The organism is Thermostichus sp. OS-CIW-31 (assembly GCF_054060305.1).
The window spans coordinates 170,083-226,102 of sequence record NZ_JBSSDA010000001.1; the positions used below are offsets into that span (position 1 = coordinate 170,083).

Consider the following 56,020-nt stretch of genomic DNA (forward strand, 5'->3'; position numbering starts at 1 on the left):
AGAGGCCACCACTCCCACCCAGCGGCATTGTTCGATGGCCAGTTGCAGCTCCAGCTTGCGGTTATCCCCCGGCTGCAGCATCCAGCGGTCAAACCAGACTTTGAAACCCTCGCGATCCAGCCGCTCCGCCAGTTGACGCGCCCACCGGGCTTGCTCTCGGTGGTAGCGCAAGAAAAGGTCGAACTTGTAATGCTCTGAAGACATGAACGCCCGCTCGCTGCTCTTCTCCAGCTTATCTTTGCGTTATCGCTGCGCGATGCTTTCACAAACGCAAACGCATTTGCTCCCCATCGGGTCTGGGGCAAGGAGCAAACCTGATGCTAGGCAACGCTTCCGCTCGATTGGTTCTGAATGGCGATGATGACCGGACAGCGATAGGCGATAGTTGGTGCAGGGCTTGAAAGGAGGGAGCACGTGCTGGGTGGAGTTTTGGCGATTGCGGCCGCGATTGGCTTGGTGGTCTTGCTGTTGGAAGCGATTCGATATCGCCGCTGGGGATCCGTTCGCCGCTGGCAACCGGCAGTGGGGCTGGGCTTGGTGGCCTTGGCGGCGCTGGGGTGCTGGCTGGGTCAGTTGCCGGATCTGATCCCCCTGGCTTTGTTGTTGGGGGGCCTGGTGGGGGTGGGTTTACTGGGGTTGAGTGGCTGCGGTCGGGCCGGGCAAGGGCTGGTGGTGCTGTTGCTCAGTTTGGCGGCCTGGCAAAGTCTGGCTATCGGCTCCCCCAGTCGCATCGGCATTGCGGAGCAGCATGGAATGCTCTTTCTGTGGGGCTGCGGCCTGGGGATGGGCTTGGTGGGGATCCCTTTGCTGGGGGTCTTGGCCGAAACAGAAGCCCTGTCCTTGCTGATGGCGCTGGGCCAGGGGTGGAGCGGCATTGCCGCCTTAACCTGGGGATCCCGCCTGCTGGAGATGGGATCCCAGCCGGATCTCCCTTGGCAGGTGCTGTTGCCGGTGGGGCTGGCCGCCCTCAGCTTGGTGGCAGGCACTGTGCCCCTCTTGACCGCCGCAGAAGACTCCCCCGGGCTGCTGTCGGCAGTGGGGCATGGGGTGGGGTGGCTGGTGGCGTTGGCGCTGGCCTTGGCCTTGACCCGCAACGGCCTATACCAGGATCCCTTCTGGGCCTTGCTCTACGGGGCAGGGGTGCTGCTCTCGTGGGCCTTGCTTGCCTTGGAGAACCAGACGGGACGGGGGATCCCTGCGCCAGGGGAACCTGCTCATGTCAGCGGGCCGGAGGCTTTAGCCGGTCGCGTCAGCGTTGCCGAGCAACAAGGACGGCTGCTCTGGCGGGCCTGTGTGGGCCTAACGCTGGTGGGCGGAGGAGCGCTGCTGGCGTTGCGGCTGGGGGGATCCTACGGGGCGGCCCTCTTGGGGCTGGGGTGTCTGGCTTTTCCCAGCCGTTGGGGGGCCATGGCCGCTTTGTTTTTGTCGGCCCGCCCTCTGCTGCAAAACCTGTTGCACCAGTTCAACCTGCAGGTTGCCGGGATCGACCTCACCCAACCCTATGTGTCGGCGGCGCTGTACCTGGGAATGGCGGCCATGGCGCTGGCGGCGCTCCTGCACTGGCTGTATGGGCCAGACAAACCCCTGCAGACGGGGATCGCTCTGACGCTGGCCAGCCTGGCTCTGCCGGTGGGGGTGGGCTACTTCATTCACGCTCAGCCGCAAGCGGCCTTCCTGTTGGGAGCCTTGACCACCGCCTTGATCCTGGCGGCGCTGCAGCCCATCCTCCTGCAGCAGGAGGGAAGAGGGGCGGAATCTCTGGGGATCCGAGGTTTGGGCCTGGCTGTGCTTGCCATTCTGGGATCCAACCTCAGCCGCGATTGGACGGTAACCGGCTTCCATGCCACCCGCCTGGAACGGGCGCTGGTGCTGGCCGGGGTGGTCGGGATCCTGGCGTTGATTCTCCTGCTCTGGCAAGGCTGGAGCCTATGGCACTCTGGGAGAATGCGCGCCCCCGCCCGCTGATGAAACCTGTTCCCCTGGGCACCCTCGGCACCTGGCAAGGGATCCTCGGCCCAGAACAAACCGCTGAGGCTCTGGGCAACCCCGGTGTGAAGGTGATCGGATCCCCGGCTTTGTTGACGTTGATCGAGCGGTGCGGCCACAACACCTTGCAGCCCTTCTACGAGCCGGAGGAAGCGGCGGTCGGGATCCGCTTTGCCTTGGAACATCGGTCGGCAGCGGTGGCGGGGGATCCCTTGCAGGTTCGGGCCGAAGTCGTGGCCGTGGAGGGGAGACGCATTCAGTTTCAGGTGGAGATCACCCAGCAGGAGCGGCTGGTGATGCAGGGATCCTACACCTGCCTGGTGGTCGATTTGCCCCGTTTTCTGGCCCGCTATGGATTGACCGCGGAGGATCCCAGTCGGTGCTCAAGCTGTTCGCGTTAGCGGGACGGAGTCCTTTGGGATTGCTGCTGGCCGTCTTTGTGGGAACTCTCTTGTTCTGGCCTCAACAGCTCATTCTGCGCTACCGCAAACCCTGGCAGGGCCCCCTTGCCTGGATCTGGAAATGGCACGGCTGGGGAGGCTGGGCCGTGCGGGGCAGCCGCCGTGGTTGGGAATGGCGTTGGGGATCCCTGCGCCTTCGCGGGCGTTGGCCGGTACAGCGGGGAGAACCTCGCTCCCTCGGAGATTGGCCGCGTTATTGGCCCTACCTGTGGAAGCTGGGCAAGCAACTTCGCATTCAATCCTGGCAAGGCGGCGTAGAAATTGGCTTTGCCGATCCAGCTTTGACGGGGCAATGCTTGGGACTAATCGCCGCTCTACCCCCTCAGTTGGCCCAACACCTGCGCTTGACCTTCGCTCGCATCGGTTGGCACGGATGGGGATCCCTGGTGATCCGGTTGCGCGGCTGGCAGGTGCTGGGGCTGGCCTTGAAACTGGGGTGGCTCGCCCTATCGCGCCATCGGAAGGGATCCCCAGCAAAAATAGCCCATGGGACAGCTGGCGTCAGGAGCAAAGCGCTGGGGGGGGAACTGCAGCGCTGACGCGGTCAGGCCGGCTGCAGCGCCGGGCAGCAATTCAACAGAGGCATGACCTACCCGCCTCCCCCTTCGCCCTGGCCGTTGGTAGGGGTGGGGGCAGGTGCTGCAGGGATAATCGGCGGCACAATGTACTGGCGCAGGCAGCGTCGCTGCAGACAACTGCAAAACCAGATCCAAGCTTTGCAAGCTCCTGTTGTGGCGGCTCCTCGCGCTCTTCTGGCTCTTTCGGCTCCTCCTCCCGCCCTTCATCGGGGGGCAGCTCTTCTCGCCACTCTTCGGGCGGCTCCTCCCGTCGTTGCTAGACGAACTCAGAGGACAATCCCTTTCACGACAACAGAAGAGATCCCGGAGCTGTTCTGCTTAAGACCTAGGGAGTCGGTGTGGCAGAGGGGATGCGCAGCTCCACAGCCGTATCCAGGCGAGAGCGTGGGGGTGGGGCTTCTCCCTGAGCCAGTTCTAGGTACTGGGCCAGCGGGTGATGCTCCTTCCAGCGGGATCCCACCTCAGCAGCCATCTGGGTGACTTGGATTTGATAAAGCTGGGCCAGCTCGGCAGCATTGAGGTTGCTCCGCTCCACCTGATCGCGACTGGCCTCGGCCAGGATATCTACCACAAGGTTGCCTTGCTCATCAAACCGCCACAGTTCCAGGCGGCTGCGGGAACGCAGGCTCAGCTCCGTTGGCGAAGCTGGTCGAGTGAGGACATCGACGCGGGCGATGACGATGGCTTCCAGGCCCAGGTAATCGAAAAATTGGCCCACCGCCTCCGGCTTGCGGCGATCCCACTCAAACAGCTCGTAGATGGGCCAGCCCACCTTCTGCAAAATGGGCTGAATGCGACGGTTGTCCAGGGGCACCACCTTCTCGCCGTTGGGGATCAAGCCCAGACGCACCGCCTCTATGGCCAGGCGCTGGCCCAACAGTTGGGTATGCTCCAACCCTCCCACCCCCAAAATGCCAAGGCGACGGCGGGGTTGAGGCCGAATGGGCACCTGCAAAACCACATCCACAGGGGTGGTCAGGCCCGCTTGCAGGAGGATCTCCTGCTCTGCCTTTTCATAGTCGGGGTGCCACACCGTCAACATCCGGCGCCCGGCTGGGGCATGGTCTAGCTCAAAAGCGCCCCGCTCATCGGTTTGAATCGGCTGATTGGGGTTCTCCATGCCCTCCAACTGCACCTGTGCCCCCGCCACAGGTTGCCCCACGCTGTTGCTCACCTGCCCCACCAGCCGTGCTGTTCCCTGGGGCTGCCCTCTGTTTTGGGAGGGAAACAACGGCGTCAACCGCGGAATGGGGGTGGCCGGAGCCTGAGCCAGCGCTCCTGAAGCCAGTGCCAGCCAGCCGCAGAGGGCCAGACTGCCTGTTCGCGAGAGCGTTGCGTAGCGATAGCTAATCCTGTGCCGGAGAGGATGAAAGAAGAAAAAAGGCATGGCGAAGGTTGCATCCGGTAGTAGCAGTCGGTTCTATTCTGCTCCGCACCCCTGACGCGAACAGGGCAAGATCCTGCTGCAGGGATCCTCACCCAGAAAAGGGGTTGTTGGTTTGCCATTGTTGGACAAACACCGGCACCATGTTGCGCACCTGCAGCCGAAATAGGCCCGCTGCCGCATCTTCAAACATCGGATCCCCGCCCACATCATCCCGCCCATAGGCTTCGTAGTAGCGAGCCCGATCCCCAGGCCGATCCCTCTGCAAGTCCACCACCACCACCACCCCGCGGCTGCGCAACTGGTTGGGGGTAAAGTTGGGAATTTCCACCGGCACCGTCGGGGCCACAAAGCGCAAGGCCGTATTCAATAGAGAGTTGCCCTGGCGGTTGTATTCCCGCGAGATCTGCATCTGGGTCAAGAGGATGTAGCGCAATCCCAGGGCATCCCCGATCACCTTCAGCTTGGCCAGGTCGGGGGTGTAGCGCTCATCCCGATCCAACACAGTCAGGCCCTGGGTGAGGGGCAGCAGCGGCTCAAACCGGGGATCCGGCCCCAAAGGCCCCTTCAAGAGCAGTACCGGTCGCTGCGGCTGCAACTCCTTCAGAGCCATGCTGAGGTGGCGGGCCAGCTCATCCGAGTAAACGGGTTCATCCGGCAAAAGGCCAATGCCCTCCGGCCGGCGGGTCGGTTCCCCTGGCGGCAGGCGAATATCCTGAGTGGAGACAAAGCCAGCCCGGACTTCCACCTGGGTGCTGGTCAGGGGAAAACCTGGTACCTCCACATCCACCAAATACAGGCCAGCCGGCAGTTCCGGCAGCACATAAGTGCCGTCGGCAGCAATGCGGACGGTTTGCCTGGGTTGGGTTGGCGTGGCGGCCAAGTGCAAAACCCCGGTCTGAACGGGTTGGCCGGCAATATCCAGCACCCGCCCGGTCACCACACCGCGGTTGCCTGGAGAGGGGACTCCCCCGTTCAGGACCTCTGTCCCGCCGTCGCCAACTTGAGCCTGAATATCCTGCAAACGGCGCAAGGCCGGGATCCCTGCTGCCACCACCCACAGATCCCGCTCCCCCAGCATCACCAGACCCGTCGGCTGTCCCTGCAGCCGCAGCGAGGCCACCAATCGCCCCGTCTGTAAATCCACCAGCTGCAGGCGGTCGCTATCGCGGGAGGTCACGTAAGCCCAACGTCCATCAGGGGAAAGGGCCAGCCGCGTCGGTCGCCAATCCAGGCCAACCCGCTGCAGGGCCTCGCCGCTGCGGCTCAGATCCAGCACCGTCAGGTCTTGGCTGCCGGAGTTGAGCACCACCAAGCGTTGCCGTTCGGCATCCAGGGCCATGGCTTCCGGAGTATGACCGCCCCGCCAACGGGCCAACAACTCCCCATTATCTGGGTTGACCACCAGCAAACTGAGGGGATCCTCCCCGGCTAGACCCACAAACAGGGATCCCCGCTCCGCATCGTAGGCCAGCGCCAAAGGGGGGCCGGGCATCGGCAAATTGCGGGCTTGCGGCTGCTCTGAGGGGTCGCTTTGGCGTTTGTGCTCCGCACCGCTGCTGCGAAGGGGAGCAGCCATCACCGCCAAACTCTGGGCAGAGGGCAGGGAGGCAAAAACCCGCCCTGTGGCCGCATCCACGGCAATATCCAAAACTCCTGCCGGCAACCCATAAGCCTGAATCAGCTCCCCCGTCAGCAGATCGAGGGCCACCAGCCCAGGGGCATTGGGGCCAGAGGCGTAGACCACCTGCCGTGCCTCATCCACCCGCACCACACTGGGAGCAAACCCCACCGCCACCTGCCACAGGGGATCCCCGCTGGCCCCATCCAGCAGGGTCACGGCCTGCTCCTCCAACAGCCCAACCGCAACCCAGCCCCGATCCGGTACCCCATCGATGCGATCGGCAGAGCTGCGCAACGGCAAAAGCCAATCCCCCTCTGTCCTCAGGCCGTTCCCGTCCGTCGAAAAGTTCTCCACCGCAGAGGAGGAGCCTGCTGCCGGCAAAGGGATCCCTTGCCCCAACACAGGGGATCCCAGCCCCAGCACACCACTCAGCACAACCAGCCATTGCCACCGCATGGCCTTCTCCACCCCACAGTCGCGCCTGCTTTGACTCAGGAGATCCTTGCCCAACCAGCATAGCCAACCCGACTGTCCGCTCGCTGTCAGCAAACCCAAACACATTTTGACAGGTTGCCCAGACGAACATAGAATGGATATTCGCTGGTTTTGTCAGGATCAACCATGAAGGTACGGCCTTCCGTCCGTCGGATCTGCGAAAAATGCCGGGTCATCCGCCGCCACGGTCGGGTGATGGTCATTTGTTCTTCCAACCCCAAGCACAAGCAGCGGCAGGGCTAGAGGGTCGATGGTGGGTGGGTTCAGCCTGCAATGGGAGACAGAGGCAAAGGCTTCCGACACAACCGAGCAAAACGTTGGCTAGACCTCTCGGTGAGCATGGATCCCAAGACCGGCATCTCTACAGCAACATTTCTCTGAATGAGGATCCCATCTCAGGCAGGCAACTCAATCCTTACTGGGCAAGTGTGTTCGAGTTGGTTTGATTTGAAAGGTACCCCTGACTATGGCACGGATTGCGGGAGTTGACATCCCCCGAGAAAAGCGAGTGGAGATTGCCCTCACCTACATTTACGGCATTGGGCTAACCCGCTCCCGCCAAATTTTGGCGAAGACCGGCATTAATCCGGATACTCGTACCCGCGACCTCACCGACGCTGAGGTGGCCGCCCTGCGAACGGTGGTGGAGGGCGAATACCAGGTGGAAGGGGATCTGCGCCGCCAGGAGGCGATGAACATCAAGCGGCTGATCGACATCGGCACCTATCGAGGTCGTCGCCATCGCCTGGGTCTGCCCGTGCGTGGTCAGCGCACCCGCACCAACGCCCGCACCCGCAAGGGGGTCAGGAAGACGGTGGCCGGCAAGAAGAAAGCTCCTGCCAAGAAGTAGTCGCTCGGCTTTGCGCGGAAGGCAAAACTCTTCCACCATCCCGAATCCCAACCCCAAACAGTCGATTGCAAGGACACCTGGATCATGGCTCGGCAGCAACGGCGCGGACGTAAAGTCAAAAAGAACATCCCCAATGGGGTGGCCTACATTCAGTCCACCTTCAACAACACCATCGTCACCATCACGGATCCCAACGGCGATGTGGTGTCTTGGGCCTCGGCAGGTTCTACGGGCTTCAAAGGGGCCAAAAAGGGCACTCCCTTCGCCGCCCAAATGGCAGCAGAAAGTGCGGCGCGTCAAGCCATGGAGAACGGCATGCGCCAGATCGAAGTGATGGTCAGCGGGCCGGGAGCCGGTCGGGAAACTGCCATTCGCGCTCTACAGGCAACGGGCTTGGAAATTACCCTTATTCGAGATATTACCCCCATTCCCCACAACGGTTGCCGTCCCCCCAAGCGGCGGCGTGTCTAAAGGATCCCGCGTTGAGGGCCGGTCGAGCGTCTGTAGGAGTTTGCTCCAGAGCTACAGGTCTGCCCAAGCGTGAGATGACCTCGAAGTTTCATCAGTTCTCCAAACGGATGTCGAGCCAGACGGACGGGGCCACCATGACGATTCAAACCAGCCGAACCCTCTCCCACTCTCTGGGCAGCAGAGCGAGCGCAAGTGCTGTTGCCTATCAGACCGAGTGTGTCGAATCTCATCGGGATGATAACGGCGTTCACTACGGCAAATTTGCTCTGGGGCCACTGGAGCGCGGCCAAGGGATCACGGTGGGCAACGCTTTGCGGCGGGTGTTGCTCTCCAATCTGGAGGGGACGGCGGTGACTGCTGTACGCATTGCCGGGGTGACCCACGAGTTTTCCACGGTGCCGGGGGTGCGGGAAGACGTGATGGAGATCCTTCTAAACATGAAGGAGCTGGTGCTGCGCTCCAGTTCCCCCGAGACTCAGGTGGGCCGCTTGGTGGCTCAGGGGCCAGGGGAAGTTACTGCTGAGAAGCTGCAATTGCCCAGCGATGTGGAGGTGATCAACCCCCGTCACCACATTGCCACCCTGGCGGAAGGGGCGATTTTGGAAATGGAGTTCATGATTGGCCGGGGACATGGCTACCGCGCCGTCGATTACTCCGACAGCAAAGCGATGGCGATTGATTTTCTGCAGATCGACTCTGTCTTCATGCCGGTGCGCAAGGTGAACTACGCTGTGGAAGCAGCTCGGGTGGGCCAATTCCTGGAAAAAGATCGGCTAGTATTGGAAATCTGGACCAACGGCAGCCTCACCCCGCAAGAGGCCCTCAGCCAAGCGGCCCGCATTTTGGTGGGCTTGTTCGCACCGCTGCAGGAGGTCAGCTTCGATGCTCCTGTGCCGCCCAAGCCAGACGAGGACAACCAAAAAAACCAGATCCCCATCGAGGAGCTACAGCTCTCGGTACGGGCCTACAACTGTCTGAAGCGAGCTCAGATCAACACGGTGGCCGATCTGCTGCTCTATACCGAGGAAGATCTGCTGGAGATCAAAAACTTTGGCCAGAAGTCTGCCGAAGAGGTGGTGCAGGCTTTGAAAGCCCGCTTTGGTCTGACACTGCCCCGCACCCGCGAAAAAGGCAAGGCCTAGAGTTTAGGTTCCGTCTCAAGCATCTGCACCGCTAGCACAACCGCGTCAAAACGCAAGGATCCCCGAAGAGTGTAGGACACAAGACAGAGGTTACCATGCGCCACCGCCGTCGTACCCCCCACCTCAATAAGCCCGCCGACCAGCGCAAGGCCCTGATGCGGGCGCTGACCACGGCTCTGCTGCGGGAAGGGCGGATCACCACCACCAAAGCCCGCGCCAAAGCCATTCGGGCCACCACCGAGAAGATGATCACCCTGGCCAAAGAGGGATCCCTGGCGGCGCGGCGACAGGCGCTGGCCTACATCTACGACAAGGAGCTGGTGCGCTCCCTGTTTGAGCAGGCTCCTGAGCGCTACCGGGATCGGCCCGGTGGCTATACCCGCATCTTGCGCACCGTGCATCGGCGGGGGGATGGAGCAGAAATGGCGGTCATCGAGCTGGTGTAGCGGAAAGGGATCCATGCCGTACCGTCGCATTGCCCTGAGAATTCAGTACCTCGGCAGCAGGTTCTATGGCTGGCAGCGCCAGGCAGCCCGCCGTACCGTGCAAGGGGTGCTGGAGGAGGCGATTGCGTCGCGGGCGGGGCATCCGGTAACCCTCTATGGGGCCGGTCGCACCGATACGGGGGTTCATGCTGCAGGCCAGGTGGCCCACTTCGACACCACCTCCGGTATCCCTGCGGCGGAGTGGTCGAGGGTGCTGAACGACTGTCTGCCGGAAGATGTGGTAGTGCTGGCTTCTGCTCAAGTGCCTGACTCCTGGCACGCCCGCTTTTCGGCTCGCTGGCGCCGTTACCGCTACCTGATCCTGAACCGGGAGCGACCGGATGTGTTCTGGCGCCTCTTTAGCTGGCAAGTGCGTTGGCCTCTGCAGGTGGAGCCGATGGCGGAAGCCCTGAATTCCCTGCTGGGGGAGCACAGCTTGGAAGCCTTCCGGCGGCGGGGATCGGATCGGCCCCACTCGCGGGTACAGGTGCAGGAGGTGCTCTGCCAGCGGCTGGGGGACTTGATCAGCATCGAGGTGCAGGCCAGCGGCTTCCTCTACCGGATGATGCGGCTCTTGGTGGGATCCCTAGAGGTGGTGGGCCGGGGCCAGCTCAGCCCGGCACAGTTTGTCCACCTGTGGCAACACAACGACTGGAGCCAGATGCGCACCCGCTACAGCGCTCCTCCGCAAGGGCTGTGCCTGACGGATGTGGGCTATGCTGCGGATCCCTTCGGTCAACAGTTCGCCCACTCGCCGCCCTTTTGGGCCTTGCCCACAGAGCCTCCCTCCGCCCTCCGGTCGCCGGCTGCGTTGGCCCATTCCTGCGGTTGATCTGGGCGATCTCCAAGCTTGTCCTGATATGTTTCCTTGGCTGCCATGAACAAAACTCCCCTTCCCAACCCCGAGACTCTGGCGCCCCGCTGGTATCTGGTGGATGCTGCCAATCAGCGCCTGGGCCGCTTGGCCGCCGCTGTGGCCACCCTCTTGCGGGGTAAGCATAAACCGGACTTCACCCCTCACCTGGATACGGGGGACTATGTAATTGTGATCAACGCTGAGAAAGTGGTGGTCACTGGCAAAAAGCGCACCCAAAAGCTCTACCGCCGCCACTCTGGCCGTCCTGGCGGCATGAAAGTGGAAACCTTTGCCCAACTGCAGGCGCGCCTGCCGGAGCGGGTGGTGGAAAAAGCGGTCAAGGGAATGTTGCCCCACACCCGTTTGGGCCGGCGGCAATTCACCAAGCTGAAAGTTTATGTCGGGCCAAACCACCCTCATGAGGCCCAGCAGCCCCAAGTTTATCCCCTCAACACGATCCCAGGAGCCAAAGCATGACTCAAGCGAGCAGCCAACGAGCCGTTTATTGGGGAACGGGACGCCGCAAAACCGCCGTTGCCCGCGTGCGTTTGGTGCCCGGCACGGGCAAAATCATCATCAACGACAGGCCGGGAGACCAGTATCTGCAGTATCAAGAAGCCCTTCTGGCCAGTGTGAAGGGGCCGCTGGAGATCCTTGGTCTGGAAAACTCCTACGATATCCTAGTGCGAGCCCATGGCGGCGGCGTTCACGGCCAGGCGGATGCGATCAAGCTGGGGGTGGCGCGCGCCCTCTGCGAGGTGGATCCGGCCAATCGCGGCCCTTTGAAAGTCGAGGGTTATCTGAAACGGGATCCGCGCGCCGTGGAGCGGAAGAAATACGGCCTGCGCAAGGCCCGCAAGGCTCCCCAGTACTCGAAGCGCTAGGGATCCCTGCCGTTGTTTTTAGAGGAAGATGTTGATAGACAAGGGTATAGAAACAGGCCCAGAGGAGGAAAGGGTTATGCCCAAGAAAGGATTGCACCCGCAGTGGTATCCAGAAGCCAAAGTCATCTGCAACGGCGAAGTGGTGATGACGGTGGGATCCACCAAGCCGGAGCTCAAGGTGGATGTTTGGTCGGGCAACCATCCCTTTTTCACTGGCAGCCAGAAGATCATCGACAGCGAAGGCCGGGTGGAGAAGTTCATGCGCAAATACGGCATGAGCGGTGGCAAAAAGGCCAAGTAACCGAGTTTGCTGGATCTTCCCGGACTTGTAGACAAGCCTTCCCCCTCCAAAGCGATGGGCACTGTTTCGCTGTTGCTATGCAACGCTAATGTGAACGTGGCCTCAACCCCGCCAGAGGCGGGACAGGTGGTGCAGAGCGCTTTTCCCCACTACTACTGGATCCATGGCTTCTGCTCAACTGATCGATCAGCTTAAAAACGTCGAAGCCACCTTTCAGGAGCTGACGGTGCGTTTGGCAGATCCCGACGTGGCCACCGATCCGGCTGAGCTGCAGCGGATTGCCAAGGCCCGCTCCTCCTTGGAGGCGACTGTCCAAGCCTTTCACGACTGGCAAAAGCTGAATCGTGAGCTGAGGCAGACGGAAGAGCTCTTGCGGGAATCGGCCTCTGACCCAGAGCTGGAGGCGATGGCGAGAGCAGAACTGGAGCAACTGCGGGCCCGCCAGGAGCAATTGGAAGAGAAGCTTACCCTGCTGCTGCTGCCCCGGGATCCCAACGACGAGAAAAACATCATGTTGGAGATTCGCGCCGGCACGGGGGGAGAGGAGGCCGCTTTGTGGGCGGCAGATTTGGCCCGCATGTACACCCGCTACGCCGAAAAGCTGGGCTGGTCGGTGCGTCTGGCCAGCCTCTCGGAGGGGGATATGGGGGGCTACAAAGAAGCCATCCTGGAAATTCGCGGCGATCAGGTGTACAGCAAGCTCAAGTTTGAAGCCGGCGTGCATCGGGTGCAGCGGGTGCCTGTTACAGAAGCGCAGGGGCGTGTCCACACCTCGACGGCAACGGTGGCGGTGATGCCGGAAGTGGACGAGGTGGAGGTAGTGATCGACCCCAAAGACATCGAAATCAAAACGGCGCGCTCCGGGGGAGCAGGCGGCCAGAACGTCAACAAGGTGGAGACGGCGGTGGATCTCCTCCACAAGCCCACCGGGATCCGGGTGTTTTGTACCGAGGAGCGTTCCCAGCTGCAGAACCGCCAGCGGGCCATGCAGATTTTGCGGGCCAAACTCTACGAGATGAAGCTGCAGGAGCAACAGGCCTCCATTAGCTCTGCTCGGCGCATGCAGGTGGGAACGGGATCCCGCTCGGAAAAAATTCGCACCTACAACTACAAGGACAACCGCGTTACCGACCACCGCCTCAACCAGAATTTCCCTCTGCAGCCCATCTTGGATGGGGAGCTGGACGACTTGATCCAGGCTTGTATTGGCCTTTACCAAAAAGAGCTGTTGGCGGAGCTATCCTAGGCCAAGCTGAGTTACCGCCAGCGGATGGGATCCCTTCTCGAGGACCTTTCCTCTGCCGAGCTAGCGGTAGAATAAACACCCACGTCGAGTGCCTAAACCCCCATGCTGGCCGAATACCGCCAACACGCCGCTGCCCGCGAGGCCCAAGGGATCCCGCCGCTGCCCTTAAACGCTGCCCAGACCAGCCAGGTGTGCGAGCTCCTGAAGGCCCCGCCTGCTGGCGAAGAAGCCTTTTTGTTGCACCTCTTAACAGAGCGCGTCCCGCCGGGGGTCGATGAAGCCGCCTATGTGAAAGCGGGCTTTTTGGCCGCTGTGGCCAAGGAGGAGGTTGAATCCCCGTTGATCACTCCCCTGCGGGCGGTGGAGCTCTTGGGCACCATGCTGGGGGGCTACAACGTCCAGGTTTTGCTGGATCTGTTGCGGGATCCCCGGAGTGAGATTGCAGCGGCAGCAGCCCGCGCCCTCAGCCACACGCTGCTGATCTTCGATGCCTTTCACGATGTGCTGGAGCTGAGCCAATCCGGCAATGCCTATGCCCAGCAGGTGCTCCGGTCTTGGGCCAAGGGCGAATGGTTTACCGCCAAAGCTCCCCTGGCCGCAGCCATCACCGTGACGGTGTTCAAAGTTGCCGGCGAGATCAACACCGATGACCTTTCCCCCGCCGCCCACGCCACCACCCGCCCGGATATCCCCCTCCACGCCCAAGCCATGCTGGAGTCCCGCGCTCCGGGATCCCTGGCCGCCATTGCCGAGCTGAAGCGCCGTGGCCATCCGGTCGCCTTTGTGGGGGATGTGGTAGGCACGGGATCCTCCCGCAAATCCGCCCTCAACTCGCTGCTCTGGCACATCGGCCACGACATTCCCCATGTGCCCAACAAGCGGGCTGGGGGGGTGATCCTGGGGGGCACCATTGCGCCCATCTTCTTCAACACCGCCGAAGATGCCGGGGCCTTGCCCATCCAGTGCGATGTCTCCCGCCTGGAAACCGGCATGGTGGTTACCATTTGCCCCTACGAAGGCGTGATCCGCTCTGAGGCCGGCCAGGTTCTCTCCACCTTTTCCCTGCGGCCCGTGACCCTCCCCGACGAAGTGCGGGCGGGGGGACGTATTCCCCTGTTGATTGGCCGTGCCCTCACCGACAAAACCCGCCAAGCCTTGGGTTTGCCTCCCTCGACCTTGTTTATCCGCCCCACTCCACCGGCAGACACCGGCAAAGGCTATACCCTAGCGCAAAAAATCGTGGGCAAAGCCTGTGGGCTGCCAGGCGTGCGCCCGGGCACCAGTTGTGAGCCCCTCATTACCACGGTGGGATCCCAGGACACCACCGGCCCCATGACCCGCGATGAGCTGAAGGAGCTGGCCTGTCTGGGCTTCAACGCCGACCTAGTGCTGCAGAGCTTCTGCCACACCGCCGCCTATCCCAAGCCGGTGGACATCCAGATCCACAAAGAGCTGCCCGACTTTTTCGCTTCCCGCGGGGGCGTTGTCCTGCGTCCCGGCGATGGCATTATCCACTCCTGGCTGAATCGCATGTTGCTGCCCGACACCGTGGGCACAGGGGGCGACTCCCACACCCGCTTCCCCTTGGGGATCTCCTTCCCGGCAGGATCCGGTCTGGTGGCCTTTGCCGCCGCCATGGGGGTGATGCCCTTGGACATGCCGGAGTCGGTGCTGGTGCGCTTTACAGGTGAATTGCAGCCGGGGATCACCCTGCGGGACATTGTCCATGCCATCCCCTACGTGGCCATTCAGAGGGGCCTGTTGACCGTTGAGAAAAAAGGCAAGAAAAACGTCTTTGCCGGGCGCATCATGGAGATCGAGGGCCTGCCGGATCTGAAGGTGGAGCAAGCTTTTGAGTTTACCGATGCCTCGGCAGAGCGCAACTGTGCCGGCTGTACCATCAAGCTGAGCATCGAGACGGTCTCAGAATATCTGCGCTCCAACGTGGTGCTGCTGAAGAACATGATCGCCCGCGGCTATCAGGATGCGAGAACCTTGCTGCGGCGCATCGCCAAAATGGAAGCATGGCTGGCCAACCCCACCCTCCTGGAGGCGGATGCCGACGCCGAATACGCCGAAGTCATCGAAATTGACCTCAGCACCATCACCGAGCCAATTGTCTGTGCCCCCAACGATCCCGACAAGGTGATGACCCTGAGCGAAGTCCATGCCCAACACGCCGCCGGCAACCCCGATACGCCGATCAAGATTGACGAAGTTTTCATCGGCTCCTGCATGACCAACATCGGCCACTACCGCGCCGCCGCCAAAATCCTGGAAGGCCAAGGGCGGGCCAAGGTGCGCCAATTCTGGATCTGTCCGCCCACCCGCATGGATGAGGCACAACTGCGCTCGGAAGGCGTATACGGCATCTTTGCTGCCGCCGGGGCCAGAACAGAAATGCCGGGATGCAGCCTGTGTATGGGCAACCAAGCCCGCGTGGAAGACGGGGCCACCGTCATGTCCACCTCCACCCGCAACTTCAACAACCGCATGGGCAAAGACGCGCGGGTTTATCTGGGATCCGCCGAGCTGGCCGCCGCCTGCGCTCTCTTGGGCCGGATCCCGACCCCTGAGGAATATCGAGAGATCGTCTCCACCAAGATCCAGCCCTTTGCCGGCGAGCTGTACCGCTACCTCAACTTCCACGAGATCCCTGGCTTTGAGGACGAAGGACGGGTCATCCCGCGGCAGCACGTGGAGGAGCTGTCCAGGAGCCGTTCTTGAGCGAGAATAGGGGCTAGCTGCCCTGATAGCATGGCAGGGATCGCCCCATTGCCCTGGAGAAAGCTCAATGGCCCTGAATCCAAAGAGGATCCGCCGCATCCACCGCACCCTTGCCCCCATCCTGGCCTTGCCTTTGGTGGTAACGGTGCTAACGGGATCCCTGTATCAAATTGCCCGCCTTAACGAAAACTTCGACTACTACTGGCTGATCCAAATCCACAAAGGGCAGTGGGGCCCCCTCGATCTGCAAGCGGTTTACCCCTTCTTAAACGGACTGGGGCTGCTGGTGATGGTGGCCACCGGTCTCAGTATGTGGTTACCCACAAAACCCCATCGCCGCCCCAAACATACGGAGTCCTAGAGGGTTTTGGATAGATAAACCTGTAGGGTAAACACCTAAGAAACATTCCAGAAAACCCTACATTTCCCGGAACGGATTTGACTACACTAGAAGCATAGAGGTTTTGCTTGCACCTCTAAAGTTGAGCCCCAAAAGCTAAGCTCCAAACTCGAACTGGAAGTCAAAAAAGCAAAGTAATAGAGGAGGATGCTCTATGGCTCTTGTCCGCTGGGATCCATTTCGTGAAATTGACGAAATTCAACGGGAAATGAACCGGATGTTCGACCGGCTGATCCCTCGCACCACCGAGGCCGACGGCTTTGCCTTCATGCCGGCAGTGGAGATGCACGATGATCCCGAAACCATTACCCTGAAGCTGGAGCTGCCCGGCTTGAACCTCAACGACTTGGATATCCAAGCGACAGCCGAAGCGGTCTCCATTACCGGGGAACGGCGATTTGAGAAGCGCTCTGAAGACAAAGGGGTAACCCGGACTGAATTCCGTTATGGGCGCTTCCAACGGGTGATCCCACTGCCGAGCCGGATCAAACACGATCAGGTGAAAGCCGAATACAAAGATGGGATCCTCACCCTCACCTTGCCGAAGGCCGACTCTGAAAAAGCCCAAGTGGTTAAAGTGAGCGTTGTCTCCTGATGGGCGTAGCTGAAGCTGCTCTGAGGTTAGGCAATTTTCCATGAGGAAAAAAGATCCCATAGGGGTAGGCTCATCGCCTACCCTTTTTTAGTCCTTTTTTGCGTTTTGGTTTTTCAGCTTGCGCTCATTTCAAGCAGGAATAAATCGGGTTCGCTGCAGGGATCCCCAGCCTTCCCTAGCGAACTTAAACCGAACCCCATTTGACTTTTGCCCGCCGCTTTGGATAGGGTTTGAGTGCGCAACGGAGCCAAGGTTGAGAGCATGGCCAGCGTTACCTACGAACACGTTACCAAGCGCTACAGAGACACCACCGCCGTCCATGACCTGAACATCACCGTCGAAGACGGGGAATTTCTCGTCTTTGTCGGCCCCTCCGGCTGCGGCAAAACCACCTCCCTGCGCATGCTGGCCGGCTTGGAAGAAGTGAGCGCCGGCTCCATCTACATTGGCGATCGACGGGTGAACGATGTCCCCCCCAAGGATCGGGATATCGCCATGGTCTTCCAATCCTATGCCCTCTACCCCCACATGACCGTGGCCGAGAACATGGCCTTTGGCCTCAAGCTGCGCGGCCTGCCACGGGCGGAGATCGAAAGCCGGGTTAGGGGGGTGGCCAAGCGCCTTGGGATCGAACACCTGCTCAACCGCAAGCCCAAGGAACTTTCGGGTGGGCAACGGCAGCGGGTTGCCGTCGGGCGGGCCATCGTGCGCAATCCGGCGGTGTTTTTGATGGATGAGCCCCTCTCCAACTTGGATGCCAAGCTGCGGGTACAGGCGCGGGCCGAGATTAGCAAGTTGCACATGCAACTGGGCACCACCTTTATCTACGTTACCCACGACCAGGTGGAGGCCATGACCATGGGCAACCGCATCGCCGTCATGAAGGATGGCCGCCTGCAGCAGGTGGATACCCCCCACACCCTCTACACCCGCCCGGCCAACCTGTTTGTGGCCGGGTTCATCGGCAGCCCCGCCATGAATTTCTTCCAGGCCAAGCTGCGGGAGCAGGAGGGCACCCTCTGGATCGATACCGGCGCCTTCCGCGTGGCCATCCCGCCCCACCAGGCAGAGCCCTATTGGCAATACGTCGGCAAGTCGGTCATCTTCGGCATCCGCCCGGAAAACATCCACGATCCCCACTACCAACCCCCAGGGATCCAACCTGCCCCGGTGCGGGCTAAGGTCTCCGTCACCGAGCTGATCGGCCATGAAGTGATCCTCCATCTCAGCACCAGCGACCGAGAAGGGATCCTGGCCGAGCAGGAGTTTATGGCCCGCGTGGATCCCCGTACCCAGCTTCGGGTTAACCAGTGGGCAGAAGTGGTCTTCGACATGGATCGCTTCCACCTGTTCGATCCCGAAACCGAGCAGCGCCTAGGTTAAACCCTGGAATCGCTTTAGAATCCTAATCAGTCCTACAGAGGCAGGGATCCCTATGCCGGAGCAATCGACGTCCCGCTTGGTTCAGGCGCAGTTTGACGAATTTCCCTACCCGAATGTCCCGATTGAGCAGACGGTTACGGATAACTTCGCGCTTTTTGCCAACAGCCTCACCACCGCTTACTATCGCCGCAACCGCAAGGTGGTCAAACCCGAGGGCAAAGTGATGCTCAACGCCGGCTGTGGCTCCGGCTGGGAAACCCTTGTGCTGGCCACGGCCAATCCGGGTGCCACCTTCGTCGGGGTGGACATCTCGGCAGAATCCCTGAAAATGGCCCGGCAGCGCTTTGAGTTTCACCAGATTCCAGACGTGCGCTTCGAGGTGATGGACATCACCGACCTGCAAGCCTTGGGGGAGCAATTCGATTTCATCGCCTGCAACGACGTGCTCTACCTGCTGGACGATCCGGTGGCGGGGCTGAAAGGCATGCGCCAAGTCCTCAAACCGGACGGCATCATCCGCACCAATGTCCACAGCCTTTACCAGCGCCAGTTTATTTTCAACATGCAGGATGCCATGGAGCTGCTGGGGGTGATGGATGAGCCGGCTGCCAAAGCCGTTCCCATCCTCAGGGAGCTGATGGATGCCCTCCACGAGGGCAGCTTCGTCAAAAGCCACTGGCAGGGGGATGCCATCAAAACCACCAATGGGATCCTGGCCAACTTCCTGCTGCGCAGCGACAAAGGCTTTACCGTACCTCAGGTCTTTGAGATGCTCCGCCAGGCCGGGCTGGAGTTCATCAGTATGGTCAATTGGCAGCAGTGGAAGCTGGAGCGGGTCCTCACCAAGCCCGTTCCCTACGCCCTGCGGCAAATCAAAAAGCTCAGCCAGGAGGAGCTGCTGCACTTCATCGAGTTAATCTTTCCTAACCTGACCCGCCTGATCGACTTCTGGTGTGGCCACCCCACCGGGGCGACTTCTCCTCAACCCTTCAGCAGCGAGGAATGGAGAAATGGCTTGGTACAGGCGCATCCTCTGCTGCTGAGGCTCAACGCCAAGGCTGCCTTTGAGAATGCCATCCGCGACAATGGCCCGGTCAATATCAACGGCTGGCCCGGCTCCGAGGGCAACATCACCATCGATCCCTTCTCGGTGCGCTGGTTGATCGATGTTTTTGGAGAAGAGCCTGTTCCTGTACAGGCCCTGGCGGCCAAGGCGCTAGATCTCATGGATTGGACCCCCGAAGAGGCCTTTAACCAAGTGGTGGCCAATCTCAAGTTCCTGGAAGAGCGGCTGGTGGTGCTGTTGCACTCGCCCCTGCGTTAACAGGACTTGCTCCCTCAGGAGCTGTCCCACCTAAGGCTGGGATCCGGATCCCTCTGAGTCTGCTTTTGAGTCTGCTTTGAGTACCCTGATTTGCTCGGCCCGAATGGCTGCTGGGATCCCCCCTTCCGCATCGACGTTGACGGCGAACCGAACGGTGCCTTCCATTTCCACCACATCTCCCGGGAGCAGATCCAGCCAGCTGGCAGAGCGGCCAAGGCGGGTCACTTGAACATCCTCAGCAGGAACCACCGAGACCCACGTGCCCGCGTAGCGATCCAAGCTGGGGCTGACTTTTTCCAAGTTGACCCCAATCCAGCCCTCCTTGCGGTTGAGCAGCCGCACCGTCCCAGTTAGTTGGAAAGGCTGTGCTTCTTCCGCTAACTTGATTGGCTCGTAGAGAACCTCTGTATTTAAAGGCTGCAGCCGAGCCAACTCCACCCGCCACCCTTGAGCCTGGCGATAGAGGGTAACCTCCATAACTGCGCGCAGCCGACCCTCCGGCAAAGGCTCGTAGAAGCCCAACTGAGAGCGAAAAGGGCGAAACCGGGGATCCTCCCGATCCGGCTCTGTTAAAAATCGTTGCAGCTCCTCGGCAGTGAACTGGAAACGCAAAGTTGGCACCACCGCTTCTGGCTTCAGGATTGCCTCCACCCGGAAAATGGCCGTATTGCCCACCGCTTGAATGGGGGTGAGGGTAAACTCCTCCGCTGAGGGCCACGATTGATCCAAGGCCCCCGGAGGGATCCCTTTTAGCAGCCGCGGAGTGAGCAGGGCTTCTGCGGTGGCAAAATCGCGGGCATTGGCCGCCTGGACAAACTCCCGCAGCGTTTCTTCAGCCGTTTTGGCCTGCCAACAGCCCCCCAGAGGCAGCAAAGCCAGCACCAGGAAAAACCACGCTCTCACATCCACACCCTCCCCAATCTCCCTGCAGGTAACAGTCCTAGGGGTTCTCGGTTGGAGATGCAGAATTTTCACCGGGATCCGCTGCTTCTGTCTCTTCTGGGTTTTCCGACTGGGATCCCGAAGCAGCAGGTGGCTTATCCGGCTGCCACACTTCAATTCGCCAGCCGCGATCTTGCTGGTAGAGGGTGATCTTGACGCGGGAGGTTACCGTCTCTCCCTCCAGGCGCAGACCCACCAACTGAGGGGCCAACTGCTGATAGGTCGGATCCGCCAGATCCGGCTGGGTCAAATACTTGCGCAACGTCAAGGGATCCAGCCCCAGGCGCTGGGCCGCATCCTCCAGCGAGTCGGTGCCCTCCACCCAGACATAGGCCGTCTTCCCGGTCACCTCTTGGTTGCGCACCTGCACGTTCTCCCCCACCGTGCCCCAAATCGAAGGCAGGGATCCCGGCCGGAGGGCATTGCTGAAGCGCTCCGTCAGGTAGCTGTCTGCCGTGCCCCAGTCCCCCTTCTCGGTGGCTGCGATAAACGTTTTCACCACCTGGTCAGGAGCTTGCACAGGAGCTGCCTGTGTGCAGGCGATTACACTGCCCAAGGTAAAGATGAGAGCATAGGTACTGATGTATCGCGACATGAGTGTAACCTCGCAAAATGCACTGCCTCAGGGCAAGTTCGACAGATGTTAGCTGAGAAGGCAAAGGCGAATTATACAGCTTGAGCTCTGAGATGCGGCTGAAGAGATACCCAACCTGCCAAAACCTGGCCAGACAACTCCACAGACAACGGGCAGACAAGGGAGCCTCCAACTTTGCGCAGTGCTTCCTACACAATACTTAACCTAGACTTACCCAAGCTGACTCTCTAACGGGATCCTACAGGATGAAAACTATGATAGCATTTAGTGGTCCTCGGAAAGACTGTGGCTGCGGTTCCCTCATGTTGGTGAGAGTGGTGAGTTTATATGTTCAAAGATGATACTCATTCGGAATAGTTCCGGCACAGTTCTTATGTAATGAAGATTTCCCCAGACATAGGTTTTGGATCAAGAAAAATTTGAGCCTGCTCAGCAATGATTAAGGTGATTAGATGGCGAAGTCAAGAGCTCTTACCGGTACCTATTTTAGGTGGTCTAATCCTGTCCAGACTCTGAGTTAAATCTAGGTATAGAGAATGGTAGCTACATCTTTCGAAACAGGCTCAACCTGGAACACCCTTGGGATTAATCAAATTCGCATAGCGGCGACAGCTCCCACGTCCAAGGAAAGAAGAAATGCTTGGTCAGTAGCGCTTTACTACTGGAACCAAGGCGCTGACGTTGAACCAAATCATCTGCCTTGCTTATTAAATAGACTCCATTCGCTTTGGGTTCTAGGGGTCTCTTTCACTGTTATGGAAGAAGCAGTAAAGCTTCTGAACCAGCTAGAGCTAGACCCAGAGAAGTGGAGAGATATTCCCCCTCCCAACACAGAAGGTTACGAACTAGCATGGCGGATTGATTCTCCCTACTTTCAGCTAGAAGACGATTTTGGTCTGGCTCTTCCGTCTGTAGATCAGTACCTGTACTACCTAGCTCGTTGGATAGCTGAAAGGATAGCATTATGCTACCAACCTCAGGCGATGCCCTTCTGGCGCATTGCCGCAGCCATTTACCCAAAGGATTTACAAGCCCAAGCAGTCGTAGGTCTTGGATTATCCAGAGGTTTGCAGGTCGAAGGTATACATTACCTGAGGCAAAATCAAGCCCAAGCAACCACAAAAGCCATTAGAAAGTGGACTGAGGCTTGCTTTCAAGTATCTGTGAGTTTCTTTCGAGGAAAAACGGATAATCCAAAGCTATCAAGTCAAAAGAACTCAATAGAAGTTATTGATGTGCCATATGAAAACCACATCATGAGTCTGGAAGGCAGTCTGGATTCGGTCGTTACCCATTGTCATTTGGCCCAAGGAAGATGGTTTGAGGCGGAGATTGACTTTGTCAAGTCTTACCTAAAACCGGGAATGACATTTATAGATGTGGGGGCAAACGTAGGTTCATACACTCTTGTTGCGGCTCAGGCAGTAGGTTCTGAAGGAAAGGTAGTTGCATTTGAGCCGACTCAGGCTTGTGTGGAAATACTGAAACACAATGCAAACATGAATCAGCTACCACAAGTTACAGTAATCCCTTGTGCGCTGGATAGTGAGTCAGGAAAGGCATACTTCCTAGAAAGTGATAATAGCGCGTGTAATCGAGTAGTAAAAAGTCTAGTTGGAATAACTCATCCTGTAAAAACCGTTCAAAAAGTTACACTAGACGAATGGTGGCGCTCTCTGGAATGCCCCTCAGTTGATATGATCAAGGTGGATGTTTTTACCGACTCCTTTGACGTTATACGAGGTGGCCGAGAACTCATAAAGAGTTGTAGCCCCATCATTCAAGTAGAGGCAAAAGGTGATTTAGGATCTGCATCACGAGAAGTTTCTTCTTACTTATCAGAGCTAGGATATACTTTCTTTGCATATAACCCCGCTTTGAATGAGTTATCAATGGCTCGCAAACAAGCTCGCAACCTCTCGACTGTAAACTTAGTGGCGGTGCCGGAAGCTCGCTACGTGAACCTTAAGAGAGAGGGTATCTTAGAAGAAGGCTCATTCCCCTCCAAAGAGCTTGATCCAAGCCTGTCTTCTTTACTTTGATCCAAGCCTGTCTTCTTTACTTTGGGATCTGGTTGAGGAAAAGCAATGATCGTTGTTGATGGTGTTGCCCTACAGCCTAATTTAGAGACTCCACCCTCTATTACAAGTTTCTGGTGCAACGTCATAGGTGAGTGGGTAAGGCTTGGATATACTCGAGACTTTATAGTCTTAGTGAGAGAAAGCCAACGTATAGGTTTTCCAGGCGACACTGTTGTAGCCCTAATCCCTGATTACAGCTATGAGAATGCTGAGTCTGATCATATAGGTCTGCAAAGTGCCTGTGATCAAGTCAATGCATCCATTTTTATCTCAACTTTGTATACGTATCCCCTCAAAACCTCAAGCGTAGCTATGGTTTATAGTATGGACGAAGTTCAAGAGTTCTTACCAAGCTTAGCAGCACAGGAGAAACATAATACCATTTTGGCTGCATCGGCATTTATATGTCCTTCCAAGCGGGTGTCATCAGATTTAATGAGGAAATATCCAGGTATTTCTAGTGAAGATATTGAGGTTATCTACCCAGGTCTGCACAGTGACTTGATGCCATCGCCCCCTCTAAAGGTAAGAAAGTTTCGGGAAGAAAAAGACCTAACTCGTCCCTATATCATTTTTAGAGCGGGAACGGGGGAACGAAGAAAGATAGCTCTATTTGCTCTCTTGGATAGTGTAAGCGAATTAGTATCTGGACAAGTCCCTGAGCTTGTTTACCTATCAGTTGATGGAAGTAAAGTTGATGTGCCACTAGAATCTGTTATGGATTTATCCAAGCCAATTCGATCTCGAATCCATAACCTTAGGCTTTGTTCTGATGATTTACCACTGCTTTACACAGGAGCTGTTGGATTGTTTGAGATTGAACCTGAACTTGGAATGGGCAATTACGCTTTCGAGGCAATGAGATGCGGTTGCCCGGTCATTATCTTGAGAGAATCTGAAGATCATCAATTAAGGCAGCCTACAGAAACTGACCCTTGGATTGAGATATCCATGCAGCCGCATGTCATATCGCAGACTATTGATCAGCTAAGAGATACAAGGTATAGAAATACCATACTCTCACGAGGATTAGATTATACGAAAAGCATGACCTGGGAACAGGCCGCTAAGCGAATGTGGTCTTTCCTCAAATCAAAGGCAAGAAGTCTAAGATCCTAGAGCCTTGAAATGTAGATGTCGTAAAATGAAGTACCTTCTATCTCATCATGAGTTCTGAGAACGTGAGAGCATAAGTCATAAGAACGATAGACCTCATGGAGGATCGTGGCAAGCGCTAGCCGCTTTCTTGATGTCAGCTCTCCCAATCGCATAAAGTCTTTTGCATAAATAAAGTCTGTCCAAGATGCCTGAGTGCGCAAAGACGTAAGGCTCTTCGGAAATGACTTCATAAGTGGACAGGAAATCCCGGTTAAGCTATGAATTAGAAAGCCGCATTCTCTCAGAGCGATATCTATATCAGAGAACAACGGCTGGCCGATGTAGTGAGGGATAAATAGAACCTCAGTTTGAACTACTACAATGCTCTCCTCTAGGAGACGGCTAGCTCCGCGAATAATATTTAGCTCACTGCCTTGAGTATCCATAACAAGCCAGTCAGCGTCTGAGACTTCTTCCAAATCATCCAATCGAACAGTCTTTACTTTCTTCTCTGAGACAACTTGGTAAAGTTCAGCTAGATCGTGAAACTTTTCCAACAGATGATAATTGGGTCTAAACAGAGAGGATGTCATTCCGCTGTTGGTCAGGTAAAGGTTGGATTCAGAACCATCGCCAACCGTCATAGGAAGGTATAAGACGTTAGAACTGCCATCACCTTGTCGAATTCTCTCAATTAAGCGGTTGTAAGCCTCAGGATCAGGCTCGAATCCAATTAACTCTCCATAGTCCTTCCGAATGATTTCGGCATATATCTCAGGAGCTCCAAGATCAGATGCCCCTACGGCAATTACTTTAATCCGAGGCATTGAGGTTCCCAAAACAGAGGCTATGGACAGCTCAGACATGGTTCCCCTCACTCTTTGTGGGCAATTACATTTAGGCTGATAAGTTCGTTGCAGTAGACAATTGTGCTTGCATCTCTAAACATGCCAAATTGGTCTACTTGAATGATAAAGCCAAAACCAACGGTCTTAAGCAGGTGAGTCAGGTTTTCAATGGTATAGCCGTATTTATGGAAGTCATACTGGTCAATTTGACCGCCGTAAATCATGCTAATAACACGTATCAATTCGTCGTACAAGAGATCATCTCTTAGTATAAGCTTGGACAGCGTCTTTAGATTAGGTACAGAAACAAATAACTTTCCTCCTTTCTTGAGGACTCGATACCACTCTGTTAAGGCCACACCTGCTTCTTGACAACTAAGATGCTCAAGAACATGAGAGGCATATATTTGATCTACGCTCTCGTTCTCAAACATACTGAGATCTATTGCGTTTGCAACATAGTCAACCTCAGGAGAGGGCGAAATATTAAGTATTTTCCAGTCAGGATGTGGTTCTTTACCACCGATGTGTAGATTAAGCATTTTCGTCGTCTGCTCCTACTAGCTAACTTACTTTCTGAGTTGAGCTAAGTTTGGGTGCTTGCGAAACTTGAACGGCAAGTCTGTAAACCTAATTCTAGCTTTTCTATCTTGGCAATACTGTTCCCACATTAGGATGTAAGCCTTCTCTAAGAAAGCTGTAAAAGTTTTGCCGTTAAGAAGTGGTGATTGCGAGAGTCGCTCCCGCATGGTTCTCCTTATCCAGACCAAAAGATCTATGTCTTCAGACAGCCTTGAGGCAATGCGAATGTAGTCTTGCTCCGTCTGTGCGATTAATTCCGGCAAGTCCACTGTTCTCAAGATAGATACTCCAACTCTGGAAACATGTGCTAGACCTTCCAGAGTGATTACCGGAACTCCCATCCATAATGTTTCGCAGGTTGTCGTTGTTCCGTTGTAAGGGAAGGGATCCAGAGCAATATCCACTTCTCCATAGGCTGCGTAATGCTCGGCAAAGCCCTGTCTATCATATTCTAGCTTGACTCTCTCGTCTGGAATGCCGTGTCTTCCAATTCTTTCCAAAAAGAGTTTACGGGTGCTTTCATCTCTATATCGCTGATTTTTCAGGTGCAGAACTGAATGGGGCACTGCCTTCAATACATCTGCCCATAACTTAATGACTCTGGGAGTGATCTTGGAAGGGTTGTTGCAGCATCCAAACGTGATAAAGCCGTTTCTAACCACAGGAGGATCCACAATCTCCGGTGCCTCACGAGAGGGCTTGTAACAAAGAAAGCTATGAGGCATCCTTATCAATTTCTCTGTGTGCAGACTATCGGTTACATCATAAGGATCGGCAAAACTATCTGTTATCCTGTAGTCCACGACGGTCATACCTGTGGTGTCGGGGTAGCCAAGGTACGTAACTTGTACAGGGGCCGGACGCAAAGCCATTAAGTGTACTCTTGTGCCGCCGGTATGGCCACTTAGATCCACTAGAATATCAATCTGATCTTCTCTGATTAACTTTGCAGCTTTCTCGTCACTTAGCTTGTGAATATCTCGCCATCCCGTTGACCATTTGGAGAGCTGCTCAGTTACTGTGTCAGGTTGATCAACATTTGAGTAGCAGTAGATTTGGAATTTTTCCTGGTTGTGGCAATCGTAGATTGAGCTCATGAAAAAATGTACCGAGTGCAATCGAAAATCACCCGATAGATAGCCAATCTTGAGGGGACGCTGGGTAGTTCGCGAGTTTGCATAAGGTCTCCAGTGGCTTTGATACTGGCTTTGGTAGGAAATACCCCACTTTTGATGCTCTATAAATGTTTCCACAGGGTCAAACTTCTCAGAATAATGTGAAGCCATTAGGATATTCGACATTGCACCTGCGAAGCCAGGAGCAACTTCCAGGGCCTTCCTGTAGTTCTCTAGAGCTTCGTCCAGTCTGCATTGCTCTAGATAAGCACCACCCAAATTCTGATATGCAACAGCAAAGTTTGGCTTCCTCTCGATAGCTAGCAAATAACTATCTATCGCGTCTTGAGTCCGGGATTGCTTGCTAAGGGTTAAGCCCTTGTAAAAATAGGCATCGGCTAGCTCAGGCTTAAGTCTTATCGCTTCCTGGAAGTGCTCCAGAGCATCATCGTACTTTTTCTGCTCGAAGAGTCTGACTCCGATATTGCAATAGACTTCTGCAAAGTCCGGCGAAAGCTCTGCAGCTCTGTGAAAAGCGAACTCTGCTTCCTCTCTATTTTGCAGTAGTCGATGAGCAAGACCCAAGTTGTTATATGCTCGAGCAGATGTTGGATCTAAGCCGATCGCTCGCTCAAAACATCTAACTGCCTTGTCGGCTATGGCCAAGTCTAAGTAGCAGCATCCTAAGCTGTGCCAGTAATCTGATTCTTCTGGGTTGATCTCAATAGCAAGGCATATATGATATCTGGCTAGATCTAGCCGCTTTTCTGCCCTGTAGAGAATACCTAGGTTGTGATGAGCTTCAGCGTATTCCGAATCTAGAGAAATAGCAATCTGAAAGCAGTCTCTTGCAGCTTGAATAATTTGGCATTGACTTTCAAGATCTTTTTTACCTCCCAAGCTTAGTTCCTGTGCAGCTATCTCTGTTGCAGTTTGGTGTCGTATCTTTCGGCTTAGTGCCGCCCCCAAGTTATTGTAGGCTTTCGCATAGGTTGGATTGATTGCTATAGCTTTTTTGTAGTGCGCTATTTCCTTATCTTCTTGACCAATTTCGCCATAGATTTTCCCAAGATTTAGATGAATAACAGCAGAAGACTTGATCATCAAGGCTTTCTCTAGGGCAACAATCGCATCTTCATACTGCATCGACTCTGCCAGCAATAAACCTAGCTTAAGCTGTAAATCAGCACTAGCCGGAAATTGCGGTTCTGCTTGTCTCGCGTGTTGAATTGCCTCTTCTTTGTTTCCAGCTAAAGAGAGGGCATCAATCAACTGAAGATGAGCCTCAACGTAATCCGGCTTGTCCTTTACTGCTTTTTTTAGGATGCTGATGGCACTATTGACCTGACCTAACTTCAGCAAGACTTGCCCAAGAAAATAAGCTGCCTCATACTCTTGAGGGTTCAACTCTAAAACTTTTAGAAAGGCTTCCTGGGCTTCTTCCCACTGCTCGAGTTGAATTAGAGCCAGACCTAAGTTAAAGTTTGCGTTGAGACTTTCTGGATCTATTTGGGTAGCTTGTCGGTAGCATTCTAGGGCCTTTTCTAGCTGATCTAGCTTCTCGTAGACTGCACCTAAGTTGACATACAACGATGCCGACCTTTGACCAAGACCTATACACCGTTCTAAGTATTCTATAGATTTGACATACTGTTGTTGTTGGTAGGCCAGTATACCCAAATACTGAGTAGCATCAAGATGGTTGGGTTCTAGCTTTAAGATTTCTAGGTAGCATTCCTCGGCCTGATCCCACTCGCCCGACTGATGATGGCCAAATGCTTGCTTAAGGAGCTTTTGAATTTCGGTTCCCATATCCCTGAGTCTCAACTTAGACAATTCTATCAAACGAATAGTGCTTCACCTGCCTTTGGTAGGCTTAACAGCCTAGAAAAGTGGGTAGGCACTTAAGACCCACCCACCTTTTCCATCTGAACGTCTGCCGCCTAAAAGTCAACAGACCCAGCCCTAAAGCCAGATAGAGTGTATGGACTACCGCGGGATGGTGAAGGTGATGTCCAGCCGCGGCCCGCGAGCGGTGGTGATAGGGCCAGCACCCGTACCCGTGGCCGGCTCCCGGTCGAACTCGGCGCGGCAGGTGCCCGTAGCCCCCTGGCTCACTTCATAGCGGACAGAGCTGGCCACGTTGAACGAAACCGAAGCCGTCACCGAAGCACTTGCCCTTACAGAGGCCGTCGGCGCCACAAAGCCAGCTGGAGCGACCAGAGGACCGAAGGGAACGGTAAAGGTGGCACCTGTTGCCAAAGAACCGGTAGTAAGCTTGGGTACTGGAAACGTACCAGCGGCAATACCTGAGAGGAAACCGGCATTAAAGTTTTGAATTACTTGAGCGGACGGAAGCTGAGCGCTCTGGGTGAAGGAGCCAAAAGCAAGAGAAACACTTGCAGAAACAGTGCCCCCACCCGGCAGAGCGTTAGAAACGCTTACCGTTGCAGTAAATGGGCCAAACACAACTTGCGTGGTGGCTCCGGCAACGTCAAGCGTTGCAGTGGCCACGGCAGTAGCGGCAACTTGCGCAGTTACGTCAGTGGCAGCCGCAGTAGCATTAGCCGTGACTTGAAGCGTTCCTGTCAGAATGGCCGGCCCAAGAGTACCACTTTCCGAAGCGGTGGGAGCAGCCACACTGACGCTTGCGCTCGCCGTGGCCAGCACCGAAACAAAGGCCGGAGTAGCCTGGTTGTTCCACACCTCACGGGCACACTGCAGCCGCACCTGGTAGAAGCGCGGGCCTGGCGCCGACACCGCCCGCTGCACCCCAGGTCGCACATCCGCCGTACGCGGCCCCGCCGATACATCGTTGCCCAACACGTTGCCATTGATGCTCAGGGCAACAAAGGTGGGCGTGGAAGCCGGCGCAAAGAAGTCGCTGGACACCACGTTGTTGGGCGCACCCAAGGTCACTTCCTGGAACACCACATTGTTGGCCGGCAGGTTGTGGGGCGTCGGATCCAGGAAGAAGAAGCCCAGCCCCCGGTCGCCAAAACCAGGAATGGTGGCCGAGTTGAAGGAGGGCAACTGCACCAGCGTCAACTGCGCTGCCTGCACCACCGCATTGCCCGGAATGCTGGCCGGAATCGGGAAGGACAGCACCGCCCGATAGTCGTCGTAAACCCCCACCGGCAGGTTCTCAGCTGCTCCAGCGCGGCGGATGCCATAACCTACCGGAATAACAACTGGGCTGGAGAAAATCTGTCCACCTGGCGTGATGGCGGCCAGTTGAGTGGGCAGCAGGCTGATGGGACCCTCCGGAGCTGCCACAGCACCGGTGGTGAAGGTGGCCACAAAGTCTTCCGGCAGACTGCGCCCGGAAGCAAACAAGTCCGGCACTGCCCGCGAGATGACAACCCGGTACACGGCATCGTTGGTGAGCGGCGTGCGGAAGGTGATGGTGACCTGAGTGCGGTCGGCATTGAAGGCCAAGTCGCGAGCCGGCACAACTCCCGCTTGCGGCGCCACCGAGGTGATGCTCAAGGCCTGAGTGAAGGGAGCCTCGCGCACCGGCTCGCTGAAGCGAATAACAATGCTGGTGGTGATAGAAACGTTGGTGGTGCCATCCGCAGGGCTGATGCTGATGACGCGGCCTACGGGTGTGGGAGTGGGAGTCGGCGTGGGAGGTGGTGGCGGCGGAGCCGGGGGAGCCGGTGGGGGTGGTGGGGGCGGCGGCGGTACGGGTGTGACGGTGCCGGTGCTGCTTTCACCGCAGCCGGTGAGCAGCAGGGGCAGCAGCACCACTGTGGAAGCCAGAGACAGAGACCCGAGTGACTTCAGGAGCCACTTGTGCATTGTTCCGTTCATTGTTCTCCTCTTAACCAAAAAAGTGGGGTTCGGCTGAACACTTCCCTTAACTTACCCGATCAACTCGCCCAGGGCAAGCCAGGCCGTAGGAAAGAGCCAATCGAGGAAAGACGCACACGCGCTTGGATAAGCGGCTCGTCTGTTTACTCTGCTTATCATACAAGCCCATTAGCCCGCTTTGGCAAGTACTGCCGATTTTTTCTGGACAAGATCAAAGGTGACGTGGGTCACAGACACCGGGCAGGGTCCCGGGAAGGAGTCGGGTGGCGGCTTCTGGGAGCAAAGCAGGTGGAGCCACCGGAAGAGCAGTCAGAATCCTTGCCCGGCATGGCTTTTGCGGATCCACCTGGAAAAAACCGGAAGATTTGCCTATTTCCTCACAAAAGGATGCTTGATCCGGGGCAGAAGGGTGGCAGGATGAGGAGTGGATGTTTTTTCTGGAGACCCAACCAGGATGGCTACCTACAAGGTCACTCTGATCAACGAGGAGCAAGGCTTAAACGTCACCATCGATGTGCCGGATGACGAATACATTTTGGACGTGGCAGAAGAGCAAGGGATCGAGCTGCCCTATTCCTGCCGCGCCGGTGCCTGTTCGACCTGTGCCGGCAAGCTGGTGAGCGGCACGGTGGATCAAAGCGATCAGTCCTTCCTGGATGATGATCAGATCGAGCAGGGCTATGTGCTGACCTGTGTGGCTTACCCTACTTCCGACTGCACCATCATCACCCACCAAGAAGAAGCCCTTTACTGATCGAGCTTGAATTTCCGTCCTCAACCCCAGCCCCTCTTCCAAAGAGAGAGGGGTTTTTGTTTTGGGTGGCCCAAGGGGGTTTTCGAGCGCTCCGCGCTGCTGAGGCCCTCACCCAGAGGGAGAGGAGAATTGGCAGTGGTAGGATTTCCTTATTCTGTAGTGCTTCAGCAACCATGACCCCTGAGCAAGAGCAGTGGCTGATTCAAGCCATCCAGGAGCTACAAGCCTCCCAGAGAGAATTGCAAGCCTCCCAAAGAGAATTGCAGGCCGCTCAGCAGGAGCTGCGCCTTGTCCAACAAAACCAGCAGGTTTTGATTCAAGAGCTGCGGGAAGGACAGGCGATGCTGGCCCAGTTTTTTCGCGAGTCAATGGATCGGTTTGATGAGCGCACCCGGGCTATTGAACGGCGCACGGAAGCTGTGGAACGGCGCACAGAAGCACTGGAACGGCGCACCGACCAGATGGCGGAAGAGATGAGGGAGATCCGGCAAGAGATTCGGGATCTGCGCCGCGATTTTCTGGAACGGCGTTAGCTTCCATCCAACCCTGGCCCAAGCGCTCACAGCCCTGCTCCCAGAGGAAGAGAGGGGTTGTGCGAGATGACAAGGCTAGTATGGCAGCAAAGAGACTTTTGGCCGAGACGGTTTATGGCTTTGGCAATGGGATCCGTTTCTGCACCATCAAGAGCTCGCCTGAGTTTGGCGGAATACCTTGCTTATTCGGATGGCAGTGATACCCGCTATGAGCTGGTGGCAGGGGAGTTGGTGCCCATGGCTCTTCCAACCGGACGGCATGTGCAGATTCAAAACTTTCTCAGCCGAGTTTTCGAGGCAGAGATTGCGCGGCAGAAGTTGCCCTGGACAGCGATACAGGGGAGCCCAGGGATCCAGTCGCCGCGGGGCAGCCACCGGTGGGATACGGTGCGGATCCCGGATGTGGTGGTGCTGCCTTTGGAGCAATGGCAGGAGATGGGATCCAGAGAGGCGTTGATTCGCCTGGAGGAGCCGCCGCTGCTGCTGGTGGTGGAGGTGGTGAGTGAGTCGAGCCGGGCAGCAGACTACCGGGCCAAGCAAGCAGAGTATTGCGTTTTGGGGATCGGCGAGTATTGGGTTGTGGATCCCTTGGAGGAGAAGGTGAGCCTGCTGCTGCTTCATGAAGGCTGGTACGATGTGCTGGAGCTGAAGGGATCCGATCCGGTATCCTCAAAGGTCTTTCCCAAGCTGGAGTTGCAGGCGGGGGAGATCTTGGCTGCGGATTCGGGTTATTCTGGTAAAGCTACGGGGAGTTAGCTCAGTTGGTAGAGCGCTGCGATCGCACCGCAGAGGTCAGGGATTCGAGTTCCCTACTCTCCATTGAGGTTTTGGATTTGGATCCCTTGCCCCCGATCCCTCTCCCAGGAGGAGAGAAGAGTTAGTGGTGGTAGGATTTCCTTATTCTGTAGTGTTTCAGTAACCATGACGCCCGAGCAAGAACAGTGGCTGATTCAAGCCATCCAAGAGTTGCAAGCCTCCCAAAAAGAATTGCAAGCTGCCCAGCAGGAGCTGCGTCTTGTCCAGCAAAACCAGCAGGTTTTGATTCAAGAGCTGCGGGAGGGACAGGCGATGCTGGCGCAGTTCTTTCGCGAGTCAATGGATCGGTTTGACGAGCGTACTCGGGCCATCGAACGCCGCACAGAAGCACTGGAACGGCGCACCGACCAGATGGCGGAGGAGATGAGAGAGATCCGGCAAGAGATTCGGGATCTGCGCCGCGATTTTTTGGAACGGCGGTAGCTTGGGCTCAAGCGCTCTGCGTTGCTAGTGTAACCATCCCCGGATCCTTCTCCCAGGAGGAGATTTAGGGTGGTAGGATTTCCTTGTTCTGTAGCGCCTTGGTAACCATGACACCTGAGCAAGAGCAGTGGCTGATTCGGGCCGTCCAGGAGTTGCAAGCTGCCCAGCAAAACCAGCAGGTTTTGATCCAAGAGCTGCGGGAAGGGCAGGCGATGCTGGCGCAGTTTTTCCGGGAGGCGCTGGATCGCTTTGACGAGCGCACCCGAGCCATTGAACGGCGCACGGAAGCTGTGGAGCGCCGCACCGAAGCTTTGGAACGGCGCACTGACGAGATGGCCCAAGAGATGCGGGAGATGCGGCAGGAGATTCGGGATCTGCGCCGCGACTTTTTGGAACGGCGTTGACTGCCAACAGCCCAGGCGCTCGGCGCTGCTGATGTGATCATCCCTAGATCCTCTCCTAGCAAGAGAGGGGGATCCACGAGATCTTTAGGGAGTTAGGGTTGGGAAGGGATCCCATCTGGATTAGTCTAGAGGGAACTTGGTCTGGCCTCATCGGCGTTTGCCATTCCCTGCGAGTTTGCCTATGTCTGTGATTCGCGCCCTACACAGCCAGTTGGTAACCAAAGAGCGCTCTGCCGAAGAGATCGCCCGCGAGTACCTGGAGCGCCTGGCCCAACTGGAGCCGCAGCTCAAGAGCTTTATTACTGTGACCGAGGAACTGGCTCTGCAACAGGCCAGGGCGGTGGACGCCCGCATTCGGGCCGGGGAAGAGATTGGCCCTTTGGCCGGGATCCCGCTTGCCGTGAAAGACAACCTCTGCACCCAAGGGATCCGCACCACCTGCGCTTCCCGGATGCTGGAGGGGTTCATTCCCCCCTACGAGTCAACAGTGACGGCGCGGCTGGCGGCTGCGGGCATGGTGACGGTGGGCAAGACCAACCTAGACGAGTTTGCCATGGGCAGCTCCACGGAAAACTCCGCCTTTCAGCGCACCGCCAATCCCTGGGATCTGACGCGGGTGCCAGGGGGATCCTCTGGGGGATCGGCGGCGGCGGTGGCTGCCGACCAAGCGGTGGTGGCTCTGGGCTCGGATACGGGGGGATCCATCCGCCAACCGGCAGCTTTTTGTGGGGTGGTGGGCCTCAAGCCCACCTACGGGCTGGTGTCTCGCTACGGGCTGGTGGCCTTTGCTTCGTCTTTGGATCAGGTGGGGCCGTTTGGGCGCACGGTGGAGGATGTGGCCTTGCTGCTGCAGGGGATCGCCGGCCATGACCCGATGGACTCCACCAGCCTGAAGGTGGATATCCCGGACTATAGCCAGGCTCTGATCCCGGACATCAAGGGGTTCAAAATCGGGGTAATCCGCGACTTGCTGGGGGAAGGATGCGGCGAGGAGACCCGCGCTGCCGTGCAAGCGGCCATTCAACATCTGCAGGAGCTGGGGGCCGAGATCCTGGAGATCGACTGCCCCAGTTTTCGCTATGGCCTGGCCACCTACTACATCATCGCCCCTTCGGAAGCCTCTGCCAATTTGGCCCGCTACGACGGGGTGAAATACGGCCTGCGGGAACCTGCCGACTCGCTGCTGGCCATGTATGGCAAGACCCGCGCCCACGGCTTTGGGCCAGAAGTCAAGCGGCGCATCATGATCGGCACCTATGCCCTCTCCTCGGGGTACTACGACGCCTACTACCTCAAGGCTCAGAAGGTGCGCACCCTCATCAAGCAGGACTTCCTCAAGGCTTTCGAGAAGGTGGATGTGCTGGTCAGCCCCACCACCCCCACCCCAGCCTTCAAGCTCGGCGAGCGGGAGGATCCCCTCAGCATGTACCTGTGCGACCTGATGACGATCCCGGTGAACCTGGCGGGATTGCCGGGATTGAGCCTGCCCTGCGGGTTTGCCGATGGCCTGCCCATTGGCCTGCAAATTGTGGGCAACGCCCTACAGGAGAGCAAGGTGCTCCGCGTGGCCTATGCCTACGAGCAAAGCACCGACTGGCACAAGCGACGGCCCCCGCTAGGGCAGCCCTCAGTTGAAGAGGGCCAGGGATCCGATCCCGGCCAACCTCAAGCCAAGCGCAGATCCGGCAAAAGGAGCAAAAAATCCAAAAGCTGAGGCGGGAAAGGCGTCAACTAGGCCATGCCCATCTGGTTGGCCGCCGAAAAGCGCTCCATAAAGCGCAGGAAGCGATCCCACTCTGCCTCGGTTTCCATGTCGTAGGTCACTTCCAGGGCTTTGAATTCCCCGTTCAGGAACTTGGCCCTGATGTTGCGGGTGGTCAGCTCCCCTTCCTCATCGATCATCCGCATGCCGAGGATGTTTTGCGTATCGGATTTTAGATCCTCGAAGCGGAAAATCGCGGATCCCCGGTTGCCGGTCTTGGATTTCAGCACTCGCACCTGGGTGGGCACCTCTTGGATGCCGGGGGAGAACTCGATACTGGCCATGATGTCCTACGAAACACGATGATTTAAGCCATTATAACCGGCCAATCCCCGCATCCTGCTCCAGAAAATCTCTCAGCTCCTGGGCCGTCATCTGCTCCAGGTGATGGCCGGCCTGCCGTTGGGCTTCTGCCACATCGGGGATCCGGTCGCACAGGGCGCCAACCCGAAGGGGAAGAGGCTGGGCTGCCAACCCAGCGCGCGCTGCCGGAGTCACCTGGCCACAGAGGATGAGCAGGGGTTTTTGGGCTTGGATAGCCTGCTCCAGCACGGCCCCCACCACCTTTCCCATCGTGCTTTGTTCGTCGAGGCAGCCCTCTCCGGTGACGACCAGATGGCAGCGGCGGATGCGCTCCGGCAGGGCCAATTGCCGCGCCAAGAGCTGGATCCCGGACTCCAGAGTGGCCTCCAAAAAAGCCACCAGACCTGCTCCTAAGCCGCCTGCGGCTCCGGCCCCCGGGATCCCGGCCACGGCCTGGCCCAAATCTCGCTCCACCACTTGAGCCCACTGCTGCAGCGCCTGCTCCAACTGCTGCACCTGGGAAGGGGTGGCGCCCTTCTGGGGGGCAAAGACGGCGGCGGCTCCCAACGGGCCAGTGAGGGGGTTTTGCACATCGCAGAGGCCGCGGACCCGTTTCCCCTGCCAAACAGGCTGTTCGGGGGGCTCGATGCGCGCCAGCCGGGCCAGCTCCGCCCCACCCCAGCCGATGGGATCTCCAGCTCCATCCAACAGGCGATAGCCTAAGGCCTGCGCCATGCCCGCCCCTCCATCCACGGTGGCGGATCCCCCCAGTCCTATCCAGATCTCAGCGATGGGATCGCGGCAAACAGCCCGCAGCAGCTCCCCCAGGCCGTAGGTGGTGGTGCGGGTGGGATCCCGCCGCTCCGGTGGCACCAAGGTCAGGCCGGCCACCTGGGCCAGCTCCAACAGGGCCAGCTCTCCCGCCACCCCATATTCCGCCCACACGGGATCCCCCAGGGGGCCGGTGACCCACAGACCCTTTTTCTCTCCCCCCAGCGTCGGCAGCAATACCTCTAGGGTGCCCTCTCCCCCATCGGCCAAGGGGAGCCGCTCCACCTCGGCCTCCGGCAGCACCTGTTGGATCCCGCGGGCCATGCTCTCTGCCGCCGCCGTGGCTGTTAGGGATCCCTTAAAACTATCCGGGCAAACCAAAATCCGCCGCGGTGGGCTGCTGAACTGGGATCCCTTTGCCTGGAAACCCCCATCCAGCATGGAACCTCCTCGGCGGCGCTAAAAGGTGGATTGCAAGCCTAGCCCTCCTCCTCTGCTGGCGAAGGCTGATCCGCGCTGGCAGGCTGGGAGGCACTGCCCAAAGATTGCTCCAGGGCTAGGCGCTGCTCCATGACCCGCAGGAAATAGCCGCCCATCATCGCGCCGGAGAGCATTTTGGCCAAGCTCTCGCGGTTGGTGATGATCTGAACCCCGAATTGATCGGAGGGCAAGCTCCCCACCAAGCTGCGGATGTTGTGGCCCAAGATCTCCAGCACTTCTGGGGAAGAATTGCGGGCAATATCCTGAAAGACGCTGGGATCCTGAGATTGCAGGTATTGCCAGAGCCGGTTGTCGGGGCTCGGAGTTTGCACTGCCTCAAAACCAGGGATGAAGTTCAACGGGCTCGCCATGGAGTAACCCAGCTCCACAAACATAGCAGATGCCATCCCAACCGGGCCGCTCGGCCTGATCCCACAGGCCTTTGCCGTTCCCGGAATTTGGGCTATCCCAAAGGTAACACCCCATCCTCACCCTCTCCGGTACGGGATCCCACCCTTCTGCGGCGGCAAATGCCGTACCTAAGTAACGGCCGGGGATCAAGCGCTGGCTTCTGAGGTCTCCTCCTCGGCAACCAAGGCAGCGGGTACCACTGTAACTCCCACAATGCTGTCTTCCGGATCCAGGCGCTGCACCAGCACCCCGGTCGCCTCGCGGGACTGGGTGGGAATGGCCTTGGCCAACTGGCGCATGACAATGCCCCTGGCGGTTACCAACAGGATCTCGTCTTCGGCATTGACGATGCGCAGGGCCGCCAGCTCGTCCGACGCCTGGCGGAACTTGGTGGCGATCACCCCCTTGCCGCCGCGGTTTTGCTGGCGGAAATTGTCGATGGCCGAGCGCTTGCCCCGCCCTTCTTTGGTGATCACCAGCACCCAAGGGTTAGCCAGCTTCTCCCCCTCTCGCTCGGCAGCCATCACCGATTCGGCAGAGATAATATCCATGCTGACGATGTCATCGCCGGCGTTGAGGGTAATGGCCCGCACGCCCCGGGTGGCCCGTCCCAGAGGGCGCAGTTGCTCGTCATCCGCCCGGAAGCGAATGGACATGCCTTGGCGGGTTGCCATCACCACATCGTCGCTGGAGCGGGCGCGGCGTACCCAGCGCAGTTCGTCGTTTTCTTCCAGAGAGATGGCGATCAGGCCGTTGGAGCGCACATTGGCAAAGGCGCTGAGGGCCGTTTTTTTGATGTAGCCGCCGCGGGTGAGCATCACCAGATATTCGTCCTCGCTGAACTTGCTTACGGGCACCATGGACGTAACCCGCTCTTCCCGAGTGATCGGCAGCAACTGAACGATGGCACTGCCACGGGCGGTACGGCTCCCCTGGGGGATCTGGTGGGCGGGCAGGGTGTAGACTACGCCTCGATTGGTGAAAAAGAGGACGGTGTCGTGGCTGCGACAGGCAAAAAACTGTTCGATGGCATCGTCTTCTTTGATGCGGGCGCCGGCTTTGCCGCGGGTGGCTCGCCCCTGCACCTGGAACTCCTCAAGGCCCATGCGCTTGATATAGCCCTGCTCGGTTAGAAAGATAACCGTCTCCCGATTTTCGATCAGATCATCCGTTCCCAGCTCCCCATCCTCCAAACAGAGGCGGGAACGGCGCGGGCTGGCAAAGCGGGCTTTGAGCTGCTGCAGCTCTTCGCTGATGATCTGCATCACCCGTTCTCGGCGGGCCAGAATATCCCGCAGGTCGGCAATTTGCCTCACCAAGTCTTCGTGCTCGGCCTGGATTTTTTCTGCTTCCAGGGCGGTGAGGCGGCGCAGCTGCATCTGCAGGATCCCGTCGGCTTGGGCTTCACTCAGGCCCAACACCGCCTGCAATTCCTCTCGGGCTGTGGCGGTATCGGCGGCTCCCCGAATGAGGGCAATCACCCGATCCAACTGCCCCAAAGCCAAGAGATAGCCCTGCAGCAGGTGATCCCGCTCTTCGGCTTTTTGCAGCTCGTAGCGGGTGCGCCGCTCGATCACCTCTTCCCGAAAATCCAGAAAAGCCTGCAGCGCGTCCCGCAGGGTCAGGGTGCGCGGCTCGCCGTTGAGGATGGCCAGCATGTTGACCCCGAAGTTGGCCTGCAGGGGGGTTTGCTTGTAGAGGTTGTTGAGCACCACCTGGGCTTGGGCATCCCGCTTCAGCTCGATCACCACCCGCATGCCGCTGCGGTCGCTCTCGTCGCGGATGTCGGCAATGCCTTCCAGTTTTTTCTCGTTGACCAGCTCGGCGATCTTCTCAATCATGGCTGCCTTGTTGGTCTGGTAGGGCAGTTCGGTGATAATGATGGCGTCCCGAACCGGTCGGCCCCGCTGCTCGATCGTCTCCACCCTGGCCACTCCGCGCAGGGTGATGGAGCCGCGCCCGGTGGTGTAGGCTTCGCGGATACCCTCTTGGCCTATGATCAGCGCCCCGGTGGGGAAGTCAGGGGCGGGGATCCACTGCATCAACTCCAGGCTGGTCAGGTTGGGGTTGTGGATGAGGGCAATCAGGCCGTCCACCAATTCGCTCAAGTTGTGAGGCGGGATGTTGGTGGCCATGCCCACGGCAATGCCGGAAGAGCCGTTTAAGAGCAGTTGCGGGATCCGCGCCGGCAGCACCAGCGGCTCTTGCTGGGATCCGTCGTAGTTGCCGACAAAATCGACAGTGTTGGCGTCAATATCTTGGAGCAGGGCTTCTTGGGCAAAGGCAGTCAGCCGACACTCGGTATAGCGCATGGCTGCCGGCGGATCGTTGTCCACAGAGCCGAAGTTGCCGTGCCCATCCACCAGCCGCTCCCGCATGGAGAAATCTTGAGCCATGCGCACCAGCGCATCATAGACGGCCTGATCCCCATGGGGATGGTATTTCCCGATCACATCCCCCACCACGCGGGCACACTTGCGGAAGGGGCGATCCGCCGTCAGGCCCAACTCGTGCATAGCGTAGAGAATGCGGCGGTGCACCGGCTTCAGGCCATCCCGCGCATCTGGCAAAGCCCTCCCGACGATCACGCTCATGGCGTATTCCAGGTAGGACTGCGACATCTCCCGCTGCAGGTCGGTGGAGATGATGCGCGCCGTCGATTCGTTGTCGCTCATGGGGTTGGGTTATCGTTGAGGGATCCCAGTCGGCCTTGGCGCAGTGGGTTCATGGAAGTTTATCGAGAAGCCAACCTTGGCCGTGGCAGAGTAAACTACCTGACCCTGACTGCTTCGCAGTACGGGGCGGGCTTTCGGTAGCCCTGCAGTTAGTAAACTAACCACGAGCCTCTGGGCTGGTTTACGGGCAGCCCCAATCGACCGTTACCAGTGCCCTAAACAGCCGTTTCTGGTGTCCGCAGAATTATTGTAGCATTCCTCCCGACACTGACCCTACGGGTACAGTGCGGGGCTCCTGCGCTAGTAAGCTGAAGGTGATTGAATTGAGCAGAAAGCTTTTGTATTCCCAGTCTACCATTCGCCCTTTGTGAAGGCCGGCTGACTTCCAGTAGGAGAGGCTCGGTGGTTCATCGGCGGCCCTCCCTACAGCCTCATGGATCGAGATTTACAGGTGGGCCAAGCGGAGCTGATCATTACCCTGACCGGCATCGACGACACCTTTTCCCAAACCATCCATGCTCGCCACTCCTACTTGGCCGATGAGATTCTCTGGAACCACCGATTTGCCGATATTCTCCACCTGGACAGCAATGGGCATCGCTATGTGGACTACTCTCACTTTCACACCACTCTGCCAGCTTGAGCCCCATGCCTCACTCTGAGTGGGATCCAGATAGGGATCCCTGAGGAAAATCATAGAAGAAAACCTATCATCTAGCGTGATCCCTATAGTAACGTTCAATGATAGGCTGCCCATAGCGTGGAGGGCTTTGGGGCATGCTGAGCCAAGCGAAAGAACAACAGTCCGGCGGCAAGAGATTTCTGGATTGGCACCGACGTCTGAGCCTAGACAACTGGCGCGGGGATCTCTTCGGCGGGCTGACGACAGCGATTGTTTCCTTGCCGATGGCCTTGGCCTTTGGGGTGGCTTCGGGGGCAGGGCCGGTGGCGGGCTTGTACGGAGCAGTGTGTGTGGGCTTTTTTGCGGCTCTGTTTGGGGGTACGCCCACGCTCATCTCCGAACCCACCGGGCCGATGACTGTGATGATGACGGCGGTGGTTGCTAATGTTACAGCTCGTTACCCGGAGCAGGGGCTGGGGCCGGCCTTCACCGTGGTGATGCTGGGGGGCTTATTTCAGATCCTGTTTGGATCCCTGAAACTGGGCAAGTACATCACCCTCATGCCCTACAGCGTTATCTCCGGCTTTATGTCCGGGATCGGCTGGATCATGATTTTGCTGCAGATCCCGCCGCTGCTGGGCCACGCCAGCCAGGGGGGAGTGATTGGGGCGGTGCAGAACCTGCCGACCTACTTGCTCAACCTCAAGATGCCAGAGCTGGGGCTGGGGCTGCTGACGCTTGCTATCCTTTTTGGCTATCCCAAGCCCTGGCGACGGGTGGTGCCGCCGCAGTTGGTGGCTTTGCTCGTGGGCACGCTGGCGGCCAGCTTGTTTATGGCCGATTGGGATTTGCGGCGCATTGGCCCCATCCCCACCGGTTTGCCGCAGTTGCAGTGGCCGCAGTTGCCCTTTGCTTCTCTAGCTAACCTGGTGCTGGATGGGGTGGTGCTGGGGATGCTGGGCTGCATCGACACCCTCTTGACGGCAGTCATTGCCGATAACCTCACCCGCACCCGCCACGACTCCGACCAAGAGCTGATCGGGCAGGGGATCGCCAATATTGTCTCTGGCTTCCTGGGGGGCTTACCGGGAGCCGGCGCCACCATGGGCACAGTGGTGAACATCCAGTCGGGCGGACGTACCCCTCTAGCCGGCATTACCCGAGCGTTAATCCTGCTGATGGTGGTGCTGTTTGCCGCTCCCCTCACGCAAGGGATCCCAATGGCGGTGCTGGCAGGGATCGCCTTTAAGGTGGGGGTGGATATCCTCGACTGGAGCTTCCTCAAGCGGGCCCACCGCCTTTCCCTCAAAGGGGCAGCCATCATGTACGGGGTGATGTTCATGACGGTGTTTGTGGATCTCATCGCTGCAGTGGGAGTGGGAGTGTTTGTGGCCAACTTGCTCACCATTCAACGCCTCAGCGAGATCCACTCCGAAGAGGTGAAAGCCATTACCGATGCCGATGATGCGGTGGATCTCACTCCCCGTGAGAGGGAATTGCTGCGCCAGGGATGCGGGCAGGTGTTGCTGTTTTACCTGAGCGGGCCGATGATCTTCGGGGTTTCCCAAGCCATTTCCCGCCAACATCAGGCGGTGGCCTCCTGCCAAGCGCTGGTGGTGGATCTATCAGATGTGCCGATGCTGGGCGTTTCGGCGACGCTATCCCTGGAAAATGCCATCCGCGAGGCCCTGGATCGGGGCAAACAGGTGTGGATTGTCGGAGCTAGAGGTCGGATCCGGCAGCGCCTAGAAAGCCTGCATCTGCCACTGTCCCCAGAGCGGTTTGTGGACAGCCGTGAGGTGGCCTTGGCCGAGGCTGTTGCCCAGTTGGGCTTGCCGCTCGAGGCCAGTCCCCTGGTTTGAGTAACCCCAATTGGCCTGAGCCACAAAGCTGCGGGATCCGTTTGCCAGATCTAGGTTAAGTCTGAGTCTATGCAATGGAAGGGTCGGGTCGCCTACTTGGCAACCATGCATCGCAAAGAGCAGGTCATCGGCCCTCTCTTGGCCGAACATTTGGGGATTCAAATCCAAGTAGCAACTTTTGACACCGACCAACTGGGCACCTTCTCGCGGGAGCGGCCCCGACCAGGGGATCCCATCCACACCCTACGCCTGAAAATTGAGAGAGCCCGCCAAGCTCATCCCGCCTCTTTGGTTTTGGCCAGCGAGGGATCCTTTGGCCCCCACCCCCAGATCCCTTGGATCCCTTGGAATCAGGAGTGGGTCATGCTCAGGGTTTTTGAACCCGGCGCGGAGCCCTTGGAGCTGGTCGGCTATGCAGAGAGCACCCAAACCAATTTCAGCCATCGCTGGGTGCAGAGCTGGGCAGAAGCGCTGGACTTTGCCCAAAGGGCGGGTTTTCCCCAGCACGCCCTGATCGCCCTCGACCAGCCAGAAAAGCCCCAGGTTATCCACAAAGGAATCCAAGACGAAGCAACCCTGAAGCAGGTGGTGGGGGAGCTGCTGGCTCGGCAGGGTGGCCTGCATCTGGAAACCGACATGCGGGCCCTGCACAACCCAACCCGGCTCCAGGTTATCGCAGCCGCCACCCAAAACCTAATCGCCAAAGCCCAAAGCCTGTGCCCGGCCTGCGGCACTCCTGGCTACTGGCAGATCCGCTCGGTCTCTGGACTGCCCTGCGGTCAATGTGGCGCCCCTACCCCTGTGACCAAGGCATGGGTATATGGCTGTTCCCGCTGTTCCCACACCCACACCGAGCCTGTGGCAGAGACCTGGGCAGATCCCGCTCAGTGCGCCTTTTGTAACCCCTAACTTGTCTTGAGAAGGATCCCGGCGCCAGCTCCAACTCGATGTATTTCGGTGCAAGGGCAAGGCTTGGGAGACTTGCTATAAAAAAGGGATCCGCAGTGGCGGATCCCTAAGTTGTTTTTAACCTAGGCAGGACAGCAAGGGGTTAGAAGGTAAACACTGCCCGCAGAGCGCCCACACCAATGGTTGGGTCGTTGTCCCCAGGTAGAGCACCATTGGGGTTGCTCACAAAGTAGGCTGCCGGGGTAAGGGTGAGGTACTCGTTCACCGGGAAGCTGTAGTAAACATCCACAATGAACGGGCGGGTATCCCAAACTCCTTCATTTTTGGTGGTCACAATTGGCTGGCCAAAAACCACACCCCCTTGAGCACCCTCAATGAACAGATCTGGGAAGGCAAAGCCAAACAGCCAGCCGTTGAAGTCTTCGTCGCCCGGATCGATGGTGCCCGCCGGTACCACGTTGGGCAGGTTATAGTCAACGTTGCCCGCCGTAAACCAGCCAGACGCAATAATCCGCGGGGTAATCTCCCAGTTGGCAGCCACAGAAAAGGCGTTCACCCGTGCAGAGGTGGACACATTGGTTACTCTCAGAGGGCCACGGAAAAGAGCTGTACCGTTGGCCAAGAACTCAGGGCCATCGTTTGCCGTCTGCAGATAGGTACTGGCAAACTGCAGGTAAATCTCTAGATTTTCATTCGGCAGGAAGCCCAGCTCTACCGCGTGGGCACTGTCGCTACCGGTTATACCGCTGTCGCCGAAGCCCTTGCCCAAAGCTTGAGCGTTCCTGGTGCTGTAGCTGTAGGCCAAGCGTAGTTGATCCGAGAGTCGGTAGCGGAAGCCAAACAGAGCTCCACCTGGCACGTCCGCCGTGGAGTTGGGAGCATCAGCAAAGTCGGAGAGAGCTTCGAAGGGTGTGCTGTAGTTGAATACATCGAACACACCTGAGCCAACGATACCCGTGTAGATGGTGGCTGCTCGGTTGAAAGCTGGGAATTGGTAGATCAGCTTGGCCAGGGTGAAAGTGCCGCCGCCACGGCCGCCAAACTCAAGGCCGGGATCCCCATCAAAGAACTCAGTCACAGCATCGCGAGCTTGGAGACGAATGCGCAGGCGATCGCGACCCACAAAAGAAGCATCGAAGTTCAAGCGTACCCGATAGGGAAGAGTCATGTTGGCTTGGTTTTGCTCTGCTACTACCTTCCCATCAACAACTCTGTCTTCCGTGAGAGCGCTGCCTACAACAGCGGCGATGACTTGGGCATTCAACTTGGTAACCGGGTTGAAGACCTTCCCTTTCAAATCAGTAACATCGGCTTCCAGGGCATCCACCCGCCCGCGCAGGGCTGCCAGCTCAGCAGCAAATTCCTCTTGCAAGCGCTGCAGAGTGGCCAAGTCTTCCTTGGAGACTTTGTCGGCCAAACCGGCTGCAATCAACTCATTGATGCGATCCAAGCAGGCGTTCATACCGGCGGCAAACTCAAAGCGAGTCATAGCCCGGTTGCCGCGGAAGGTGCGGTCAGGGTAGCCGGCAATACAACCGTAGCGCTCCACCAAGGATTGCAGGGCTTGGAAGGCCCAGTCGGTGGGCTGCACATCCGAAAGCTCAGAGATGGAGGTGACCGGCCCAGTAGCTTGGGCATAAGCCACTCCAGGGGTCAGGATCGCTGCTGCACCCAGAGTGCCGGCCAGCAGCGTTTTCCAGTAGTTCGCGTGTTTCGCGGGCATGTTTGTCTCCTTGTTCTTTTCCTCACACCTTTTTGGCTGTAGGGATGTCTTCTAGAGGTAACCAATTGCCTAACTCAAGAACAAGTCTGGCAACTGCGGACTTCGGTGAAGACATGATGTGGAGATTATGATACAGCCGAAGTCCACATCCTCTTGCTGTCCGGCCTGCCCTACAGTTAATGCGGTGTCCCCACATCTGTGGCCAAGACATGGGTATCTGTTCCCGCCATTCTCACACCTACACCGAGCCTGTGGCAAAGACCTGGGCAGATCTCACGCAGTGCGCTTTTTGTAGCCCATGGCCTCGTCTTAAGCTCAACCTCAAGCTCTTCAATGCCAGCATCCTTATCCCCACAGAGGAGTTGATTATTCTTATTCAATGAAGGGATCCACTACGGTGGATCCCTGCCTGGCAATTTGGCTGTAAGCGTGAGGAGCTAGGAACTAGAAAGTAAACACAGCTCGCAAAGCCCCCACGCCAATGGTTGGGTCGTTGTCTCCGGGTCTGCCGCCATTGGGGTTGCTCACAAAGTAGGCAGCAGGCGTTAGAGTAATGTACTCGTTGACCGGGAAGCTGTAGTAGACGTCCACAACGAAGGGGCGAGTATCCCACACTCCGTCGTTGTCTGTGGTCACGATTGGCTGCCCAAATACAATCCCGCCTTTGGCACCCTCCACGAAGAGGTCGGGGAAAACAAAGCCAAGGAGGAGACCGTTAAAGTCTTCCTCTCCCGGATCAACAGCACCAGCCGGTACCACATTGGGCAGGTTGTAATCCACATTGCCAGCCGTAAACCAGCCAGACAAGGTAATGCGAGGGCTGATCTCCCAGTTGGCTGCGAACGTAAAAGCATTCACCCGTGCAGAGACATTGACCTGCGTTCCTCTTCCTCTTACCGGTCCACGGAAGAGACTTTTACCCGTGGCCAGGAAGGTGGGGCCGTCGTTCGCCTGCTGCAGGTAGGTGGAAGCAAACTGAAGGTAAAACTCCAAGCCCTTGGTTGGCAAGAAGCCCAGCTCGACGGTGTGAGCGCTATCATCACCTGTTAAGCCACTATCGCCAAAGCCTCTCCCCAGAGCTTGACCTCTTCTGGTGCTGTAGGCGTAGGCTAAACGAAACTGGTCGCTCAAACGGTAGCGAAAACCAAATAGGGTTCCGCTGGGCACATCTGCCGTAGAGTTGGGAGCATCGGCAAAGTCCGACAGAGCATCAAAGGGCGTGCTGTACTGCAGAACGCTCGACACTCCCGTACCCGTAATGCCCGTGTAGATAGTAGCAGCGCGGTTAAAAGCAGGAAATTGATAAACCAGCTGGGCAAGAGTAAAGGTACCGCCCGCGCCTCCTTGGAAGCCAACGCCTGGGTCACCCTCAAAGAAGGTGGTTACCGCATCGCGAGCTTGGAGACGAATGCGCAGGCGATCGCGACCCACAAAAGAAGCATCGAAGTTCAAGCGTACCCGATAGGGAAGAGTCATGTTCGCCTGATTCTGCTCGGCTACCACTCTCCCTCGCACGACCCGGTCTTCTGTAAGGGCGCTGCCAAGAATTGCGGTGATCACCTGGGCGTTAAGCTTGGTGACTGGGTTAAAGATTTTCCCTTTCAGATCGTTGATCTCGGCTTCCGCCGCATCCACCCGCCCGCGCAGGGCTGCCAGCTCAGCAGCAAATTCCTCTTGCAAGCGCTGCAGCGTGGCCAAGTCTTCCTTGGAGACTTTATCGGCCAAACCGGCTGCAATCAACTCATTGATGCGATCCAAGCAGGCGTTCATACCGGCGGCAAACTCAAAGCGAGTCATAGCCCGGTTGCCGCGGAAGGTGCGGTCAGGGTAGCCGGCAATACAACCGTAGCGCTCCACCAAGGATTGCAGGGCTTGGAAGGCCCAGTCGGTGGGCTGCACATCCGAAAGCTCAGAGATGGAGGTGACCGGCCCGGTAGCTTGGGCATAAGCCACTCCAGGGGTCAGGATCGCTGCTGCACCCAGAGTGCCGGCCAGCAGCGTTTTCCAGTAGTTCGCGTGTTTCGCGGGCATGTTTCTCTCCTTGTTCTTTTCCTCACACCTTTTTGGCTGTAGGGATGTCCTCATAGAAGCGACAAACTGCCTACCTCAACAACGAGCCTGGCAATCGCGGACTCTGGGAAGACATGATACAGCCGAAGTCCACATCGTCTACCACTTTACACACTTTCTGGGCAAGACTCAATGCGAGACCCAACTGCGGTAGATGATCGAGGCTCGATATCCACTACTCTACCTCAGGGATCCGGCTCTGGCTAGCGGGTGTATCTCAAACTGAGACAGAGCTCTCAAGCTGCAAGCTCCGGTGGGGATGGGCGGTACCGGACTCGAACCAGTGACATCCTGCTTGTAAGGCAGGCGCTCTACCGCTGAGCTAACCGCCCCCGAGGGATCCCAGTCCACCGAGTTTAGCATTCCCAAAGGACTATTTCCCCATGCCCAGGCTTTGCGCCCTCTGGTACACCTTCCCCTCTGTGAGCAGGGAAGGGGCAATGCAGATCTCCACCTGCTGCATTTCTCGGAGATTGGCAGCCCCCAGGGTGGCCATGCTAGTGCGCAGAGCACCCCAGAGGTTGTGGGTGCCGTCGTCCAGGCGGGCGGGGCCGCGCAAGATTTCTTCTAGGGTGCCGGTGGATCCCACGCGGATGCGGGTGCCGCGGGGCAAGATGGGGCTGGGGGTGGCCATGCCCCAGTGAAAGCCGCGACCGGGGGCTTCATGGGCGCGGGCCAAGGGGGATCCGATCATCACTGCGTCCGCTCCACAGGCGATGGCCTTGCAAATATCGCCGCCGGTCACCAATCCGCCATCGGCAATGATGGGAACGTAGGCGCCGGTTTCCGCCAAAAACTGCTCCCGTGCAGCGGCACAGTCGGCGATGGCCGTAGCCTGTGGTACCCCCACCCCCAACACGCCGCGGGAGGTACAGGCAGCGCCAGGGCCGATCCCCACCAAGACGCCGGCAGCTCCGGCCTGCATCAGCTCCAGAGCGACATCGTAGGTAACGCAGTTGCCCACCACAACAGGAATGGGCATCGACCGGCAAAATCGGGCCAGATCCAGCAGTTCCATGCCTTCGGGAACCTTGTGGTGCACCGAAACCACCGTGGCCTGGACGAAAAACAGATCCCCCCCGGCTTCCGCCACCAGGGGGCCGTATTGGGCGGCGTGGGCGGGCACGCAGCTAGCGGCGGCAATGGCACCGGAGGCTTTAATCTGGCGGATGCGTTCTTGGATTAGCTCTGGCTTCACCGGCTCGCTGTAGAGGCGCTGCATTAGGGGCACAAACTCGTCTTTGCCCACCGACGCGATCTGAGCCAAAACCTCATCGGGATCGGCGTAGCGGGTTTGGATGCCATCCAGGTTCAACACCCCGAAAGCTCCCAGCTCCGAGAGCAAAATGGCCATTCGCACATCCACCACGCCATCCATGGCGCTGGCGATGATGGGGATTTGCCGTTGGATCCCTCCCAGAGTGAAGTGGGTGTCCACCAGGCTGGGATCCAGCGTTCGTCTGCCTGGGGCCAGCGCGATTTCATCCAGCCCGTAAGCGCGTCTTGCCTGCCGATTGCGGCCCAGTTGCACGTCCATTTTTCCCCTGTTCTGCGGATCCCTTGCTTTTATCATGCCGCCAAGGAGGGATCCAAGGCTAGCGAGAGTTTTGTTCTTCTGGTTGGGATTTCCACCTGCGATCCCGGAGCGGGTCTCAATCCGCCCCAAAGGTTCGAGGGGGCAGGGGCGTGAAAATGTGCCCTTCTTGCAGGGTGCCGAAACTGCGGCAGCGCTCGGATCCCCAACGGAACCCGTAGAGGGCGATGTAGGCACACATCAACGCATCCACCTGATCTTCGTAGTTTTTGAGTCGACGGCCCTTGAGGGATCCCACCTCCACTTGAAGCAGCTCCTCGTGGCCCTGGAGAGCCGGGTCAGCGGCAGCCAGAGAGCGCAGATGATGCTGGTAAAGTTGCCAAGCTTGTTGCCGTTCTGGCCAGGTGCGTCGGGGGCGAGCCTTGTATTTCAGGGTGCGGCTGAGGCCAAAGAGGCTGACCAAGGCGCTGTGGGGGAAGACCTCGGTCACTTGGCGGGTAAGCTTTCCTCGCTCGATGTTGGCCTGCTCCCCAAAACCATAGCGCGAGAGAGCCTGCACCAAGGCTTCCCCTCTCACCTGGCCGTTTTTTTCTAGAAGCCGGCGGTTGGCTGGGTGGGCCCCGGCTGCATAGGCGCGAAACACCCGGTTCAGTTCGGCCTCGGCCCGCCGTTGTCCTGTGAGGTTGGGAACCCGCAAGGGCGCATCCACCGCCACCAAGCAGGGATCTTCGCCCGCCTGAGCTTGAATATAGTCCAGGATCTCCTCATCCGTCTGGAGAATGCGGCTATCGACCAGATAGCCTGTCAAGTTCTGCCTGCCGGGATCCCCGAGCTGGACTCGCAGCGTGGCCAGACCGGAAGGGTTGCGGGTTGACCAGGCCAGATCCAGGCCAATGCAGATCAACTGAGCCACACCGCCTTCCCCTTCTCTTCAAGTTGGACAGAATCAGAGTCGTTATCAAAAAACCAGTTTGAGGCAGTTCCCGATTGCATGGCTCTAGCGCCCTCACCCCCAGACCCTCTCCCTCTGAGAAAAGGGGTTAGGGATCAGCATCACAAACAGTTTCGCTGCTGTCTCACGGTCGTTGGGAATGATCCCGCCGGATTGCCTGCGTCTTGATGAAAATCCACAAGAAAAGGGATCCCACCAGGGGATCCCGAAAGATTCATCCAAGATGCCTGGCCAGGAAGCGAAGTGCCCATGGGCTCTTCGGTGAGCCTCAGGGATCCACCTCGCTGTGGCGGTCAACGGATTAGTAGTCGTAGTCACTCATGCCGCTGCCGCTGCTTGCCGGTGTGTTGGTCTTGGGCTCCGGCTTGTCCACCACGATCGCTTCAGTGGTCAGCACCATCCCCGCAATGGAAGCAGCGTTTTGCAGGGCAGAACGGGTAACCTTGGCCGGGTCTACAATGCCCGCCTCGAACATATCCACGAAGGCGTCGTTCTGAGCATCGTAGCCGGTGTTGAAGGGCTTATCTTTCACCCGCTCCAGCACAATGGAGCCGTTTTGGCCGGCGTTCTCAGCAATGCGGCGCAGCGGAGCACCCAGAGCGCGGGCGACCAGGTTGGCCCCCACCAGTTCATCGCCGGACAGGTTGGCTTGCGCCCACTCAGTCACCACCGGGATCAGGTGTGCCAAGGTGGTGCCGCCGCCGGGAACGATCCCTTCTTCTACCGCCGCTTTGGTGGCGTTGATGGCATCTTCCAGGCGCAACTTGCGGTCTTTCATCTCGGTTTCGGTGGCCGCGCCCACTTTGATCACTGCCACACCGCCGGAGAGCTTGGCCAGGCGCTCTTGCAGTTTTTCTTTGTCGTAGGTGGAGTCGGTTTCCTCAATTTGACGGCGAATTTGCTCGCAACGAGCTTTCACGGCCGCTTCGTTGCCTTCCGCCACGATGGTGGTATTGTCTTTGGTTACCGTGACGCGACGGGCAGTGCCGAAGGAATCGAGGCGAGCGTTCTCCAGCTTCAGGCCGCGCTCTTCGCTGATCACCTCACCACCGGTCAGGATGGCAATGTCTTCCAACATAGCCTTGCGGCGATCCCCGAAGCCAGGGGCTTTTACCGCTACCACGCTCAGCACACCCCGCAGCTTGTTCACCACCAGGGTAGCCAGCGCTTCTTTCTCGATGTCTTCGGCGATGATCAGCAGGGGACGACCGGCGCGAGCCACCTGCTCCAGAACCGGTACCAGGTCTTGCACCAGGGTGATCTTCTTATCAGTGATGAGGATGTAGGGGTTTTCCAGAACCGCTTCCATCCGCTCGGTATCGGTGACGAAGTAAGGGGAGATGTAGCCCTTGTCGAAGCGCATCCCTTCCGTCACTTCCAGCTCGGTGGTCATGGACTTGCCTTCTTCCAGGGAGATCACCCCTTCGCGGCCCACCTTGTCCATGGCCTCGGCAATCATACGGCCCACTTCTTCATCGTTACCGGCGGAAATGGCCGCCACCTGGGCAATGGCTTTGGAATCTTCGACCGGGCGGGCATGTTCGGCGATTTTGTCTACCAAAAACTTCACCGCCTTGTCGATCCCTCGCTTCAGGGCAATCGGGTTGGCGCCGGCAGCCACGTTTTTCAGACCTTCCTTCACCATGGCGTGGGCCAAGACCGTGGCCGTGGTGGTGCCATCTCCAGCCGTGTCATTGGTCTTGGAAGCCGCCTGCCGGATCAAGGAAACGCCTGTGTTCTCAATGTGATCTTCCAGCTCGATTTCTTTGGCAATGGTTACCCCATCGTTGATGATTTGGGGGGCGCCAAACTTCTTCTCCAGCACGACGTTGCGCCCTTTGGGGCCCAGGGTAACGGCTACGGCTTCTGCCAAGATATCCATGCCGTGCTCTAGAGCGCGACGGGCTTCTTCACTGAAGATGATTGATTTGGCCATAGTCAACCTCTCCGATGCAAATGCAGGTAAGGGTGAAACAGAGTCTCAAGGATTCAATCGTTCGTTGAACTGCTGCTGAATCACTGACCATTACTGAACAATGGCGAGAATGTCCCGCTCGGCCAACAGCACATATTCATCGCTGCCCAGCTTGACTTCGGTTCCGGCATACTTGGAGTAGAGCACTTTGTCGCCGGCTTTCAGTTCCATCGGGATCAGCTTGCCCTCGTCGTTGCGCTTGCCAGGGCCAACAGCAACCACTTCCCCCACCTGGGGCTTTTCCTTGGCAGTGTCCGGCAAGAAGATCCCACCTGCGGTTTTCTCGTCCTGCTGAGCGATTTTGACCAGCACGCGGTCGCCCAGCGGCTTCAGGGTAGAGACGTTAAGAGCTACTGCAGCCATGACGAATGTCCTCCGTGATCCTAAAGCACGAAGCTGAAGTTTTCATTTCCATTAGTTCCACTTCCCCGAAGGGAAGCGACTTAGCACTCTCGACTTACGAGTGCTAGTTTATCAGCCAACTTTCTGGCCTGACAATAGCCTCTGTCGGTGGGATCCCGCTTTTGGCAGGTGCGGTCGGGGTGCGGATCCCCCTACTTTTGGTGCCGGTGTGGGATCATGACCTGAGTTGGGCTTGGTTGAGAAGGTGTGGATCCCGTTGTTTCAGGTGGATGCGTTTACGGCAGTGCCTTTCGGCGGCAATCCGGCAGCGGTGTGTCTGCTGCCCCAGGAGTTGCCAGAGGCGCTGATGCAAGCCATTGCGGCGGAGAACAATGTATCGGAGACGGCTTTTTTACTTCCCCAGGGATCCCAGGGCGAGGTTCCCCACTATGGGCTGCGCTGGTTTACGCCGACGACGGAGGTGGATCTCTGTGGCCACGCCACCTTGGCCAGCGCCTATGTGCTGTTCACCGAGGTGCATCCTGAGGCGGAGAGGGTAGCCTTTTCCACCCGCAGTGGCCTGTTGCAGGTGCGGCGGCAAGGGGATCGCCTGGCCATGGATTTTCCTGCTCAAACTCCGGAACCTTGGCCAGAAGCCAAGGAGCAGGTGGCAGCGGCTTTGGGGATCCCACCTGTGGAGCTGTACCGCGGGGGTATGGGGGTGGCGGTGCTGGCTTCGGCGGGACAGGTGCAGCAGGTGCAACCGGATCTGGCCCAGGTTCAAGCACTCCCCGTTCCGGGGTTGATCGTCACAGCCTCTGGGGCGGCTCTGGGGAATGGGCCGGATTTTGTCTGCCGCGTTTTTGCCCCTCGGCTGGGGATCCCGGAGGATCCGGTGACGGGATCCGCCCAGTGTCTTTTGATGCCCTATTGGGCCAAACGCCTGGGTCGCTCTGAGTTACAGGCCCACCAGCTATCCAGCCGCGGCGGGGAGCTCTGGTGTCGCGATCTCGGCTCTCGCGTGGAGATTGCTGGGCAAGCGGTGCTGGTGATCAGAGGAGAGCTGAGGCTGCCTTAGAACCGTTGTCGACTAGGGTGCTAGCGGCAGGGAACAAGGCCTCCGGCCCGCTAGGGCGAGCAGTTGAAATAGATGGTAATAAAAACCACGACTGCTATCAGCCCTACAGAACAAAAAACACCTCGGATACCTCCGAGGTGCAGGCTAGGAAAGAGCTTGAGCTAGCCGAGGATTTCGGCGGCTTGAATGAGCTCCACCTGCTTTTTCTTCAGCACCAACAGCACCTGGGTAATGGTAATGGCTGCCAGGAAGGCCACCAGCCATTTCACCCGCTCCGGGCTTTGCAGCACCAGATCCCGCTCCACCTGGCCAAAGCCGCCCACATTGGGATTGTTGGTGACGGGATCCCCTTCTTTGACGCTGTCTCCAACAGCAACCACCAGTTCCGGCCCAGGCGGCACCACCAGGTTTTGGATCCCGCTTTCGGTCTCGAAGCTGAGAACTCTCGTGCCCGGCAGCTCGTATTCCGGGGGCACCAGGCTGGCCAATTCAGCCGGTAGATCGCTGATATCGGAGTCGAGGGTGGCAATGTTGACCAGACGCCCGGTGGCCGGAGCGCGGAAGACGTTGTTGTTGCTGAGGCTGCCGTCGGGGTTGAGCTGACCGCGACCCCGGTTGGCCCCAATGTAAACGCGATACTTCATGAAGGCCACCGAGGGATCCTCTTTCGGGTCAGGGGCCACCACTGGAAAGACGATTTCTTGATGCTGCTCGCCCGGCAAAGGCCCGACCAGGAGGATGTTGGGCTTCGCGTCACTGTAGGGGGTGATGTAGGTCTCGGCAGTTTCTTGCCGTTGTTCCTCGGTCATCTCGGCTTCGGTGGCTAAACGGAAGCCCTCCGGCAAGACCACCACCGCGCCCACATTCAACCCACCCTTGCTGCCGTCTGCCAGCACCTGCTGCTTGCTCAGGTCATAAGGGATCCCAACTTTGATGGTGAACACCTGGCCGGGGGTGACGGCCTGGGGCACCTCGGCGCGAGTGGGCATGGCGTTCAGGTGGCAGTTGGCACAGACAATTTTTCCAGTCGCCTCGCGGGGGTTGTCGTAGGCCATCTGGGCGTAATAGGGGTAGGCTGCCGCCGGACGTGCCCCCATCCCCAGCAACAGCAGCAGCCCACAGAAGGCCAAGCAGATTCGCTTCATAACTCTCAGCTCAGAATGAATTTCCATCACAGGTTTAGGACACAGTCTTGAAACAGCCATCTCGACAATTTGCCCCAAATCGTTCGGCAAAAGCCGGCACAGCCAGCGGGATCCCTTGCCCTTTAGGTTTCCCGGAAATCGGGGCCTTGCCAAGGGCTGAAGCGGACGTTGTCGCCATCCACAGTGGCGCTCACCAGCTCCAGCGAGCGGGGAGCCGGTCCCCGGATCACCTTGCCATTGGCCGCATACTGGGATCCGTGGCAAGGGCACTTAAACAAGTTTTCCCCCACATTCCAGGGCACCACGCAACCGAGGTGGGTACAAACCGCGTTGAGGCCATAGTTGGCCACCGCCCCGTTGTCGATCACGATGTAGGTGGGATCCCCTTTCAAACCTTGGGCCAGCACCCGGTCCGTGGCAGCATGGGTGGCCAACAGTTCACTGACGCTGATGGGCTTGCCGAGGGCGTCCTGAGCGATGAGGCCTTCCCCCCCTCCACCGGCAGAGGGCGGGATAAAGTACTTCACCACCGGGTAGAGGGCGCCCACCACCACGACTCCCACAGAGCCGCTGAGCAGGGCATTGAGAAGAACCCGCCGGCTCATGGGGGGCGCTTCAAAGTTGCTAACCGCTTCCGTCATAATGGCAAATGCAGACCTGAGAAGTTTTAACGTTCGTTGACAAGCGACATCATCCTAACCGACCCCTCTGGCCAATATCGTTAAGAAATGTAACACTGTAAGAGGCCGTGGCCTTCCTTCCCAAGGTGAGCGGCCCACCCAGCGCGATTGGAGCCAGATCCAAGCCAGCCTCAGACAAGTCTGATGAAGGGATCCGACTTTCAAGCTTTGTTGCGCGAGAAGTGGGGCTATTCCTACGACGTGCAGCTGCGGCGTATCCAGCAGAAGGTGGTGTTGCTGGTGATGTGGCGCTATCTGGAGCAGCCCTCCTTTCCCTTGAGCGAGGCGGAGTATCTGGCCCACTTGGAGAACGTGCTGGCCCATTTGCAGGCTTGGGGGGTGTGGGAAGCGGTGCGTCGGGAAATCGAAGCCACCCGTCAGAGACCCCGTATGGGCAAGGCGGTGGCCATTCCTCTGGATTTGCAGAAGGTGGGGGAGCGGGTCTCGGAGTGGTTGCTGTGAGTTCTCCGGGGGAGAAAAAAGTCCAAGCAAACCCAAGCGCCGGATTCTCCGGCTGGGCAAGAAACTCGAATGGGTCTCAGCTCAAACGGCAGACCGGGAGTTTGCCCAACGGCCATGCCCTTTCTAGAGCGGACGCTGCTGGCGCACTTGTTCGGTTTCGGGGCGATCCTGCTGAGCTTTGGATTCCAAAAGCTGGCGGAACACCGGATCGTCCAGACGGTAGTCCCGCTGCTCGATCAAATCCCGGTCGGTTGAGTAAATGGTGTCCGACTCTGGCACAACTTCTTGACGGCGGAAGCGGCGGGCAAAGTTGAGTTTGCGCAGCAGCGCCTCTGTGGGATGTTGCAGATGCTCTCGCCAAAGCTGCCGGACACGATTGCGACGCTCCACTCCCTGGTTACGGATTTGCAAGGCTAGCCAGCGAACGGCGGGCACCGCCAAAAACAGCGTGCCGTAGAGGAAGAGGAAGCCGATCAACGGGTAGATGAAGGCCAAAAAAGCATTGCTGCCGGCTGCCGCTGCCACCTCCTCCCGTGCCCCATAGAGAATGGCGGCCAGAAAGAAATTGAGAACTCCCAAGCCTCCTGCCAGGGTCAGTTGACCAGGCGTGGCCCGGCTGAACACCCAAGGTTTCTCCTGCAACACTTCGGGGATCCCCTTGGGCTTGCGCTCTGAGGCGGCCACCTGCAGTTCCGGAAAGCGGTAGACAATGTCCCCGTCCTCGCTGACCTCCGGCTGACCGTCGAACTTGAGCAAAATGGGCAGCATGTAATCTTCGTATTCCAAGGCCGGGGATCCCGGCTCCACATCCAGATAGGGCAACACCTGTTCCGCTGCGATCACCCCCCCATTGGCACGAATCAGTTGGCCAATGAGGGCATAGCGCTCCTCCTCCAGGTTGGCATTGGGATCCCCGTCCCCAAAGAGGAAGCTGTACACCGCTTCCAGGAAGTTCAGCTCGGATTTTTGCGGCTGGCGGGGGCGCGTCCGACCGGAGTAGCTGCCATAGTAGGGATAGGGATCCCAGAAGGGGTTGCCGATCCAAAGATTGGGGAAGTAGTAAAACCC

53 protein-coding genes and 2 tRNA genes (2 of these 55 running past the window's edge) are annotated in these 56,020 nt (G+C 58.1%); 32 read left to right on the top strand and 23 right to left on the bottom strand.

The features are described 5' to 3' along the window. Positions 1–204: the beginning of a toll/interleukin-1 receptor domain-containing protein gene (locus ACVWY9_RS00815; RefSeq protein ID WP_414421690.1), read on the bottom strand. 1,905 nt of this gene lie to the left of the window's left edge; only the first 204 of its 2,109 coding nucleotides appear in the window; the start codon lies at positions 202–204; the stop codon falls past the left edge of the window. A 225-nt stretch (positions 205–429) separates the two neighbouring features. Between ACVWY9_RS00815 and ACVWY9_RS00820 the strand changes: the two genes are divergently transcribed. The 3 genes from ACVWY9_RS00820 to ACVWY9_RS00830 are packed head-to-tail and all read left to right on the top strand — an operon-like array spanning position 430 to position 2,986. After that, complete coding sequence (locus ACVWY9_RS00820) at positions 430–1,965, top strand: hypothetical protein (RefSeq protein WP_457387216.1); 1,536 nt, start codon at positions 430–432, stop codon at positions 1,963–1,965. Then, positions 1,965–2,387, top strand: coding sequence for a thioesterase family protein (locus ACVWY9_RS00825; protein ID WP_457387218.1), 423 nt, complete (start codon positions 1,965–1,967; stop codon positions 2,385–2,387). Before ACVWY9_RS00820 ends, ACVWY9_RS00825 begins: the two co-directional genes overlap by 1 nt. Next, entirely contained in the window at positions 2,366–2,986 is a 621-nt protein-coding gene (locus ACVWY9_RS00830) for a hypothetical protein (RefSeq protein ID WP_457387220.1), read from the top strand. Before ACVWY9_RS00825 ends, ACVWY9_RS00830 begins: the two co-directional genes overlap by 22 nt. 364 nt (positions 2,987–3,350) lie before the next feature. Here the strand turns inward: ACVWY9_RS00830 and ACVWY9_RS00835 are convergent, their stop codons facing one another. Next, positions 3,351–4,412: a carboxypeptidase-like regulatory domain-containing protein gene (locus ACVWY9_RS00835; protein WP_457387222.1), complete on the bottom strand. Its 1,062-nt coding sequence runs from the start codon at positions 4,410–4,412 to the stop codon at positions 3,351–3,353. A gap of 88 nt (positions 4,413–4,500) precedes the next feature. Continuing rightward, entirely contained in the window at positions 4,501–6,489 is a 1,989-nt protein-coding gene (locus tag ACVWY9_RS00840; protein ID WP_457387224.1) for a carboxypeptidase regulatory-like domain-containing protein, read from the bottom strand. A 165-nt stretch (positions 6,490–6,654) separates the two neighbouring features. Here ACVWY9_RS00840 and rpmJ point away from each other — a divergent pair, with 165 nt between their 5' ends. The 15 genes from rpmJ (at position 6,655) to ACVWY9_RS00915 (ending at position 19,192) form a co-directional block, all read left to right on the top strand. After that, entirely contained in the window at positions 6,655–6,771 is a 117-nt protein-coding gene (rpmJ, locus tag ACVWY9_RS00845) for a 50S ribosomal protein L36 (RefSeq protein WP_011433187.1), read from the top strand. A 223-nt stretch (positions 6,772–6,994) separates the two neighbouring features. After that, entirely contained in the window at positions 6,995–7,378 is a 384-nt protein-coding gene (rpsM, locus tag ACVWY9_RS00850; protein WP_011433188.1) for a 30S ribosomal protein S13, read from the top strand. An 84-nt stretch (positions 7,379–7,462) separates the two neighbouring features. Continuing rightward, entirely contained in the window at positions 7,463–7,849 is a 387-nt protein-coding gene (gene rpsK / locus ACVWY9_RS00855) for a 30S ribosomal protein S11 (RefSeq protein ID WP_011433189.1), read from the top strand. Between the two features lie 134 nt (positions 7,850–7,983). After that, on the top strand, positions 7,984–8,991 hold the full coding sequence (locus ACVWY9_RS00860; RefSeq protein WP_414331185.1) for a DNA-directed RNA polymerase subunit alpha: 1,008 nt from the start codon (positions 7,984–7,986) through the stop codon (positions 8,989–8,991). Between the two features lie 95 nt (positions 8,992–9,086). Continuing rightward, positions 9,087–9,437 (top strand): 50S ribosomal protein L17, encoded by a 351-nt coding sequence (gene rplQ / locus ACVWY9_RS00865; RefSeq protein WP_011433191.1) that lies wholly within the window; start codon positions 9,087–9,089, stop codon positions 9,435–9,437. A gap of 13 nt (positions 9,438–9,450) precedes the next feature. Next, positions 9,451–10,308 carry a tRNA pseudouridine(38-40) synthase TruA gene (gene truA, locus ACVWY9_RS00870; protein WP_414331177.1) on the top strand — a complete coding sequence of 286 codons (858 nt, stop codon included), beginning with the start codon at positions 9,451–9,453 and terminating at the stop codon, positions 10,306–10,308. 45 nt (positions 10,309–10,353) lie between these two features. After that, complete coding sequence (gene rplM / locus ACVWY9_RS00875; RefSeq protein WP_011433193.1) at positions 10,354–10,809, top strand: 50S ribosomal protein L13; 456 nt, start codon at positions 10,354–10,356, stop codon at positions 10,807–10,809. Beyond that, entirely contained in the window at positions 10,806–11,216 is a 411-nt protein-coding gene (gene rpsI / locus ACVWY9_RS00880) for a 30S ribosomal protein S9 (RefSeq protein ID WP_011433194.1), read from the top strand. The genes rplM and rpsI overlap by 4 nt, the downstream gene beginning before the upstream one ends. Before the next feature lie 76 nt (positions 11,217–11,292). Continuing rightward, a complete protein-coding gene (rpmE, locus tag ACVWY9_RS00885) occupies positions 11,293–11,517 on the top strand; it encodes a 50S ribosomal protein L31 (RefSeq protein WP_011433195.1) in 225 nt (74 codons plus the stop codon). A gap of 163 nt (positions 11,518–11,680) precedes the next feature. Further along, positions 11,681–12,763, top strand: a complete 1,083-nt coding sequence (gene prfA, locus ACVWY9_RS00890; protein WP_457387225.1) for a peptide chain release factor 1 — start codon at positions 11,681–11,683, stop codon at positions 12,761–12,763. 102 nt (positions 12,764–12,865) lie between these two features. After that, the gene (gene acnB / locus ACVWY9_RS00895; protein WP_457387226.1) at positions 12,866–15,490 is read left to right on the top strand and encodes a bifunctional aconitate hydratase 2/2-methylisocitrate dehydratase; all 2,625 of its coding nucleotides are present in this window, start codon (positions 12,866–12,868) and stop codon (positions 15,488–15,490) included. A 67-nt stretch (positions 15,491–15,557) separates the two neighbouring features. Further along, positions 15,558–15,851, top strand: coding sequence for a PepSY domain-containing protein (locus ACVWY9_RS00900; RefSeq protein WP_414355795.1), 294 nt, complete (start codon positions 15,558–15,560; stop codon positions 15,849–15,851). A gap of 193 nt (positions 15,852–16,044) precedes the next feature. Beyond that, the gene (locus ACVWY9_RS00905; protein ID WP_457387227.1) at positions 16,045–16,485 is read left to right on the top strand and encodes an Hsp20/alpha crystallin family protein; all 441 of its coding nucleotides are present in this window, start codon (positions 16,045–16,047) and stop codon (positions 16,483–16,485) included. Between the two features lie 261 nt (positions 16,486–16,746). Next, positions 16,747–17,868, top strand: a complete 1,122-nt coding sequence (locus tag ACVWY9_RS00910) for an ABC transporter ATP-binding protein (RefSeq protein ID WP_457387228.1) — start codon at positions 16,747–16,749, stop codon at positions 17,866–17,868. A 52-nt stretch (positions 17,869–17,920) separates the two neighbouring features. Beyond that, positions 17,921–19,192, top strand: a complete 1,272-nt coding sequence (locus tag ACVWY9_RS00915; protein ID WP_457387229.1) for a class I SAM-dependent methyltransferase — start codon at positions 17,921–17,923, stop codon at positions 19,190–19,192. A 30-nt stretch (positions 19,193–19,222) separates the two neighbouring features. Here ACVWY9_RS00915 and ACVWY9_RS00920 read toward each other — a convergent pair whose 3' ends face one another. Both ACVWY9_RS00920 and ACVWY9_RS00925 read right to left on the bottom strand, forming a co-directional pair. Beyond that, positions 19,223–20,101, bottom strand: a complete 879-nt coding sequence (locus tag ACVWY9_RS00920) for a hypothetical protein (RefSeq protein WP_457387230.1) — start codon at positions 20,099–20,101, stop codon at positions 19,223–19,225. 31 nt (positions 20,102–20,132) lie between these two features. Beyond that, positions 20,133–20,729: a hypothetical protein gene (locus ACVWY9_RS00925; protein ID WP_457387231.1), complete on the bottom strand. Its 597-nt coding sequence runs from the start codon at positions 20,727–20,729 to the stop codon at positions 20,133–20,135. A 536-nt stretch (positions 20,730–21,265) separates the two neighbouring features. Here ACVWY9_RS00925 and ACVWY9_RS00930 point away from each other — a divergent pair. Next, positions 21,266–22,771, top strand: a complete 1,506-nt coding sequence (locus ACVWY9_RS00930) for an FkbM family methyltransferase (RefSeq protein WP_457387232.1) — start codon at positions 21,266–21,268, stop codon at positions 22,769–22,771. Positions 22,772–22,816: 45 nt separating this feature from the next. After that, positions 22,817–23,929: a hypothetical protein gene (locus tag ACVWY9_RS00935; RefSeq protein WP_457387233.1), complete on the top strand. Its 1,113-nt coding sequence runs from the start codon at positions 22,817–22,819 to the stop codon at positions 23,927–23,929. On the opposite strand, the gene ACVWY9_RS00940 is transcribed toward ACVWY9_RS00935, so the two are convergent. The 4 genes from ACVWY9_RS00940 to ACVWY9_RS00955 form a co-directional block, all read right to left on the bottom strand. Beyond that, positions 23,926–24,774: an FkbM family methyltransferase gene (locus ACVWY9_RS00940; protein WP_457387234.1), complete on the bottom strand. Its 849-nt coding sequence runs from the start codon at positions 24,772–24,774 to the stop codon at positions 23,926–23,928. The two genes, ACVWY9_RS00935 and ACVWY9_RS00940, sit on opposite strands and share 4 nt — an antisense overlap. 8 nt (positions 24,775–24,782) lie before the next feature. Further along, a complete protein-coding gene (locus ACVWY9_RS00945; RefSeq protein ID WP_457387235.1) occupies positions 24,783–25,298 on the bottom strand; it encodes a class I SAM-dependent methyltransferase in 516 nt (171 codons plus the stop codon). Between the two features lie 27 nt (positions 25,299–25,325). Continuing rightward, positions 25,326–28,265, bottom strand: coding sequence for a tetratricopeptide repeat protein (locus tag ACVWY9_RS00950; RefSeq protein WP_457387236.1), 2,940 nt, complete (start codon positions 28,263–28,265; stop codon positions 25,326–25,328). Between the two features lie 177 nt (positions 28,266–28,442). Then, the gene (locus ACVWY9_RS00955) at positions 28,443–30,266 is read right to left on the bottom strand and encodes an Ig-like domain-containing protein (RefSeq protein ID WP_457387237.1); all 1,824 of its coding nucleotides are present in this window, start codon (positions 30,264–30,266) and stop codon (positions 28,443–28,445) included. Positions 30,267–30,720: 454 nt separating this feature from the next. On the opposite strand from ACVWY9_RS00955, the gene ACVWY9_RS00960 reads away from it, so the two are divergent. The 7 genes from ACVWY9_RS00960 (at position 30,721) to gatA (ending at position 34,910) form a co-directional block, all read left to right on the top strand. Next, positions 30,721–31,020 carry a ferredoxin gene (locus tag ACVWY9_RS00960; protein WP_011433206.1) on the top strand — a complete coding sequence of 100 codons (300 nt, stop codon included), beginning with the start codon at positions 30,721–30,723 and terminating at the stop codon, positions 31,018–31,020. Positions 31,021–31,193: 173 nt separating this feature from the next. Then, positions 31,194–31,553, top strand: coding sequence for a hypothetical protein (locus ACVWY9_RS00965; protein WP_457387238.1), 360 nt, complete (start codon positions 31,194–31,196; stop codon positions 31,551–31,553). 66 nt (positions 31,554–31,619) lie between these two features. Continuing rightward, the gene (locus ACVWY9_RS00970; protein ID WP_457387239.1) at positions 31,620–32,309 is read left to right on the top strand and encodes a Uma2 family endonuclease; all 690 of its coding nucleotides are present in this window, start codon (positions 31,620–31,622) and stop codon (positions 32,307–32,309) included. Next, positions 32,300–32,372, top strand: a tRNA-Ala gene (locus ACVWY9_RS00975). The genes ACVWY9_RS00970 and ACVWY9_RS00975 overlap by 10 nt, the downstream gene beginning before the upstream one ends. Before the next feature lie 102 nt (positions 32,373–32,474). Beyond that, a complete protein-coding gene (locus ACVWY9_RS00980; RefSeq protein WP_457387240.1) occupies positions 32,475–32,792 on the top strand; it encodes a hypothetical protein in 318 nt (105 codons plus the stop codon). 107 nt (positions 32,793–32,899) lie between these two features. Then, positions 32,900–33,196: a hypothetical protein gene (locus tag ACVWY9_RS00985; protein ID WP_414342514.1), complete on the top strand. Its 297-nt coding sequence runs from the start codon at positions 32,900–32,902 to the stop codon at positions 33,194–33,196. 181 nt (positions 33,197–33,377) lie between these two features. Continuing rightward, positions 33,378–34,910 (top strand): Asp-tRNA(Asn)/Glu-tRNA(Gln) amidotransferase subunit GatA, encoded by a 1,533-nt coding sequence (gene gatA / locus ACVWY9_RS00990; protein ID WP_457387241.1) that lies wholly within the window; start codon positions 33,378–33,380, stop codon positions 34,908–34,910. A 17-nt stretch (positions 34,911–34,927) separates the two neighbouring features. On the opposite strand, the gene psb28 is transcribed toward gatA, so the two are convergent. The 4 genes from psb28 to gyrA all read right to left on the bottom strand — a co-directional run bounded on the left by psb28 (position 34,928) and on the right by gyrA (position 39,598). Next, complete coding sequence (gene psb28, locus ACVWY9_RS00995) at positions 34,928–35,242, bottom strand: photosystem II reaction center protein Psb28 (protein ID WP_011433213.1); 315 nt, start codon at positions 35,240–35,242, stop codon at positions 34,928–34,930. Positions 35,243–35,273: 31 nt separating this feature from the next. Continuing rightward, positions 35,274–36,473: a glycerate kinase family protein gene (locus ACVWY9_RS01000; RefSeq protein ID WP_457387242.1), complete on the bottom strand. Its 1,200-nt coding sequence runs from the start codon at positions 36,471–36,473 to the stop codon at positions 35,274–35,276. 38 nt (positions 36,474–36,511) lie between these two features. Further along, on the bottom strand, positions 36,512–36,883 hold the full coding sequence (locus tag ACVWY9_RS01005; protein ID WP_011433215.1) for a DUF760 domain-containing protein: 372 nt from the start codon (positions 36,881–36,883) through the stop codon (positions 36,512–36,514). A gap of 186 nt (positions 36,884–37,069) precedes the next feature. Then, positions 37,070–39,598 carry a DNA gyrase subunit A gene (gene gyrA / locus ACVWY9_RS01010; RefSeq protein ID WP_457387243.1) on the bottom strand — a complete coding sequence of 843 codons (2,529 nt, stop codon included), beginning with the start codon at positions 39,596–39,598 and terminating at the stop codon, positions 37,070–37,072. A 409-nt stretch (positions 39,599–40,007) separates the two neighbouring features. Here gyrA and ACVWY9_RS01015 point away from each other — a divergent pair, with 409 nt between their 5' ends. From ACVWY9_RS01015 to ACVWY9_RS01025, 3 genes are all read left to right on the top strand, one after another. After that, positions 40,008–40,241 (top strand): hypothetical protein, encoded by a 234-nt coding sequence (locus ACVWY9_RS01015; RefSeq protein ID WP_457387301.1) that lies wholly within the window; start codon positions 40,008–40,010, stop codon positions 40,239–40,241. Between the two features lie 134 nt (positions 40,242–40,375). Further along, complete coding sequence (locus ACVWY9_RS01020) at positions 40,376–42,082, top strand: SulP family inorganic anion transporter (protein WP_457387244.1); 1,707 nt, start codon at positions 40,376–40,378, stop codon at positions 42,080–42,082. A 69-nt stretch (positions 42,083–42,151) separates the two neighbouring features. Beyond that, positions 42,152–42,991 (top strand): DUF6671 family protein, encoded by an 840-nt coding sequence (locus ACVWY9_RS01025; protein WP_457387245.1) that lies wholly within the window; start codon positions 42,152–42,154, stop codon positions 42,989–42,991. A 142-nt stretch (positions 42,992–43,133) separates the two neighbouring features. Here the strand turns inward: ACVWY9_RS01025 and ACVWY9_RS01030 are convergent, their stop codons facing one another. The 7 genes from ACVWY9_RS01030 to groES form a co-directional block, all read right to left on the bottom strand. After that, complete coding sequence (locus ACVWY9_RS01030) at positions 43,134–44,714, bottom strand: iron uptake porin (protein ID WP_457387246.1); 1,581 nt, start codon at positions 44,712–44,714, stop codon at positions 43,134–43,136. Positions 44,715–45,158: 444 nt separating this feature from the next. Beyond that, on the bottom strand, positions 45,159–46,745 hold the full coding sequence (locus ACVWY9_RS01035; RefSeq protein ID WP_457387247.1) for an iron uptake porin: 1,587 nt from the start codon (positions 46,743–46,745) through the stop codon (positions 45,159–45,161). A 299-nt stretch (positions 46,746–47,044) separates the two neighbouring features. After that, positions 47,045–47,116, bottom strand: a tRNA-Val gene (locus ACVWY9_RS01040). A gap of 41 nt (positions 47,117–47,157) precedes the next feature. Next, complete coding sequence (locus ACVWY9_RS01045; RefSeq protein ID WP_457387248.1) at positions 47,158–48,321, bottom strand: GuaB3 family IMP dehydrogenase-related protein; 1,164 nt, start codon at positions 48,319–48,321, stop codon at positions 47,158–47,160. A 115-nt stretch (positions 48,322–48,436) separates the two neighbouring features. Further along, the gene (locus ACVWY9_RS01050; RefSeq protein ID WP_457387249.1) at positions 48,437–49,231 is read right to left on the bottom strand and encodes a DUF429 domain-containing protein; all 795 of its coding nucleotides are present in this window, start codon (positions 49,229–49,231) and stop codon (positions 48,437–48,439) included. Positions 49,232–49,571: 340 nt separating this feature from the next. Continuing rightward, complete coding sequence (groL, locus tag ACVWY9_RS01055; RefSeq protein WP_011433224.1) at positions 49,572–51,206, bottom strand: chaperonin GroEL; 1,635 nt, start codon at positions 51,204–51,206, stop codon at positions 49,572–49,574. Between the two features lie 90 nt (positions 51,207–51,296). Continuing rightward, positions 51,297–51,608 carry a co-chaperone GroES gene (groES, locus tag ACVWY9_RS01060; protein ID WP_011433225.1) on the bottom strand — a complete coding sequence of 104 codons (312 nt, stop codon included), beginning with the start codon at positions 51,606–51,608 and terminating at the stop codon, positions 51,297–51,299. 244 nt (positions 51,609–51,852) lie between these two features. Between groES and ACVWY9_RS01065 the strand changes: the two genes are divergently transcribed. Then, positions 51,853–52,665: a PhzF family phenazine biosynthesis protein gene (locus ACVWY9_RS01065; protein WP_457387302.1), complete on the top strand. Its 813-nt coding sequence runs from the start codon at positions 51,853–51,855 to the stop codon at positions 52,663–52,665. A gap of 161 nt (positions 52,666–52,826) precedes the next feature. Here the strand turns inward: ACVWY9_RS01065 and ACVWY9_RS01070 are convergent, their stop codons facing one another. Beyond that, positions 52,827–53,810: an apocytochrome f gene (locus tag ACVWY9_RS01070; protein ID WP_457387250.1), complete on the bottom strand. Its 984-nt coding sequence runs from the start codon at positions 53,808–53,810 to the stop codon at positions 52,827–52,829. 122 nt (positions 53,811–53,932) lie between these two features. Beyond that, positions 53,933–54,451 (bottom strand): cytochrome b6-f complex iron-sulfur subunit, encoded by a 519-nt coding sequence (locus ACVWY9_RS01075; protein ID WP_011433228.1) that lies wholly within the window; start codon positions 54,449–54,451, stop codon positions 53,933–53,935. A 183-nt stretch (positions 54,452–54,634) separates the two neighbouring features. On the opposite strand from ACVWY9_RS01075, the gene ACVWY9_RS01080 reads away from it, so the two are divergent. Further along, entirely contained in the window at positions 54,635–54,952 is a 318-nt protein-coding gene (locus ACVWY9_RS01080; protein WP_011433229.1) for a DUF3067 family protein, read from the top strand. A 123-nt stretch (positions 54,953–55,075) separates the two neighbouring features. Here ACVWY9_RS01080 and ACVWY9_RS01085 read toward each other — a convergent pair whose 3' ends face one another. After that, on the bottom strand, positions 55,076–56,020 hold the 3' portion of the coding sequence (locus ACVWY9_RS01085; protein WP_457387251.1) for a hypothetical protein. The gene runs 396 nt beyond the window's last position; the window shows 945 of its 1,341 coding nt (coding positions 397–1,341); the start codon falls outside the window, past its right edge — the gene reads right to left on this strand; it ends in the stop codon at positions 55,076–55,078.

Bases quoted from the DNA above. Each gene is read 5' to 3' on its own strand.
- ACVWY9_RS00825 (WP_457387218.1), top strand. From the start codon at position 1,965: ATGAAACCTGTTCCCCTGGGCACCCTCGGCACCTGGCAAGGGATCCTC.
- ACVWY9_RS00835 (WP_457387222.1), bottom strand. From the start codon at position 4,412: ATGCCTTTTTTCTTCTTTCATCCTCTCCGGCACAGGATTAGCTATCGC.
- ACVWY9_RS00840 (WP_457387224.1), bottom strand. From the start codon at position 6,489: ATGCGGTGGCAATGGCTGGTTGTGCTGAGTGGTGTGCTGGGGCTGGGA.
- rpmJ (WP_011433187.1), top strand. From the start codon at position 6,655: ATGAAGGTACGGCCTTCCGTCCGTCGGATCTGCGAAAAATGCCGGGTC.
- rpsM (WP_011433188.1), top strand. From the start codon at position 6,995: ATGGCACGGATTGCGGGAGTTGACATCCCCCGAGAAAAGCGAGTGGAG.
- rpsK (WP_011433189.1), top strand. From the start codon at position 7,463: ATGGCTCGGCAGCAACGGCGCGGACGTAAAGTCAAAAAGAACATCCCC.
- ACVWY9_RS00860 (WP_414331185.1), top strand. From the start codon at position 7,984: ATGACGATTCAAACCAGCCGAACCCTCTCCCACTCTCTGGGCAGCAGA.
- rplQ (WP_011433191.1), top strand. From the start codon at position 9,087: ATGCGCCACCGCCGTCGTACCCCCCACCTCAATAAGCCCGCCGACCAG.
- truA (WP_414331177.1), top strand. From the start codon at position 9,451: ATGCCGTACCGTCGCATTGCCCTGAGAATTCAGTACCTCGGCAGCAGG.
- rplM (WP_011433193.1), top strand. From the start codon at position 10,354: ATGAACAAAACTCCCCTTCCCAACCCCGAGACTCTGGCGCCCCGCTGG.
- rpsI (WP_011433194.1), top strand. From the start codon at position 10,806: ATGACTCAAGCGAGCAGCCAACGAGCCGTTTATTGGGGAACGGGACGC.
- rpmE (WP_011433195.1), top strand. From the start codon at position 11,293: ATGCCCAAGAAAGGATTGCACCCGCAGTGGTATCCAGAAGCCAAAGTC.
- prfA (WP_457387225.1), top strand. From the start codon at position 11,681: ATGGCTTCTGCTCAACTGATCGATCAGCTTAAAAACGTCGAAGCCACC.
- acnB (WP_457387226.1), top strand. From the start codon at position 12,866: ATGCTGGCCGAATACCGCCAACACGCCGCTGCCCGCGAGGCCCAAGGG.
- ACVWY9_RS00900 (WP_414355795.1), top strand. From the start codon at position 15,558: ATGGCCCTGAATCCAAAGAGGATCCGCCGCATCCACCGCACCCTTGCC.
- ACVWY9_RS00905 (WP_457387227.1), top strand. From the start codon at position 16,045: ATGGCTCTTGTCCGCTGGGATCCATTTCGTGAAATTGACGAAATTCAA.
- ACVWY9_RS00910 (WP_457387228.1), top strand. From the start codon at position 16,747: ATGGCCAGCGTTACCTACGAACACGTTACCAAGCGCTACAGAGACACC.
- ACVWY9_RS00915 (WP_457387229.1), top strand. From the start codon at position 17,921: ATGCCGGAGCAATCGACGTCCCGCTTGGTTCAGGCGCAGTTTGACGAA.
- ACVWY9_RS00925 (WP_457387231.1), bottom strand. From the start codon at position 20,729: ATGTCGCGATACATCAGTACCTATGCTCTCATCTTTACCTTGGGCAGT.
- ACVWY9_RS00930 (WP_457387232.1), top strand. From the start codon at position 21,266: ATGGTAGCTACATCTTTCGAAACAGGCTCAACCTGGAACACCCTTGGG.
- ACVWY9_RS00935 (WP_457387233.1), top strand. From the start codon at position 22,817: ATGATCGTTGTTGATGGTGTTGCCCTACAGCCTAATTTAGAGACTCCA.
- ACVWY9_RS00940 (WP_457387234.1), bottom strand. From the start codon at position 24,774: ATGTCTGAGCTGTCCATAGCCTCTGTTTTGGGAACCTCAATGCCTCGG.
- ACVWY9_RS00945 (WP_457387235.1), bottom strand. From the start codon at position 25,298: ATGCTTAATCTACACATCGGTGGTAAAGAACCACATCCTGACTGGAAA.
- ACVWY9_RS00950 (WP_457387236.1), bottom strand. From the start codon at position 28,265: ATGGGAACCGAAATTCAAAAGCTCCTTAAGCAAGCATTTGGCCATCAT.
- ACVWY9_RS00955 (WP_457387237.1), bottom strand. From the start codon at position 30,266: ATGAACGGAACAATGCACAAGTGGCTCCTGAAGTCACTCGGGTCTCTG.
- ACVWY9_RS00960 (WP_011433206.1), top strand. From the start codon at position 30,721: ATGGCTACCTACAAGGTCACTCTGATCAACGAGGAGCAAGGCTTAAAC.
- ACVWY9_RS00965 (WP_457387238.1), top strand. From the start codon at position 31,194: ATGACCCCTGAGCAAGAGCAGTGGCTGATTCAAGCCATCCAGGAGCTA.
- ACVWY9_RS00970 (WP_457387239.1), top strand. From the start codon at position 31,620: ATGACAAGGCTAGTATGGCAGCAAAGAGACTTTTGGCCGAGACGGTTT.
- ACVWY9_RS00980 (WP_457387240.1), top strand. From the start codon at position 32,475: ATGACGCCCGAGCAAGAACAGTGGCTGATTCAAGCCATCCAAGAGTTG.
- ACVWY9_RS00985 (WP_414342514.1), top strand. From the start codon at position 32,900: ATGACACCTGAGCAAGAGCAGTGGCTGATTCGGGCCGTCCAGGAGTTG.
- gatA (WP_457387241.1), top strand. From the start codon at position 33,378: ATGTCTGTGATTCGCGCCCTACACAGCCAGTTGGTAACCAAAGAGCGC.
- psb28 (WP_011433213.1), bottom strand. From the start codon at position 35,242: ATGGCCAGTATCGAGTTCTCCCCCGGCATCCAAGAGGTGCCCACCCAG.
- ACVWY9_RS01000 (WP_457387242.1), bottom strand. From the start codon at position 36,473: ATGCTGGATGGGGGTTTCCAGGCAAAGGGATCCCAGTTCAGCAGCCCA.
- ACVWY9_RS01005 (WP_011433215.1), bottom strand. From the start codon at position 36,883: ATGGCGAGCCCGTTGAACTTCATCCCTGGTTTTGAGGCAGTGCAAACT.
- gyrA (WP_457387243.1), bottom strand. From the start codon at position 39,598: ATGAGCGACAACGAATCGACGGCGCGCATCATCTCCACCGACCTGCAG.
- ACVWY9_RS01020 (WP_457387244.1), top strand. From the start codon at position 40,376: ATGCTGAGCCAAGCGAAAGAACAACAGTCCGGCGGCAAGAGATTTCTG.
- ACVWY9_RS01025 (WP_457387245.1), top strand. From the start codon at position 42,152: ATGCAATGGAAGGGTCGGGTCGCCTACTTGGCAACCATGCATCGCAAA.
- ACVWY9_RS01030 (WP_457387246.1), bottom strand. From the start codon at position 44,714: ATGCCCGCGAAACACGCGAACTACTGGAAAACGCTGCTGGCCGGCACT.
- ACVWY9_RS01035 (WP_457387247.1), bottom strand. From the start codon at position 46,745: ATGCCCGCGAAACACGCGAACTACTGGAAAACGCTGCTGGCCGGCACT.
- ACVWY9_RS01045 (WP_457387248.1), bottom strand. From the start codon at position 48,321: ATGGACGTGCAACTGGGCCGCAATCGGCAGGCAAGACGCGCTTACGGG.
- groL (WP_011433224.1), bottom strand. From the start codon at position 51,206: ATGGCCAAATCAATCATCTTCAGTGAAGAAGCCCGTCGCGCTCTAGAG.
- groES (WP_011433225.1), bottom strand. From the start codon at position 51,608: ATGGCTGCAGTAGCTCTTAACGTCTCTACCCTGAAGCCGCTGGGCGAC.
- ACVWY9_RS01070 (WP_457387250.1), bottom strand. From the start codon at position 53,810: ATGAAGCGAATCTGCTTGGCCTTCTGTGGGCTGCTGCTGTTGCTGGGG.
- ACVWY9_RS01075 (WP_011433228.1), bottom strand. From the start codon at position 54,451: ATGACGGAAGCGGTTAGCAACTTTGAAGCGCCCCCCATGAGCCGGCGG.
- ACVWY9_RS01080 (WP_011433229.1), top strand. From the start codon at position 54,635: ATGAAGGGATCCGACTTTCAAGCTTTGTTGCGCGAGAAGTGGGGCTAT.